The following is a 54,627-nucleotide window of genomic DNA, read 5'->3' as shown; positions in this document are numbered from 1 at the left end:
CCGTTCCGCGCACGCTGCTGCGTCAGAAATGCTCGCAATAGTCACCACTATTGCTGTGCTTTCTTCCTTGCATCGCACACGGCCCGGACGCCCGGACCCATCCGCTTCCTCCGATTCAGCGGACTAGTAGTCCGTTTCACCAAAACCGTGACAAATCCGCTTGCGCCACGCAGCGATTAAAGCGCGACTTGCACGACTGTGCAATATCTGGCGAACTAGCGCCGCCGAACGTCCGGCAGATAGTGTGCGGTCCTCGTGACTGACATATAGTCAGTTATGTGGATCGTCACTCGAATTCAATCCTAGGAGGAGACACAACAATGTCGAACATCTCATTCACCGGTCAGACCGTGATCGTGACCGGTGCCGGCAACGGCCTGGGCCGCAGCTATGCACTGGACTTCGCGCGGCGCGGCGCCAACCTGGTGGTCAACGACCTCGGCACTTCGGTCGCGGGCATCGGCGCGTCCAGCACGGCCGCCGACAAGGTCGTGGCCGAAATCCAGGCCGCGGGCGGCAAGGCCGTCGCCAACTACGCCTCGGTATCCAGCTCGGCCGGCGCGGACTCGATCATCCAGACCGCGCTGGACGCCTTCGGCCGCGTCGACGCGGTGATCAACAACGCCGGCATCATTCGCGCATCGGCCTTCGAGAACGTGCCGGACGCCGACCTCGACATCCTGCTCGACGTGCACCTCAAGGGCGCGCTCTACGTGAGCCGCGCGGCCTACCGGGTGATGCTCAGCCAAGGCTACGGCCGCATCGTCAACACCTCGTCTGCGGGCGGCATGTTCGGCGACGACACCATGGCCTGCTACGGCGCCGCCAAGGCCGGCATCCTCGGCCTGACCAACAGCATCGCACTGGCCGGCAAGCCGCACGGCATTCTCTGCAACGCGGTGGGACCGCAGGCGGCCACGCGCATGGGCGACAACATCGATCCCGAGACCGCCGAGAAATTCAAGGCGCTGCAGGTGCTGTTCGTGAACTCGATGTCCACCGATTTCAACGTGCCGCTGGTGGTCTACCTGGCAAGCCGTGAATGCGAGACCACGCATTCCTACTACACCGTCTGCGGCGGACGCTTCGCGCGCGCCTTCATCGGACTCACCAAGGGCTGGGACGGTCCGCTCGACGTCGCGCCGACGGCCGAAGACCTGCGCTCGCACTTCGCGGAGATCGAGGACCGCAGCCGCTACTCCGTGCCCGACAGCGTCGCCGGCGAACTGATGGAGCGCGTCGCCGCGCTCAGCGGCCAGGCCGCGGCCTGAGCCATCGGCTGCGCGTCTCAGCCGGCGCGCAGCCAGCTTTCGAGCCGCTGCCAGAAGCGCTGCCGCGACGAGGCCAGGTGCTGAATGTGCGCCGAGCCCTCCAGGCGCACCAGAGTGATGTCCGGCGAAGACGCGTAGTAGCGCACCTCGGCGGCCGGGTCCGGGCTGGTATCGACTTCGCCGAACAGCACCAGCACCGGGCAGCGGATCTGCGCCGCGTCCGCAGCGACGGCATCGGGCGTCATGGCATCGCGACCGAGACCGGCCGGCGTCAGGCTGGCGCAGCAGGCATCGAGCGCGATCATCGCCTCCGGCACGTCCGGCAGATAGAACAGATCGTGCATCAGGCGCCGGGGCGCCGGCAGATAGCCGCGTGCGGCCGCGACCCGGGCCTGGGTGATGCCGCCGTCGTCGATGCGCACGCCGATGTTGCTCCAGCCGGCGATCGCCAACCGCTCGAAGCTGTGGTGACGGGCCTGCTGCACGATGCCGAGCATGCCGCCCATCGAGTGGGCCATGCAGGTGACGCGAACCGGGGCGCCGCCGGCCGACAGCTGCGCTTGAGCGTGCCGCACCATCCGATGATTGGCATCGGCCACCGCGGTGCGCGTGACCAGCGGTTCGGACTCGGGCTGGGTGCTGCGCCCCATGCCGAGATGATCGATGGCCAGGACATGGTAGCCGCGCGCGGTGAAATACTCGGCGAAGCTATAGCCTTCGCTGTCGATGTCGTAGTAGCGCCGGTCGTAGCCGGCGCCGTGCAGCGCCACCAGCAGTTCGGTCACCAGCCCCGGCGACGCCGGCGCATACAGGCTGGCTTCGACGAAAGCGGACGTGCCGTCGAGCAGATCGCTGACGTCCACGCGCATGTCGGTGGATTTCACTGCGGCTTTACCTCGGACTGATTAGGCGTTCGGTGATCGGCGCCATTGGCACGGCGACGATGTTGACCGTGTCGATGGCCTCGCTCATCGGCACGGCCGTGGTGCCGGTGCGCGCACTGAGTTCGCCGAGCGCTACGGCGAGGTCGTCGGTTTCGATCTCGTAGATCGCGACGTAGCGCCAGGGAAAATTCTCGGCCATGAGCACCGGCTCCACCAGCTGGAAGCGCTGCGCGCCGACGAAGCCGGGGATGCGTACGACATCCTGCAGATGCTGCCGGGAATACCACTCGTTGTATTCGGCGTCCCGGCCCTCGACCGGGTTGGACAGCACCAGCAGGCGGTAGCTCGCCATGAGATTCTCCTCGTCGTTTCGGGTTATGGATCAGGCGCCAGGCACGATGAAGCGCCCGGACGGTTCTCCCATCATTTGCGAGTAGACGATCGGCTGCTTGCCGTCGAGATCGCGCAGGCCGTAGCGCAGGCCCAGTTCGGCGCCGATCAGCGACTGGCCGGACAGCGCCAGGCGCTCGGGATCGCGCCAGAGTTTTTCGAGCACCAGGCCGGTGAAGTCCGGCGTCTCGAAGTTGGGCAGGTTCGCCGCAAGCTCGGGCGGCAGGTGTTCACGAGGGATAGCCTGCAGCATCTCGGTGAGGATGAAGCCCGGCCAGATCGACACCGAGGCGACGTCGCGGCCGCGCAGATCCACCGCCATGTCGAAGGACATCTTGTCGGTGCCGGCCTTGGCCGCGCCGTAGGCCGGGCCGTGGAAGTAGGACACCGCGCCGTAGAACGACACGTTGGCGATCAGCGCGCCGCCGGTCTCGATCATCAGCGGTGTCGCGTAGTAGGCGGCGACGTAATTGGAGCGCAGGCCGACGTCGATCATGTCGACCAGGTGCAGCGGCTTTTCCCAGTACGGACCCGGCACGGCGAGGTCCATGGGATACACCGCGGCGGCGTTGTTGACGAGCAGGTCGAGGCGGCCGCTGTCCTTGCGCACGCGCTCGAACAGCGCCTTCACCTCGTCGTCGTCTCCATGGTCGCAGCGCACGGCAACGCCCAGGCCGCCCGCGGCAGTGACCTCCGCGGCGACCCGATCCAGCGCGTCGTCGCCGCTGCTGCGGCCGGTAACGTAAACGGTGAGGCCGCGGCTGCCCAGCGCGCGCGCGATCCCCCGGCCCAGTCCGCGGCTCGCGCCGGTTACGACCGCTATCCCTTGCTCCATGTGTCTGCTCCTCGAATGTTTTTGACGGTTGCGTTTACTGGCCTGGCGAGTCCGCGAACATCTCGCGCACCGCGCCGAGGCTGACCTTGAGCGAGGGCGTGCGCGGCAGGCGCTCGACAATGCGGATCTGCGCGGGCACGTGATGCGAAGGCAGATGCTCGCGCAGGAAGTTCTTGAGTTCGGTCTCGCTGGGCACCGCGACATCGGCGCGCAATTCGACCACGGCCACCGGGATCTCTCCCAGGCGCGGCTCGGGCAGGCCGACCACGGCCGCATCGAGCACCGCGGGATGGCGGATCAGCGTCTTCACCACCGTCTCCGGCAGCACCTTGAAGCCGCCGCGGATGATCGCGCCGTCGCCGCGGCCATGCAGCGTGACGAAGCCCTCGGCGTCGATCGAGGCGATGTCGGTGGTGCGGATCCAGTCCGGATTCACCAGCGGCACCAGCGCTTCGAGATAGCCCTGCTCGGCGGTTGCAACTTCAACACCGGACACCGGATCGACCGCGCGGATCTGCACGCCCGGGAAGGCCTTGCCGATGCTGCCGCGCTTGGCTTCGCCATGCTGCTGATAAAGATCGGGCGTCCACGCGATGATGGTGCCGGCGAACTCGGTGGCGCCGTAACCCCAGACCACGGGCAGACCGTAGGTCTGTTCGAACAGCTGCTGCGTCGCCGGCTCCAGCGGCGCGGAGCCGCCGAAGATGAAAACCAGCGAGGCCAGGTCTTCCTTGGGCACCTTGGCCTCCAGCACCATGCGGATCACGGTGGGCTGCACGCCGACCTTGGTGATGCGGTAGCGCTTGATCGCACTCACCCAGTCGGCGACGTTGAACTTCTCCAGCAGCACCATGCGCTTGCCGACGTAGGTCGCGCCCAGCAGCTGGCACACGCCGCCGATGCCGCCGAAGGGCCAGAACACCAGGTCCGGCGGCTCGCCGGCGTTCGGCATGACCTGCGCGGTGGCACTGGATACCGCGCGCTCCAGCACCGGCATGCGGATCTGGATGCGCTTGGGCGCGCCCGTGGTACCGCTGGTGAGCACCTCGATGCCGGGCTCGGCCGGCGCTACGCGGAACGGACCCGCGCCCAGCGTGCTCAGCTGCGGCACCAGCGCGACGCGCTCGCCGGTGATGGCGATGGCGATGCCCAGCGAGCCGGCCGCGCGCGCGGCCTCGATCACCGGCGCGGTCCAGTCCTCACGATCCGCGACCACCGCCGCGAGCTGCAGCTTGGCCACGTCCCTGGCCATCGCCTCGGGCGACTGGAAGGCATAGATCATCGAGAACGAGCGATTGGCCGCCACCAGGCCGAGAATCGCCGCCGCGTGCGGCAGGCGGTTGCGCACGATGATGCCGACCGCGCTGTTCCCGGGCACGCCAGCCTGCTTCAGCAGCGCAGCGATGCCGCCGGCATAGTCGGCGAGTTCGCCGCGCGTGTACCACTGGCCTTCGAACTCGACCGCGGGCGCTGCGCGATCGCCGAGAAACTGCTTGCGGATGGTGGCTGTGAAATCCATGAGGCCTCGATGCTGCGTAAAGCGGACTGCGGAACGGCTCAGATCTGCGACTTGGGCAGACGCACTTCGATGCCGTCGAGTTCCTCGGACAGGCGGATCTGGCAGGTCAGGCGGCTGTTGGCTTCGCCGTACAGCACGCCGTCGAGCATCGACTGCTCGGTATCGTCGGCCGGCGCGAGTTGCGAGTTCCAGGGCTCCTGCACATAGCCGTGGCAGGTGCCGCAGGACGCGCTGCCGCCGCAGTCGGCGATGATGCCGGGAATCATGTGATCGACCGCGACCTGCATCAGCGACTGCCCGGCGGCGCCCTCCACGGTGTGTGCTTTGCCGCTGTGTTCGACGAAGACGACTTTGGGCATTCTATTTCTCGGAAGCGAGGTTGGTTCGGCGTGCGCGGCAAACCGGCACGCCGGTCTGGGGCCAGCTTATCTGACGGATCGTCAGCTTTATATTCCGCATTATACGATCGTGCAACTCTCGCCGACTTTTCAGGCCGCCGCCGGGCGGATCACGGCGCGGCCGTTGCCGATCGCCACGACATTGCGCGCCGGCACGCGCACCGTGAAGCTCGCCTGTTCGCCGTCGATCCAGATTTCGGTGCGCAGCGTTTCGCCCGGATACACCGGCGCGGTGAAGCGCGCGGAAATCTCAGCGATGCGGCTGGCGTCGTAACCGCAGACCGCCTGCAGCAGCGCGTGGCCGGCCACGCCGTAGGTCGCCAGGCCGTGCAGGATCGGCCGCTCGAAACCCGCCTTGCGCGCGACCGCGGGATCGGCATGCAGCGGGTTCATGTCGCCGTTGAGGCGGTATTGCAGCGCCATGCGCGGATCGGTGGCGATGTCGCAGACCCGATCCGGCGCGCGCTCGGGCATCGCCGCCGGCGGCGGCGCGGTCTTGGCCGGTCCGCCGATGCCGCCGTCGCCGCGGCAGAACAGCGTCTGCGTCGAGGTGCACAGCGGCTCGCCGCTGGCGGCGTCGAACATGCGCCGCTCGTAGTACACGAACGCGCCCTTGCCCGGCCCCTTGTCGATGATGTCGACGATGCGCGAACGGCCGATCACGCTGGCCTGCGGCGGCAGCGGACGATGCAGCACCAGCCCCTGCTCGGCGTGCACGATCTTGACCCAGTCGATACCGCTGTCGAGTTCGCGCGCCCAGAAGCCCGGATGCGCCAGCACCACGCCCATGGTCGGCAGCACGCGCAGGTTCTTCTCGTAGACGTAGGCGAGCTGCGCCTCGGCTAGCGGATCGGCGCCGACGCCCAGGCTCAGCGCGTAGCGCATGGCGTCTGTTGCGGTGTAGGTCTGCTGCGAGTCGGGGATCGCGAGCTGGAGCAGCTGGTCGTATTGGGCGGGCATTGGCGACTCCGGAATTCCTGTTTTCTTAAGGCCTTGAGGTCGGGACTTACGCCCCCCTACAAAAGCATTCGTAGGGCGGGTGCAACCCGCCTTCCGCGTGCTGGGAAATACGCGTAAAGGCGGGTTGCACCCGCCCTACGCCATACGACGGCTTCGCATTCCTACATACCGCGGAACGGCGGCGCGGGCTTCTTCTCGCGGAAGGCCTCGACCGCGCCGAGATGATCCTGCGTCAGATACAGCGCCGGCTGCGTGTCCACTTCCGCGCGCAACGCCTCGTCGAGCGTGGTGCAGCCCTTGGCATAGGCGGCCTTGATCATCGCCACCGGCAGCGGTGCCGCCGCGGCGTAGCGGCGCGCCACTTCCAGCGCGGCCGCCAGCGCCTGCCCGGTATCGACGAGCTGATCCGCCAGGCCCAGCGCCAGCGCCTCCTCGGCCAGCACGGTGCGCGCGCTGAAGAACAGCCGGCGCGCCTCGGCCATGCCGACGCGCTGCGGGATGCTCCACAGCGCGCCCATGTCGGGCAGCAGGCCGACCTTGGTGAACACCGCGGCGTATTTGGCGCTGCGCGACGACACCACGGTGTCGCAGGCCGCGGCCAGCGACAGGCCGGCGCCGAAGGCGAAGCCTTCCACCGCCGCGACCACGGGCTTGGGGCCGCCGGCGAGCAGGCGGATCACGCGATGCGCGGATTCGATGCGCTGGCGGCTGCCGAGCATGGGCCGCTCTCGCGTCATCGGCGATACGTCGCCGCCGGCGCAGAAATGCTCGCCCGCGCCGGTCAGCACGATCGCGCGGCAGGCCTCGTCGCCGGCCAGCTGGCTGAGCCTGTCGACCAGCAGATTGAGCATGTCGGTGGACAGCGCGTTGCGCTTGGCCGGCGCGTTGAGCGTGACCACGGTCACCGCCTCAAAGGTTTGCAGCTGCACCAGTTCGCTCATGTCGTTCTCCTTGGCTCCAGGCTCAGGCCAGCAGCGCCTGCAGAATGCCGATCGTCGCGACCGGCTGGTCCAGCATCAGGTGGTGATGCGCGTCCGGCACCATGATCGGCTCGTGGCGCAGCGGCAGCGTGGCGGCCACGCGGCGCATGCACTGCTCGTCGACGACGAGGCTGTGCTCGCCCCAGACCAGGTGCACCGGAATCGGGATGCGCCGCAGGACCGCCGCGCCATCGGCTTCGGTGGGCCCGCCGCCCGGCAGCTCGATGTCGAACTTCCAGGTCCAACCGCCTTCGACCTCGCGCAGCGAGCCTTCGGCGAGATAGCGCAGCAGCGCCGGATGCGCCGGCTGTTCAGGCGACAGGCGGAAACGCGCCAGCGCGGCGTCGAGCGTGAGGTGCACGCGGCGGCTGCCGATGGACGGATAGTCTTCGATCGGCCCCATGTCGGCGAAGTGCACGTAGCTGTCGACGACGATCGCGCGCGCGAACATCGCGGGCTGCCCGCTGCAGGCATACAGCAGGCGCGAACCGCCGTAGCTGTGGCCGATGCCGATGGGCGCGCGCAGGCCGCTGTGGCGTGTCACCGCGACGATGTCGCCGGCGAAATCGCCGGGCCGATACTCGGCGCGGCGCCCGCTGTCACCCATGCCGGAGAGTTCCATCACCACTACGTGGAAGCGGTCGGCGAACATCGGCGCGATGAAATCCCACCAGCGCGCATGCGCGCGATAGCCGGGCACGAACAGCAGGCCGGGCAGACCGCTGGCGGCGTCGTTCCATTCCAGGTAGTGCAGCGCCACGCCGCCGTTGTCGGCGTAGCGCGACACGCCCGGGCGCGCAAGCGCACGCTGCAGCCAGGACGGGATTTCGGCGGCGGTCATCTCCGCAAGGAACACGGGGCTTTCCAGGAACCTTCCCTAGGTCGTAGGGCGGGTCGTGACCCGCCGCTTTTGCTCGGGCTTGACGACGGCGGGTCACGACCCGCCCTACACCGGGTCATGGCCGATGAGCAGGTCCGTGAGGAACATGGGGCTTTCCAGGAACCGGCGGTCGCAGACCGCCTCCGACCTTCGCTCTCCCGCGCAGCGGGAGAGGGGGGACCGCTTGCGGAGCAAGCGGTGGGTGAGGGAGGAGACCGCCGCGTTCCTCGGCTCAAGTCCGCAACAGCCGTGTTGCGGCGGTCTCTCCCGGAGCAAGAGGGCAATGCGCATAACTGATTACAGGACACTGGCCTACACGCGCTCGACGATGGTCGCCGTCGCCATGCCGTGGCCGATGCACATCAGCTGCAGGCCCAGCGTACCGCCGGTGGCCGCGAGGCCGTCGAGCATCTTCGCGAGCAGGCCGCCGCCGCTGGCGCCCAGCGGATGGCCGTGCGCGATCGCGCCGCCCCAGGGATTGACCTTGTCCATGTCCGGCGTGAACTCGCGCGCCCAGGCCAGCACCACGCTGGCAAAGGCCTCGTTGATCTCCACCCAGTCGAGATCGGCGATGCTGAGGCCGGCACGAGCGAGCGCCTTGTGCGTGGCCGGGATCACGCCGGTGAGCTGCAGCACCGGGTCGGAGCCGCAGGCCACGCGTGCAAGAAAGCGTGCCTTCGGCCTGAGTCCATCGGCCAGCGCCACCGCGCGATCGGCGATCAGCACGGCCGATGCGCCGTCGGAAATCTGGCTGGCGTTGGCGGCGGTGACCACGCCCTCGCCCATCGGCCGCATGATCGGCTTGAGCGCGGCCATGCGCGCCGCGTCGACCACCGCGCGCACGCCTTCGTCGCGATGCACGGTGATCGCACCGCCGTCGGCATCGACGCCGGCCACTTCGAGTATCGAAGGCTGCGGCGCATCGGCGCCGGCCCGGCTCGCGCGGCGATGGCTCTCCACCGACCAGGCATCGCATTGCTGGCGCGAGATTTCCCACTGCGTACCGATGCGCTCGGCACTCTCGATCTGGTGCACCAGCGGATACAGCTCCAGCAGCTTCGGGTTGAGGCTCTCGAAGCCCTTGAACTCGCTCTGCCCCAGCGTCACGTCGAGGAACATCGGCACGCGCGTCATGCTCTCGACGCCGCCCGCGATCACGTAGTCCATGTCGCCCGCGGCGACCGCCTGCGCGGCGAAATGCGTGGCCTGCTGGCTCGATCCGCACATGCGGTTGAGCGCGACGCCCGACACCGCGGGCGGCAGGCCCGACATCAGCGCGGCGAGGCGGCCCACATTCGCAGCCTGTTCGCCGGCCTGGCTCACGCAACCAGCGATCACGTCCTCGACCTTGCCCGGCGACACGCCGCTGCGCGCGACGAGCGCGGCGATGGTCGAAGCCAGCAGACTATCGGGGCGCCATTCGCGCAGCTGTCCGGCGCGCTTGCCGTAAGGCGTGCGCACCGCGTCGATGATCACGGCTTCGTTGCTCATGCTTGTCCTTAAGATTCTCAGATGGTGGATGCGGCGATCTGCTGGCGGCATTCGGCGACCATGCGCTGGATCAGCTCGTGGCAGCTCGGCACGTCGTCGATCAGGCCCACCACCTGCCCGCCCCAGACCAGCCCGCCGTCGATGGCGCCGGTTTCCAGCGCCTCGCGGCCGCGGATGCCCTTGACCAGGTGATGGATGTCGCCGAACTCGCAGCCGCCGGGACGATATTCGGTGGCCACCACTTCGTTGGAAATGGCGTTCTTGAGCACGCGGCCGCTGTTGTGCAGCGTGCGGAAGATGATGTTGGTGTCGCGCTCGCTCTTGCTCACCATCATCTGCTTGATGTTGTCGTGGATCGGCGCCTCCTTGGTCGCACAGAAGCGCGTGCCCATGTTGACGCCCGCGGCGCCCAGCACCAGCGCCGCGGCCAGGCCGCGGCCGTCGCCGATGCCACCCGAGGCGATCACCGGAATGCGCAGCTTCTTCGCCGCGGCCGGGATCAGCACCAGGCCGCCGATGTCGTCCTCGCCCGGATGACCCGCGCACTCGAAGCCGTCGATGCTGACGATGTCGACGCCGTTACGCTCGGCCGACAGCGCATGCCGCACCGCCGTGCACTTGTGCAGGATCGTCACGCCGGCCTTCTTGGCCTTGATGATGAACTCGCGCGGATTGTTGCCCGCGGTTTCCAGAATCTTTACGCCCGAGTTGATCACCACGTCGAGATAGGCCTCGTAGGGCGGCGGCGTGGCGCTGGGCAGGATCGTCAGATTCACGCCGAAGGGCTGGTCGGTCATGCTGCGGCAGCGCTCGATCTCCAGCGCCAGTGCATCGGGCGTGGGCTGGGTCAGCGCGGTGAGGATGCCGAGGCCGCCCGCGTTGGAAACCGCGGCCGCGAGTTCGGCGCGGCCCACCCACATCATGCCGCCCTGCACGATCGGATAGCGGATGCCGAGCATCTCGGTGACGCGCGTCTTCATCGCGGGCGCATCGGCGGTGCCGTGCCGGGCAGCAGCTTGCATCATTGGTACTCCGTTTTCGATGGTCATGACGGTTTACCGCTGCACCAGCGGCCGCGCGATCACCAGGCGCTGGATGTCGCTGGTGCCTTCGTAGATCTGGCACACGCGCACGTCGCGGTAGATGCGCTCGACGGGAAAGTCGTCGACATAGCCGTAGCCGCCGTGGATCTGGATCGCATCGGAACAAACCTGTTCGGCCATCTCGGACGCGAACAGCTTGGCCATCGAGGCTTCGCGCAGGCAGGGTTGCGCGGCCTCGCGCAAGCTCGCGGCGTGCAGCACCATCTGCCGCGCCACTTCGATTTTCGTCGCCATGTCGGCGAGGCGGAAGGCGATGGCCTGGTGCGAGATGATGGTACTGCCGAAGCTCTTGCGATCGTTGGCGTAGCTCACCGCGGCTTCGAAGGCCGCGCGCGCCATGCCCACAGCCTGCGAGGCGATGCCGATGCGGCCGCCTTCAAGGTTCGACAAGGCGATGCGATAGCCCTCGCCTTCGGCGCCCAGCATCTGGTCGGCCGATACTTCACAGTCCTCGAACGCGATCTGCGCGGTGTCCGAGGCATGCTGGCCCATCTTGGCTTCGAGCCGCGCCACGCGGTAACCCGGCGTGCCGGTAGGCACGATGAAGGCGCTGATGCCCTTCTTGCCCGCGGCCGGATCGGTGACCGCGAACACGATCGCCACCTGTGCGTTCTTGCCGCTGGTGATGAACTGCTTGGTGCCGCTGATGACCCAGCCGCGATCGCTGCGCCGGGCGCGAGTGCGCAGCGCTGCGGCGTCCGATCCGGCCTGCGGCTCGGTCAGGCAGAACGCGCCCAACTGTTCGCCGCGCGCCATCGGCTTGAGGAATCGCTCCTTCTGAGCAGCGTTGCCGAACTTGTAGATCGGCATGCAGCCGACCGAGTTATGCACGCTCATGATCGTGGACGTCGCGCCATCGCCGGCCGCAATTTCTTCCAGCGCCAGCGCGTAAGCGACATGGTCGGCGCCGGCACCGTCGTACTCGGGCGGCACCAGCATGCCGAGCAGGCCCATCTGGCCCATCTGGCGCAGCGCCTCGGCCGGGAAGGCATGGCTGCGGTCCCATTCCGCGGCATAGGGCGCGAGGCTTTGCGCGGCAAAGCTGCGCGCGGCCTCGCGGATCATCGTCTGGTCGGACGTGAGTAGCATTGTTCTTCGCTGGCTCCAGGATTGCGGCGACATGCGGCGCCCGCTGGCACTCTGAGGGTGTCGTCGGGGCCAAACGGCAAGCCGTCCGCTTTCCGCTTTTTCGAGTGGACTACAAAACTGACGTGCCGTCAGCTTATCATGGTGCCATTCGAATCGACACCGGGCGCAGATCACGACATTCGCGGACCCCAGTCGAACCCTTAAAGCTGCTACGCGGAGGAGACAGTCGCCATGCGCAATCACCTGCCACTGACCCTGGCCGACATGCTGGAACTCAACGCGGTCCGCTTCGGCGACACGCCCGCCTACATCGTCGGCGATCGCCGGCTCACGCATCGCGGGCTGCTGGATCACGCGCGGCGTCTGGCTTCGGCGCTGGAGCGCGTCGGCGTGCGCAAGCAGGACCGCGTATCGATGCTGGCGATGAACTGTATGGAATACGGCGAGGTACTCGCGGCCGGCCAGCTCAGCGGCATGATCATCGCCACGGTCAACTTCCGCCTGGCGCCACCCGAGATGGCCTTCATCGTCAAGGACGCGGCGCCGCGCGTGCTGATCTTCGAGGCACAGTATCTCGACGTGGTCGACAGGCTGCGCGCCGACTTCAAGAGCATCGAGCACTACGTCTGCATCGGCGGCAGCGCCGACTGGGCGCAGGACTACGACGCCTTCATCGCCGGCGGCGACGAGGCCGGCCCGGCTATCCACGCGGTGGAAGAAGACATCGCCTGCCTGATCTACACCAGCGGCACCACCGGCCGGCCCAAGGGCTGCATCTGGGGCCAGCGCGAATACCGGCAGATAGCGCACACCTTGTCCAACGAGCAGCGCACCGGGCTGGCCGACAAGGCGCTGCTGGTGATGCCGATGTTCCATATCGGCGCGATGGCGATCCAGCTCGCGATCCACTTCCGCGGCGGCACCGTGCACCTGCACCGCCTGTTCGAGCCCGCGGCGCTGCTCGCCGACTCGGTGCGCGAGCGCATCACGGTCTGGCACCTCGCGCCGACCATGGTGCAGATGGTGCTGGAGCAGCCGGGCATCGAGCAGCTGGATCTGTCCGCGCTGAAGAAGATCATCTATTCGGCCTCGGCGATGCCGGGGCCGGTGCTGCAGCTCGGCATGCGCCTGCTGGGCGAGAATGTGTTCCTGCAGTTCTACGGCCAGTCGGAAGTGATCATCGCCGGCCTGCAGCCCGAGCAGCACCGGCCCAACGGCAGCGAGCGCGAACGCCGCTGGCTGACCTCGGTGGGCCATCCGTTCCCGAACACCCTGCTCAAGATCGTCGACGAGGACGGCCGCGAAGTGCCGCGCGGCAGCGCTGGCGAAGTGGCGGTGAAATCCACCGCGATGGCGCGCGGCTACTGGAACAACCATCCCGGCACGCTCGACACTTTCCGCGACGGCTGGTGCCACAGCGGCGACATGGGCCGGCTCGACGAGGACGAGCTGCTGTACCTCGTCGACCGCAAGAAAGACATGATCATCTCCGGCGGCGAGAACATCTATTCGCGCGAAGTGGAGGAAGCGCTGCTGCTGCATGCCGCGGTTTCCGAGTGCGCGGTGATCGGCCTGCCCGATGCGAAGTGGGGCGAGTCGGTGTGTGCGGTAGTCGTGCTGCGCGCCGGCCTCGCGGCGGCCGAAGCCGAGCTGATCGAACACACGCGCCAGCAGATCGCCAGCTACAAGAAGCCCAAGAAAATATTTGTCGTGGCGGAGCTGCCCAAGCTGCCCACCGGCAAGATCAACAAGGTGCAGTTGCGCCAGCAGTACGCGGTGGCGGTGAGCGAGGCATGAGCGGCATCGATAGCCTGGCGCTGCAGACGCTGATCGACAAGGACCGCATCACCCAGGTGCTGATCCGCTACTGCGATGCCGCCGACAACGCCGATGAGGCGCTGCTGCGATCGGTGTTCCACGTCGACGGCAGCGACGAGCACGCGGGCATGTTCGCCGGCAGCATCGACGAGCTCGCGCCGATGATGGTGAAGATGCACGAGCGCTTCACGCTCACCCAGCATTCCATCGACAACATCGTCATCGACGTCGATGGCGACGTCGCGCAGAGCCGCTGCCGCATCACCGCGCACCACCGCTACGAGGCCGATGGCCAGGCCTGGCACCTGATCGCCGGCGGCCGTTACATCGACCGCTTCGAGAAGCGCGACGGCGAATGGCGCATCGCGCATCGCGTCACGTACAAGGACTGGAGCCTCACGCATCGCGTCGAGGACGGGCTGCCCTCGCCGTTCTGAACGGCGTAGGGCGGGTGCAACCCGCCTTCCGCGGGGCTGAAAACCGAGGTTTCGGCCCTGGCGGATACGGAAGGCGGGTTGCACCCGCCCTACGAAAAGCGGATCAGGCTTGCTCGGCGACCCGGTTGAGTACCGGCGCGCCGAGGGCCGTGGCGTGCAGCACCGTGACGGTCGACAGCTCGGCGTTGTCGGACATCGGAATCCTGCCGCCGATCATGGCCTCGTTCATGCGCTGCATGACTTCGCCGACGTGTTCGGCGTCGAGTTCATAGAGCGTGACGTATTGCCAGGCCGGCGTGCCCGGCGCCGCGGCGATGGAGTTGAGGCTGAAGCGCTGTGCCGAACGGATTTCCGGCGCGATGCGCAGCGTGTCCGGCACGTGCTGGCGGTCGTACCATTCGTTGAATTCAGCTTCGGTCCCGGGCTTGGCGTTGCTGAACACCAGCAGCTGTCCTTTCTTCGACATTTCGTTCTCCTGTAGTGATGGGCAGTTCAGCGCTTGCCCGCGGCTTCTTCCGTATTCAGCGACTCGTCGAGGTTCGGCACGCTGCCGAGGCTCGCGCCGCCGTCCACCACCAGATGGTGTCCGGTGACATAGCCCGATTCCGGCGAGGCCAGGAAGGCGACGGCATTGGCGATCTCGGGGCTCTCGCCGATACGCGCAACCGGGAAGCTCGACGTGATGGCCTTGACCATGTCGGCCGGCAGGTACATGCGGTCGGAAGCGATCAGGCCCGGGTCCACCGTGTTGAAGGTGATGCCCAGTCGCCCGTATTCCACCGCCAGGCCGCGGATCAGCGAATTGATCGCCGCCTTGCTGGCGCCGTAGGGCACGATGCCCGGCGTGTTCAGGCGATTGCCGGCACACGACGAGATGCAGATCATGCGCCCCGCGCCGCTCTTGGCCAGGTGCGGAATCGCGTCCTTGGCGAACCAGAACGTGGAGTAGAAATTACTCCGCGTCATCAGATCGAAGTCGTCGTCGGCCATGTCGACCAGCGCGCCGTTGGGCGCATCGGCCGCGCACAGCACCAGGATGTCGAGCTTGCCGTGCCGCTGCACGGTGTCCTCGATCAGGGCCTTGCTGGCCGATCGCTCGGCCAGATCGAAGCCGGCGAACAGACTGGCCTTGCCGCCCTTGCCGACGATCTCGGCAACCGCTTCCTCGCCGTACCTCGCGGTGCGTACGGCCACCACCACGGTCGCGCCGAGTTCGGCCAGGGTTCTGGCGATGGCCTTGCCGATGCCGCGGCCGCCGCCGGTGACGACTGCGATTTTTCCATCAAGCTTGCCGCCCATGATCTCTCCTGATGTGTGTGACGCGAAGGCGGGAACTTTAATTCCAGTTGCCTTCGAGCAGCGACTTGAGGTTGCTGCTCATGACCATCTGCTGCTCGGCCGGATCGAGGTCCTCGATGTCCTTGAAGAAATCGAGCGGTTTGGCCAGGCCCTCCGGGTGCGGCCAGTCGCTGCCGAACAGCACGCGGTCCATGCCGATCAGGCCGGCCACGGTGCGCACCGAGTCCTCGTAGAACGGCGCCACGTAGACGTGGCGGCGGAAAGCTTCCAGCGGGTCCATTTTGAAGTCGCGCGGCATCTTGTGGTACGTGCTTTCGAAGCGCTTGAGCAGCGGCTCCAGCCATGACGAGCCGTTCTCCAGCGAGGCCACGCGCACGCCGGGATGGCGATCGAACACGCCGTGGCAGATCAACGCCGACAGCGCATCCTGGATCGGCCGGCCCAGCACCACGTCGATCACTTCCTTGAACGTGTCCTTCTCGAACGGCCGCGTCTCGCCGGCGCCGCCCTGGGTCCACCATTGGTAGATGCGGTCGTAGCCGGTGTCCGAGGTGTGCAGCGCCACCAGGATCTTGGCTTCGGCGCAGCGTGCCCAGAACGGGTCGAATTCCTTGAAACCGAACGAGCGGCCGCCGCGCAGGCCCGGCACCGGCGCCGGACGCAGCAGCACCACGCGCGCGCCGGCCTCGATCACGAAATCGAGTTCCTGCAGCGCGAGTTCGAGATTGGCGAGATTGATCGCCGCCACCGGGAACTGGCGGCCGTTGGCGAAGCCGTACTCGTCGCGCACCCACTGGTTCAGTGAATGGAACAGCGCGGCGATGACCTCGGGCTTGTCGCCCAGACGCTCCTCGATGATCGAGGCCAGCGTCGGCAGCAGGATGCTGGCGTGCACGCCGTTCTTGTCGAGTTCCTTCAAGTGCGCCGGACCGCTGTGGAAAGCGGCGTCCGAGGGCACCGCCTTGCCGCCGATCTCGCGCAGCGACAGGCCTTCTGGATTCTGGCCGCGGAACCACTTTTCGTGCGCGCCGGGCGCGGCGACGACTTCGAAGGCCGGGTTCGGGATGTATTCCGACAACATGCCGGCAACGGCCAGCTTGGTGCGGCCGTTGACCGTCACGTACTGGAATTCTTTCTTGAACTGCTTGGGCAGATAGCGCAGAAACGCGTCGGGCGTTTCGTAGTAGTGCTGATCGGCGTCGTAAATCGGGTAAGCGGGGCTATTCATGGAAGTCTCCTGCGGCCGGGTCTTCTTCCGGCATGGGCTAAATACTAACTGATTGTCAGTTCTATGGACGTGCGGCGACCGGCTCGGCGCATTCGCACAGGGCCAGCTGCTCCAGGTGGAACTGCGCGCTGCCGAGCTCATTCTCGAACACGGTCATGCGCTTGAAGTAGTGGCCGATGCTGTACTCCTCGGTCACGCCGATACCACCATGCAGCTGGATGCCGTGAGCGCAGACGAAGCGGCCGCTTTGCCCGACGCGCGCCTTGGTCACCGACAGCGCCGCCTGGCGCGCCGCGAGCGGCCTGGCGAGGTAGGCCATCGCCCGATAGACCATCGAGCGCGACAGTTCCAGCTCGATCAGCATCTCGGCCATGCGGTGTTGCAGCGCCTGGAACGTGTTGAGCGTGACGCCGAACTGCTTGCGCGTACGCAGGTAGTCGCGCGTGATCCACATCGCGCGCTCCATCACGCCCACGGCCTCGGCGCACAGCGCGATGAGCCCGCGCGCATGGCCGTATTCGAGTGCAGTCCAGCCCTGGCCGACTTCGCCGAGCAGATCGGCCGCAGTGACCTGCACGCGGTCGAGCGTGATCTCGGCGGTCCAGCGATTGTCGATCAGGCGCACATCGCGGCGCTGCAGACCGGGCGCGTTCGCATCGATCAGGAACAGCGTGATGCCGTCGCGGTCGCGGCTGTCGCCCGCGGTGCGCGCCGAGACGATGAAGCGATCGGCGACGTTGCCGCCCATCACCAGCGTCTTCTCGCCATGCAGTGTCCAGGCGCCGTCGCCGGCCGGCCGCGCCTGCGTGGTGACGTGCTCGATCACGCCGCGCGACTGCAGCTCGTGGTGCGCCAGCGCGGGCCGCAACTCGCCCGCGCACAGCAGCGGCAGCAGCTCTCTGGCCTTTTCGGCGTCGGCCGCGAGCAGGGTCTGCGCGGCCAGCACGCCGATGCCCCAGAACGGGTCCACCACCAGCGTGCGGCCGAACTCCTCCATCAGCAGCGCGGCCTCGACGATGTCGCCGCCCAGGCCGCCGCAATCCTCGGGCAGCGATGCGGCGAGCCAGCCCATGTCGGCGAAGCGGGACCAGCGCGCGGCGTCGAAGCCGCCCTCGACGGGCGCGTGCAGCCGCTGCTCCAGCGAGCATTCCTTTTCGAGAAAACGGCGCGCGCTCTCGCGCAGCATTTCCTGTTCGTCGGTGAGGTGAAAATCCATGTTCAGAGCCCCAGGAACGAGCGCGCGATGATCGTGCGTTGCACTTCGTTGGCGCCGCCGTAAATGGTGGCGGCACGGCGGTACATGAAATCGGCGGCGACGCCGGGCGCGTAGTCGGGGCCCGAAGGCCAGTCCGGCCGTGCATCGGGATTTTCGCCGGGTTCGGCGTAGAGATAGCTGCCGTACTGTTCCAGCGCTTCGATGGTGAGTTCGCCGATGCGCTGCACGAGTTCGGAGCCACGCACCTTCAGCAGCGAGCCGTAGGGCAGAGAGACGCCCTCGGACTTCTCGGTCAGCGCGCGCAGCGTCAGCCATTCGAGCGCACGCAGATCGACTTCGAGCTGCGCCAGCCGCGGCGCGAAGCCCGGCAGGTCGATCACGCGGCGGCCGTCGCTGCGCTCGTGCCCGGCGATATGGCGCAGCTGCGCGAGCTTGCGCTTGTTGAGCGGCACTTCAGCGCTGGTGGCACGCTCGTTCTCGAGCACGGCCTTGGCGTAGGTCCAACCCTTGTTCTCTTCACCGAGCAGGTTGCTCACCGGCACGCGCACGTTGTCGAAGAACACTTCGTTGAGGCTGTGTGCCTCGCCGATGTCGATGATGGGCCGCACCGTGATGCCCGGCGTGGCCGGGTCCACGCACAGAAACGAGATACCGCGCTGCTTGGCCTCGGGGTTGGTCTTGACGAGCAGGCCGATGATGTCGCAGGTGTGCGCGCCGGTGGTCCAGATCTTGTGGCCGTTGACGACGTACTCGTCGCCCTCACGCACCGCGCGCGTGGCCAGCGCGGCGAGATCGGAACCGGCGTTGGGCTCGGAGAAGCCCTGGCCCCAGTAGAGCTCGCCCTTGAGAATGCCCGGCAGCAGCCGTGCTTTGAGCTCGTCGCCGGCGTAGGCGTAGATCACCGGGCCGAACATGCGCAGGCCGCCGTTGTCGGTAGCCGGCGCACCGGCCAGCGCGCATTCCTCGTCGAAAATGAACTGGCGCAGATGCGACCAGCCGGTGCCGCCGTATTCGACCGGCCAGTTGGGCGCGCCCCAGCCGCGGTCGAACAGCGTGCGCTGCCAGCGCCGCTGATCCGCGCGGATGGGATGAAAGCCGCAGGCGCCGCGCCTGGCGAGGTCGGGCGGAAGATGTTCCTGCAGGAACGCGCGTACTTCCTGGCGGAAGGCATCGTCTGCGGGGTCGAGCTTGAAGTCCATGGAATGGTCGGTTCTTGTCTTTCGTATCAGCCGATGGGATACACGATCGCTTTTTCCTGCATGTACTCGGCGAGCCAGCGCGAGCCGAACTCGCGGCCGATGCCCGAGCGCTTGTAGCCGCCGAAGGGCACCTCGACCGTGAGGTCGTTGAGCCCGCCGTTGATCCAGACGTTGCCGGTGCGCAGGCGCCGCGCCATGCGGAAGGCCTGGGCCTTGTCCGCAGAATTGACCGCGCCGTACAGGCCCAGCGGGCTGTCGTTGGCCAGCGCGATGGCCTGCTCGTCGGTGTCGTAGCCGATCACCGCACCCACGGGTCCGAAGATCTCGTCCTGCGCCAGCGCCGAGCGGTTGTCGACATCGTCGAACAAGGTGGGCTCGAAGAAGTAGCCGCGCTGCAGATGCGCGGGCCGCTTGCCGCCCACGATGAGCTTCGCGCCGCTGTCGAGGCCGATCTGCACGTAGCGCTCGGTCTTGGCGCGCGCCGCGGCGCGGATCAGCGGCCCCATGAGTACGCTGGGATCGGAAGGATCGCCCTGCTTCCAGTGCGCGAGCGCGCCCTTGATGGTGGCGACGAAGGCCGCGCGCACGGAGTTGTGCACGATGTAGCGCGTGAGCAGCGCGCAGCCCTGCCCCGAATGCATGGTGAAGCACATCAGCGCGAGCATCGCCGAGGCCTGCACGTCGGCGTCGGCGCGCACGATCAGTGCCGACTTGCCGCCGAGCTCAAGATGCAGCTTCTTCAGCGTCGGCGCGGCCTGACCCATGATCGCGGCGCCCACGGCATCGGAGCCGGTGAAGCTGATCAGGTCGACACGCGGATCGGTGGTCAGCATGCTGCCGACTTCCGGGCCGCCGGTGACGATGTTGAGCACGCCTTTGGGAATGCCCACGCTCTGCGCGATCTCACCGAACAGCAGTGTCGAATACGGCGTGAACGGCGAAGGCTTGAGCACGATGCTGTTGCCGGCCATCAGCGCCGGCGCGATCTTGCCCAGGCTCAGAAAGAACGGATAGTTGTAGGCAGTGATGCCCACCACGACGCCGAAAGGCTCGTGCTCGACCGAAGCGGCGCCGATCATATCGTTGCCGCGCGGATCGTAGGGGTTGGGACGGATCTCCACCGGCGTCATCTCCGGCTTCATCCTCAAACCCTGCTCGATGGCGAAGTCGAGCGCGCGGATCGCACCACCGAACTGCGGCCCGTTCATGATGCCGAAAGTCGCGCCGGCCTCGGCCGTGAGCAGCGCCTTGATGCGATCACCGTTTTCGACCAGCGCGTCGCGGAAGCGGCGCATGACTTCGGCGCGCTGCTGCATCGACATCTGCGACCACGGTCCGTGATCGAAGCTGTGGCGCGCCGCGGCGATCGCGGCCTCGGCCTCGGCGCGGCCGCCGATCGGCGCCTCGGCGATGACTTCTTCGGTGGCCGGGTTGATCACCGGCTCGCGCGCACGCTCGCTCGAAGCAACCCAGGCGCCGTCGATGAAGAGCTTGTCGATGTGGGTGTAGGGGATTCCCATGGTGCGTTCCGTTTCTTGGGGCGGTTGGTTCAGCTGGCCTGGATCTGGGCGTAGCCGTTGTTCATCACGACGCTGTCGCGTTCGATCGACTTCACGCGGAACGCCATGCGGCCCTCGCCGAGCTGCCAGATCTCGGTGCGCAGGGTTTCTGCCGTGAACACCGGGCCGGTATAACGCAGCCCGATCTGCTGCAGGCGCACGGCATCGCCGCCGCAGGCGCCGAGAATCAGCGCGCGCCCGGCGAGCCCGAACGCGCAGACGCCGCGCAGCATCGACTGCGCCGCGCCGCCGCCCGCGTTGCGCGCGGCATCGAAGATCGCGGGCAGCTTGTAGGGCGCGTCGTCGTCGCGCGGCGTCGGCAGCTCGATCACCGCGTCGGGCGCGCGATCCGGCGGCGCCGGGCGCGGCTTGGGCGCCTCGCCGGTCGCGCCGCCCTGGCCGCCGTTGCCGCGCAGGAACATCGTCACCTTGACCGTGGCCAGGTGCTCGCCGGACGCGTCGACCAGGCGCGCGCTTTCGTACATCAGCGCGCCCTTGCCGGCGCCCTTGTCGTAGATCTCGTCGACCGCGAACTGCGCGGTGATGCGGCCCCGCGGCGGCAGCGGGCGGTGCAGCGTCACCGCTTCTTCCGCGTGCAGCATGCGCGTCCAGTCGATGCCGGTTTCGGGCTCGTTGGTCCACAGCGCGCCGGCGCTGCCGAGAATCACCGCCATCATCGGCAAGGCTAATTCGCCGTCGATGTAGGGCTGCTCGATCGCCGCGTACGCCGGCGCCAGGCCGGCGCCGATGGCGTGCGCGAACGCGGCGCAGGCTGCGCGATCGTAGTCTTCGCTGGCCGCTGCGATCGGCCAGTGTTTGACGGTCTGATAATCGAATGGCACGTCGTTGCTCTCGCGGCTCAGGATTTGACGCCGGCGTTGTTCTTCGCCGCTTCGATCGACTTGGCCATGCCGGCCGCGACCACGTCCTTCCATTCCTGCGTCGAGGTGCTCAACAGGTGCGTATCGAAATGCGCGGCCAGCGAATTGCGGAAGCCCTGCATGTCGGCGGTGCGGTTGAGCGAGCGCTTGATCATGCGAATGGCCACCGGCGGCGCCAGCGCGATGTGCTGGGCCAGCTTCATGGTGAAATCTTCGAGTTCCGCGCGCGGCACCACGTGGTTGATCATGCCCCACTCCTTGCCCTCGGCCGCGGTGAGCTTCTGGCCGGTGAACAGGAACTCCTTGGCCTTGCGCGTGCCCATGACCCAGGGATGCACCAGCACCTCGACCGCGGCGGCGGCGAGGCTGTGCACGACCGGGTCGGAGAACAGCGCGTCTTCGCTGGCGACCATCAGATCGCACATGTTGGCGACCATGAATCCGCCTGCGATGCAGGCGCCCTGCACCTGCGCGATGGTGGGCTTGGGGAAATCCCAGATGCGCAGCGCGTTGCCGTAGTAGTGCTCGATCTCCCACAGCCAGTGCTGCTCGGGCGTGAAGCTGCCGCGCGTGGCGAGGCCGTCGGTGAGGTCGTGACCCGCGGAGAAGTGCTTGCCCTTGCCGCCGAGGATCAGCACGCGGATGGCGTCGTCGTTCCTGGCGCGTTCGAGCGCGTGGTCGAGCTCGCCGAGCAGCTGCTCAGTTTCGGCGTTGCCCTTGTCCGGGCGGTTGTGGCAAACGCGCAGCACGGCGCCGAAGACCTCATAGCTGATCTGCTGGTATTCCATGGTTCAACCTCGCTGGCTTGCGGCAGGCGCAAGCGGGATGGACGGCGATGGCTTCATGCTTCGAACTCCGCATAGCCGTTGCTCAGCGCGATCACGCCGCGCTCGACTATGCGCACGCGAAACGCGGCGGCACCTGCACCGAGCGTCCACACTTCCAGCGCGAGCGTCTCGCCGGGATAGATCAGATCGGTGAAGCGCAGGTTCAGCACGCGCAGGCGCTCGGGCCGGTGGCCGCAGAGCAGGCCGACGATGCCGCGCCCGGCCATGCCGTAGGCGCAGAGGCCATGCAGGATCGGCTGGCGGAAACCGGCTTCGGCCGCGGCCGCGGGGTCCACGTGCATCGGGTTGTCGTCGCCCGAGAGCCGGTACAGCGCGGCCTGTTCGGGGCGCGTCGTCAGCGTGAGCTTGAAATCCGGCTCGCGATCTTCGGGCAGCGCCTGCGGGCGCGGTGCACCCGTGGCCGGGCCGCCGAAGCCACCCTGGCCGCGGATGAATGCCGACAAGGCGACGGTGGCATACAGGCTGTCGTCGGCCGCATCGTGGATGCCGAAGGAATAGAACAGCACGGCGCCCTTGCCCGCGCCCTTGTCGTAGATCTCGTCGACCTTGGCGCGTCCCACGATGCGCCCCGCGGCCGGCAGCGGCTTGTGGATCTTCAGGAACTGCTCGCCGTGCACCACGTTGCGCCAGTCGATGCCGGTACCCGGTGCGCGCATCCACATGGGATCGTTGCCGAGCACGGTGGCCATGGTCGGCAGCGCGCGCAGCTCGGGGCCGTAGATGTATTGCAGCTCGCCCGCGCTGACGTCCGACGGCTGGCCGGCGCCCACGCCCAGGGCGTAGAGCATCGTGTCCCGCGCAGTGAATGCCTGCTCGATCGGCGCGATCGACCAGTTCTTGAGGGTTTCATAGACCAGCGGCACGACTTCTCCTCACATCGGTTTCAGAGTCGTTTCCTAGGCCCCGCTTCTATAAGAGCGGGTGGCACAACCTGTTACGCAATATCGCTCCGCTCCTCCAAAACTGTCAAGTCGTTAGTTTTAAGATTGACTTCTTCGAGAGTTAATTGCACGATCGTGCAACGGCTTTTATGATGCATCGCTGAGCATCCGTCAGTCATAGCCCATTGAGGCCCGCCATGCATCGGTCCAACCGCATCGCCGATTTCGACGACCCGTCCTTCGATCCCTTCGCGACTTTCGAGTCGGCGACCCAGTCGGGCTCGGGCGAAGACCCGTATGCACGCCTGGCGGAGATGCGTCGGCAGAAGTCGGTGTTCGAGCTCGATTACCGCGAGCTGCTGGGCTCGCCGCCGGACCTGACCATGCAGGGCCTGCCCAAGTACATGGTGCTGGGCGCCGCCGACATCCAGCAGGTGCTGGAAACGCCGCAGCTGTTCTCCAACACCATCTTCGAGCGCAACGTCGGCCTGTGCTTCGGCCGCAGCCTCACGGTCATGGACGCGCCCGAACACACGCGCTATCGCCGGCTGTTCCAGAAGGCCTTCATGCCCAGCGTGGTGTCGAAATGGGGCGACACCCTGGTCGACCCGGTGGTGCACGGGCTCATCGAAGGCTTCAAGGGCAAGGGCCGCGCCGATCTGGTGCGCGAGTTCACCCAGTACTACCCATTCCAGATCATCTACCGGCAGCTGGAGCTGCCGCAGGCCGACATCGCGGTATTCCACAAGCTCGCCGTGGGCCTGACCTGCATCGTGGTCGACGTCGCGCACGGCGTGGAGGCCTCGCAGAAGCTCGGCGCCTACTACGCGCTGTTGCTGGACGAGCGCCGCAACGGCGGTGGCAGCGATCTCGTGAGCACGCTGGCGCAGGCCGAGATCGAGGGCGAGCGCCTGCCCGACGAGGTGCTGGTGTCGTTCCTGCGCCAGCTGATCAACGCGGCCGGCGACACCACGTATCGCGCCACGAGTTCGCTGCTCGCGGGCCTGCTGAGCAACCCCGATCAGCTGGACGCGGTGCGCCGCGATCGCGCGCTGATCCCCGCGGCCATCGAGGAAGCGCTGCGCTGGGAACCGCCGGTGACGGTATGCCCGCGGCTGACGCTGCAGCCGGTGGTGCTCGACGACGTGCAGATTCCGGCCGGCGCCGAGATCGACGCCATGACCGGCGCCTACAACCGCGACCCCGCGCGCTACGACAAACCCGACCGCTTCGACATCGGCCGCAAGCCGCTGCGCCACATGGGCTTCGCCTACGGCGCGCACGTCTGCATCGGCCAGCACCTGGCGCGCGTGGAGATGACGCGCGCACTCAACGCGCTGTTCGATCATCTGCCGAACCTGCGGCTCGACCCGGACTACGAGCCGCCCCAGGTGACGGGCGTCAACATGCGCGTGCCGGCCGCGGTACACGTGCGCTTCGACGCCTGAGGCCGCTGCCGTGAAAACCTGGCAGTGCCTCAGCTGCGGTTTCATCTACGACGAAGCGCTGGGTCTTCCGCAGGAAGGGATTGCGCCCGGCACGCGCTGGGAGGACGTGCCGACCGACTGGAAGTGCCCGGACTGCGGCACCGGCAAGGCGGACTTCGAGATGGTCGAGTTGTAACGGCGGCGCGCAGACAGACAGAGATCGGGAGAAAACATCGTGCTCAAACTGCAGGAAATATCGGATCGTCTCGAAATCCAGCAACTGATGACCGACTACGCCAGCGCCATCGACCGACGGCGGTTCGATGAGCTGGATCGCGTCTTCACGCCCGATGCCTATATCGACTACCGCGCCATGGGCGGCATCGACGGACGCTTTCCCCAGGTCAAGGCCTGGCTGAGCCAGGTGCTGCCGGCGGTCTTCGTCTCCTACCTGCACATGAACGGCAATCTGTCGATCCAGCTCGACGGCGATCGCGCCACTTCGAGAATGATCTGCTTCAACCCGATGGTGATGGACGTGCCGGGCAAGGGCCGGCACACGATGTTCGTCGGCCTCTGGTACGACGACGCGCTGGTGCGCACCGCGGACGGCTGGCGCATCAGCGAGCGCCGCGAGGAAAAGTGCTTCGACCACAATCTGCCGGAAGGCTTCGGCGCTCCCGAGATCGACAGCGCAGGCTGAGTGCGCAGCCCGCGCTGGCCTGCGATCGCGCTGTCAGCGCGCCGCCATTCTCAGCGACGCGTCCAGGCGGATGGTCTCGCCGTTCAGATACACGCTCTCGACGATGTTGATCGCCTGCTTCGCATATTCCTCGGCGCGTCCCAGCCGCTGCGGGAACGGAACGGTCACCGCCAGGCTCGCGCGCACGTTCTCCGGCAGGCCGGCCATCATCGGCGTCTCGAACAGGCCCGGCGCGATCGTGCAGACGCGGATGCCCGAGGCCGCGAACTCGCGCGCGGCCTGGATCGTCAGCGCGATCACGCCGCCCTTCGACGAGGCATAGCTGGCCTGGCCGATCTGGCCTTCATAGCCCGCGACCGACGCGGTGTTGACGATCACGCCGCGCTCACCGTCTTCGAGTGGATCGAGCTTCATCATGTCGGCCGCGGCCAGGCGCAGCGTGTTGAAGGTGCCGACCAGGTTCACCTCGATGCCCTTGCGGAACTCGTCGAGCGCCATCGGCCCGTTCTTGCCGACGATCCTGGCCGCCGGCGCGATGCCCGCGGTGTTGATCAGGATGCGCGCTGCGCCATGCGCCTCGCGCGCCGCGGCGACGGCCAGCTCGGCACTGTCGGAACTGGTGACGTTGCACTGCGCCGCGAAGCCATCGATCTCGGCGGCGACGGCTTTCGCGAGGTCGATATTGAAGTCCAGTATCGAAACCTTCGCGCCGGCCTTGGCCAAGGCACGCGCCGTGGCGGCGCCAAGCCCGGATGCGCCGCCGACGACAAGCGCTGCTACCCCTTTGATATCCATCTGCTGCTCCTGCTCCGATTGTTTGATTCCGGCCTAGCGACCTTCGAATTTCGGCTTGCGCTTGCCGAAGAACGCTTCCAGAGCCTCGCGGAAGTCGGCGCTGCCGGCATTGCCTGCGAACTGCGCGGCTTCCTCGTCGAGCTGCGCATGCAGGCTGCGCGAGCCGCTGTCGCGCAGCAGCCGCTTGATGCTGCGCAGCGCCAGCGGCGCGGAATCCGCGAGCCGCCGCGCGAGCTTGCGTGTTTCTTCTTCGAGCGAGGCCAGCGGCACCACGCGATTGACCAGGCCGAGGCGCAAGGCCTCGGCCGCGTCGAGATTGTCGCTGAGCATGATGATCTCCATGGCCTTGCGCAGGCCCACCAGGCGCGGCAGCGTCCACGAGGCCGAGCAGTCCGGCGAGTTGCCGACCTTGGCGTAGGCCATGTTGAACACCGCGTTGTCGGCCGCGATGGCGAGGTCCGCGGCCAGCGCCACGCTCATGCCGGCACCGGCCACCGCGCCGTGCAGGCTCGCCAGCACCGGCTGCGGCGCCGTGGCCAGGCCCTCGACCGCGTCGTGGATCGGGCCGATGAGTTCGCGCGCGGCATCCGGCGCCTTCTCACCCGCGGCGCGGAAGAACGCGAGGTCGCCGCCGGCGATGAATGCGCGGCCCGCAGCAGTCAACAGGATCACGCGCGTGGCCGGGTCGGCCGAAGCCGCGGCCACCGCGTCGCGAAACGCGATCGCCGTCGTCACGTCGACCGCGTTGAGCACTTCGGGGCGGTTGAAACGGATCTCGGCGATGCCGTCGGTGATCGTCAGCAACACCGGCGCAGAACTGCTGTGGATCATGGTCTCGCTCATGCGTGCTTTTCGCTCTTTCCGGGGAAGCGTAGATAATTTGTAGATAATTTTCTGACAATCCCTTAGTTCGAAGATTATCTCATAGTCCGGCAGCCACCTGGCTGCGGATAAACGCCTGATCGGACTGGCGACCATCGTCCGGGACCATACCCGCCAGACGTGCGGATCGGCCCTTGCTACCGAGTCATCCCTGCAGCATGCCCAGCCCCTAGGCGGCGCGGCCGCAGCGGTTGCGCTGGCGGTAGCCGCTCGGCGTTTCGCCGCTGCTGCGGCGGAAAGCCACGGCGAAGCTGGCCGCATGGCGGAAGCCCAGCTGGATCGCGATGGCCTTGAGCGGCAGCTCACCATCGGCTAGCAAGCTGCGCGCACGCGCCAGCTGGCGCGCAGCGAGGAACTGCTGGACGGTTTCGCCAGTGCTGGCCTTGAACATGCGTTCCAGGTGCCGAACGCTGACGCCGCACATTCGTGCCAGCTCCGACAACCGCGGCTGGCGCTCGGCTTCAGCACTATCGGTGATGCGGCGCAGCTGCCAGCTGGTTAGGCGGCCGTTGCCCGATTCGCAGTCGGCGCGGCGCAGGTGCAAGTAGCGGCCCACGTCGATCAGCAGCGAGGTGCTCAGCGACTCCATCAGCGTGCCAGAAGCGAGCCCCGGTGACAGCAACTCGCGCGCCATGCGCGTAAGCGTGTTGCGGATTTCCGGGTCGCGCAGATCGAGACCGGCGAGCAGCTCCGGTGCGGAGTACTCGATGCGGCGATCGAGCACGCTTTCGAGCTGCCGCGGTTTGACCCGGCATACCAGCAGTCGCTGCGCCCCTCCATTTGAACGGGCTCGCATCTCCTGACCTGCCGGAGCGAAATTGACGTAGCCGGCCTTGCAATAATGCCCGCGCAGCGGCTCGAACTCCACGCTCACGCTTTCCGGTAGCGGCGATAGCGACAGCCAGATCACGTGGTCACGCAGCACCTCCAGCGCCTCCGTCGGACGCTCCCACTCGCAATCGTAGATCTGGCACTCCATCCCAGGCAGCGCGATGCTGGCCTGAAGACGTGAAGACGCTTCTAGACTCACAGGCTTTTGGCTCGGCGTCATGGTTCTCCTCCGCGGCGCGTCCTTACCCAAGGGACATTATGCGCGCAAGGGCCTGGCCCATGAATATTTCACTTGCAGCATCTGCGTGATGGGCGCCGCTCGCCATGACGGATCCTCAACATGATGGCGCACATGCGAAACGAGATTTGCTGCCGCCCTGGCGTCTTCACCCCTATTCTTCATCGCACGCAACCACCACGTTGGCGGCGACTCCAAAACGAACAGAGAGGCGAACAATGGCGAACGCATCGACCTGGCCGTGCGTGGCTTTCAACTATTCAGGCGCACATGTGCTGGTCACCGGCGGCACTAGCGGCATCGGCGCAGGTGTTGCGCAGGCCTATCGCAAGGCAGGTGCCAGCGTCACCATTACCGGCACTCGCGGGTCCGCCGACAAATACGAAGAAGATCTGTCCGGCTATCGCTATCTGCAGCTGGACGTCACCGATAAGGCCAACATCGCGCGGGTCGCGGCGGAGCTGACGCAACTCGACGTGCTGGTACACAGCGCCGGCATCGGCCTGGCCAGCATAGGCATCGACGAATCGATCCCGGACAACTTCGCCATCGCCATCGAGATGCACCTGACGTCCGTCTATCGCCTGTCTCACGCCTGTTTTCCGCTGCTGGCCAAAAGTAAGCTGCAAGGCGGCGGCAGCATCATCGGTATCGCCTCGATGGCATCGTTCTTCGGCATGCCGATCGTGCCGGGCTACGGCGCCGCCAAGGGCGGCCTGGTACAGCTAATGATGACGCTGTCGATTACCGGCGCGCCGCAGAACATCCGCGCCAATGCCGTTGCCGCCGGCATGACCGCCTCGCGCCAGACATCGGTGGTGACCAATCGCCCCGAAGCCTTCGCACCGATGCTGTCCCGCACGCCACTGGGACGCTTCGGCGTACCGGACGACATCTCGGGCCCAGTGCTGTTCCTCACCAGTCCCGCCGCCGCCTACATCACCGGCCAGACGATCAACGTCGACGGCGGCTTCTCGATCGCAGGATGAACCCCATGAGCAACTCGCTTCCGCCGGTCCATCGCTGGAATCCAGCCACGCAGCCGGCCGCACCGCCGCAGCGGACGCGCCCGGGCTCGATCTCCATCGCTCTGGCCAGCCTGTCGTCGCCGCTGGCGCGGCCGCGGCCTGGAAGCGATCCATCTGAGCGAAATGGCGCTCGCCGGCGAACCAAAACATCGCGCGGCATTGCAGGCCTACATCCTTGCCCACGAACAGCTGCTGGCTCAGAGCCCGCCGAAAAACCGCTGGTATTGATTCTGGCTTCAGGGCGAGATCGACCAGGTCAGGGTGAAGCTGGGATAAGGTCATGAGCACTGGAACGATTCTCGTGGTGGGGGCTTCCGGTTTTGTCGGGGCCGCAGCTGTTCGCAGGCTGGTGGCCGATGGCCGCCGAGTGCTGGGGGTGGCACGACATGCGCCGAGCATTCCGGTGGCCGGCGCCGAGTACTTGCAGCTCGACCTGCTCGATGCCGTGGCCTGCGCCGCAGCGGCGGCGAAACTGGCTGATGTCACCCGCGTGGTCTACGCCGCAGTCAACGAGACACCGGGCAGCCTGGTGGCCAGTTGGACCGATCCGGATTACATCGTCCGCAACGGCCGCATGTTCGCCAATCTGCTCGATGCCTTGCTGCCGCAGGCGCATGGGCTGCGCCACATCTGCGTGATCCACGGCACCAAGGCTTACGCGGTGCATCGCGGCGACGAGTTCCGCAAAGTGCCGCTGCGCGAAAGCCTGCCGCGACCGGACAACGACGATTTCTATTTTCGCCAGGAAGACGAGCTGCGCCGTCGCGCACAGGGCCAAGCCTGGAGCTGGACCGTGCTGCGCGCGCCGGTCATCGCCGGCGGCGGTCGCGACAGTAATCTGAATTCGGTACTGGTGATCGCGATCTTCGCGGCCATTCACAAGGCGCTTGGCATTGCCCTTCCCTTCCCTGGTGCGCGCGACCAGCAGGGCGTGGTGGAAATGGTCGATGTCGACTTGCTGGCCAAGGCCATCGCCTGGAGCGGCGGCGCGCCGAGCGCGCACAACCAGATCTTCAACGTCACCAATGGCGATGTCTTCAGCTGGCGCGACCTGTGGCCAATCCTGGCGGATGCCTTTGGCGTCACGGTCGGCGAGTCGCAGGAGATCTCGCTGCAGCGTTTCGTCGACGACCATGCCGATACCTGGGCTCAGCTGGTCGAGCGCCACGGCCTGACAGCACCGCGCGATCCTCGCCGGTTGCTCGGCGAATCCTGCGCACTGGCCGACTTCATGCTCTACAGCAGTGGCCGCTGCTCGGTACTGACAAGCACCATCAAGATTCGCCAGGCCGGCTTTCACGAGTGCATTGACACTGCCACGAGCCTGCTCGGATGGATCCAGCGCTGGCGCGACGACGGCCTGCTGCCACCTCGCTGAAGCGCCCCACCGACAAAGCAGCGAAGGACACACATGGCCGGCTCCCGCGCAAACACCATCGACATCGGTGATCTCAACGCTCCGCTGTCTTCAGGAGTATCCGCATGAACATTCGTGGCAAGCGCGTCATACTGCTCGATCCCGCGGAGAACATCACCGAGGCACACTGGGACCGCATGCTGAACATCAACGCCAAGGGCACGATGTTTACCAACCAAGCCGCCTTCCGGCACCTGAAGACCAAGGGCGGGCACATCGTCAACTTTGGCTCCGCTGCAGGCGTCATCGGCATGCCAGGTGGTGCGGCCTACTCCGCGTCCAAGGGTGCCGTCACCAGCTGGACCCGTACCGTGGCCAAGAAGTGGGCGCGATACAACATCCGCGTGAACGCCGTTGCTCCGGGCATGTGGACACCGATGTACGACAAGCATCGCGCGCAGATGACGCCGGAAGAACTGAAGGTGCACGACGCGATGCTCGCTGTGATGATTCCGCTGGGCGGAAAGTTCGGCAACCCGGACACCGATCTCGCGCCGATGCTGCTGTTCCTGGTCAGCGATGGGGCGCGCTTCATCACCGGGCAGACGCTGGCGGTGGACGGCGGCGTGCTGATTCCTTAGGCGCAGCATGTCAGCCCTTCAAGAGCAGCTCGCCGATCGAGCCGCCATCAGCGATGTGGTGCTGGGCTATGCCACCGCGCTAGACCAGCGCGACTGGCCCTTTCTTCGCAGCTTGTGCGCGGACGTCATCGGTGTCGACTACAGCAGCTTCCAGCCCGGCTTCGCCTTGACCTTAGCCTCGGACGAGTGGGTAAAGCTCATGGCCGGTGGCTTCGGTGGCTTCGATGCCACACAACACATCAGCAGTAACCATGTGCACTGCATCGAAGGTGATCACGCCATCTGCGTGTCGTATCTACAGGCCAGCCATTTTCTCGCCGCCGGAGACATCACTGCCTGCGCCACCGTGTTCGGCTATTACACCAACCGGCTGCTGCGTACGCAGCAGGGCTGGAAGTTTGAACACATCACCTTGACCGTGAAGGCTCGCACCGGCGATCTGAGCGTCTTTTCAAGGGCCGCCGCAAGGCATGCTGCAGACCGTCAGGACGAGAGGCCTGCAATCAGTTGAAAGCCTCTTTTCGCGCCCTGGCGCTTCGATGACGAGCCGAGCACCCCAACCCACCGCAGGAGAATCACCATGGATTTGAGTCAGACCCCGGCACCGCCGCCCGTACCCAGCCACGTACCCAACGACCTGGTGCGCCATTCGTATCCGATGTCGCTGGGCACCGTGACGGCGGAAAACCCCTACGAGACCATCATTCCTGCCCTGCACCGGGACTATCCGCCCGTGTTCTATTCCACCAACGGCTATCCCGGCGGCCAGCCGATGTGGGTGTTCCAGCGGCGCAAGGATCAAACAGATATCTACCAAGACACGGAGCACTTTTCGAGCAAGGATTTTTCGCCGTTCGCAAAGCTGCTCGGCGAAACCTGGAGCCCGATTCCGACGGAAATCGATCCGCCGCAGCATCAGTACTATCGCAATCTTCTGAACCCGCTGTTCTCACCCAAGAAAATGGCGACGCTGGAAGCAAGCGTGCGCCAGTTCGCGCAGGAGGCGGTCGCGAAGATCCAGGCCAAGGGTGAGTGCGACTTCATGCAGGACCTCGCTTTCCAGTTCCCGATCCAGGTGTTCCTGGAGTTGCTGGGCTTGCCACTCGATGAATTGCCGAAGTTCATGCGCTGGGAATTGATGATGACGCACCCGCGCTCGCTGGAAGAGATGACCGAGGGCGCGCGACTGGTGCGCGACTTCATGGTTGAAACCATCGAACAGCGCAGCCGCGAGCCGCAGGACGATTTCCTCACCTACGTGATCCACAGCGAGCTGCAGGGCCGCAAGCTGACGCGGGACGAGATGCTCGGTTTCGGATTTCTGCTGTTCCTCGCGGGGCTGGACACGGTGTCCACGCACATCGGCCTGCTGTTCCGCCATCTGGCTGAACACCCCGAGCATCAGAACCTGCTGCGCGCGCAACCGGAGCTGATTCCCCTCGCGGTGGAAGAATTCCTGCGTGCCTACGCAGCGGTGACGACATATCGCACCTGCATCAAGCCCATTTCGATCGGCGGCGTGCAGCTGATGCCGGGCGACCGCGCCGCGATGGTGACCTCGTTGTCCGGCCGCGACCCCGAAGCCTTCGACAATCCCGGCGAAGTGAGGCTGGACCGCAACCCGCGCCACACCACCTTCGCCTCAGGCCCGCATCGCTGTATCGGCGCGCCTCTGGCGCGGCGCGAGCTGACCATCGCGATGGAGGAGTTCCTGAAGGCGATTCCGGAGTTCCGCATCAAGCCGGGCGTCGAATTGCTCACCTCGATCGGCCCCATCATTCAGCCGCTCTCGCTGCCGTTGGTATGGGAATCATGAGCAAACGCTTGGTCTTTCTGGGGGCGCGATGACGCATGATGAACTGGCGGCGATGGTACGGACGCTGGCCGATCGTCAGGCGCTAAAGGATCTGATCTACCGCTATTGCCGAGCCATGGATCGTTGCGACGCGGAGCTCGGCTACTCCCTATGGCATGACGACAGCCGGGCCGATTACGGCTCGCTGTTTCGCGGCAGCGGACGCGACTTCATCGACTTCGCCCTTCGCCTGCATAGGGAGACATTCATCACGCACTCTCACCAGATAACCAACATCGGGATGACACTCGACGGCGACCGTGCGGTCAGCGAAAGTTACGTTACCACCGCGCTGCGCTACCGCAACGGCGAGCAGCTGGTGCAGACCACGGGCCGTGGGCGCTACTTGGATCGCTGGTCGCGCCGCTCCGGGCGCTGGGCTCTTGACGAGCGCCGCTATGTTCACGACTTGGACGATACCCGCGGTATCGACGCTTGGATGGCGGAAGGTGAAGGGCGTCGCGATGTCAGCGATGCCTCCTACGATTACCTGCTGCCTAAGGATTTCTCGTGAGAAATCGAATGCAGCCGGACTTCAGCCTGCTCGATCTTGGATCTAGAGAAGGCTGAAGCTTGACCTGATAGCCTCCCGACTTCATCGGGCCGTCGTCACTCGTGCGTGAACCTGGGCTTGCGCTTTTCGCGGAAGGCGTTGATCGCTTCCTGATGATCCTGGGTCTGCCCGGCGATCATCTCGTAGGCCATGCCGGCGTCCATCATGCTGTGCGCGAGTTGGCGCAGGCCGATGTTGACCGTGGCCTTGGTCCAGCGCAGCGACTGTACCGGCATCTTCAGCAGGCGCTGCACGTAGGCATCCACCGCGGCGTCGAGCTGATCCGCCGGCACGGAAGCGTAGATCAGCCCCATCTGCGCCGCTTCCGGCGCCTTGATCAGATCGCCCGTGAACATATAGTGCTTGGCGCGCGCGTAGCCGATGAACTGCGGCAGCATCAGGCCGCCGCCGTCGCCGGCGATCAGGCCCACATTGTTATGCGGATCGCCGAAGCGCGCGGTATCCACCGCGAACACGATGTCGCTGAACAGCGCCAGCGTCGTGCCCAGGCCGATGGCGTCGCCGTTGACCTTGCAGATGATCGGCTTGTCGCAGTCGAGCAGGCTGAAGGCGATGCGCTTGGCCTCGCGGATCGTGCGATGCATGAGCTTGGGCTCGTCGCGCAGCTTCTGCATGTATTCGAGATCGCCGCCGGCGGTGAAGGCGCGGCCGGCACCAGTGACGACGATGAGGTCGCTGTCGTCGTCCTCGGCAGCATCCGTGAAGATGCGCGACATCTCGCGATGCCCGGCCTCGCTGAAGGCGTTGAGCTTCTCGGGATTGTTGAGGGTGATGTTGAGCACCTTGCCGGCGCGCTCGACCTTGAAGAACGTGTAGTGCGAGAAATCCATGGTGGAGTTTTCCTAGAGGGGAACGATGCAGGTCAGAGGGTTGCGGCGGTGCCGAGAATCATCGTGGCCTCGCTGGACAGCACGCCGCCGTTGGCATGGGCCAGCGCGAGTTCGGCGCCGGCTACCTGGCGCGCGCCGCCGTGGCCGCGCAGCTGCACACAGGCCTCCACCATCGTGAACAGGCCGTACATGCCCGGATGGCAGCACGACAGGCCGCCGCCGTTGGTGTTCACCGGCAGCTCGCCGCCCGGCGCGATGCGGCCTTCGGAGACGAAGCGCCCGCCCTCGCCCTTGGGGCAGAAGCCCAGGTCTTCGAGGAACAGGATGGTGTTGATGGTGAAGGCGTCGTAGAGCTCGACCACGTCGATGTCCGCGGGCTTCACGCCGGCCAGCGCGAACGCGCGCTTGCCGGATTCCAAGGCCGGCGTGACCGTGAGATCGGCCATCTGGTCGATGCTCGCGTGCTCCACCGCCGCGGCGGCGCCGAGGATGTAGACCGGATCGGCGCGCAGGTGCTTCGCGCGGTCGGCACGCGTGATCACTAGCGCGGCGGCGCCATCGGTGATCAGGCAGCAATCGCGCGCGCTGAGTGGATCGGACACCATGCGCGCCTTGACGCACTCTTCCACCGTGAGCTCGCCCTTGCCGTACATGAAGGCCTCGGGATTGAGGTTGGCCCAGCGGCGTGCGGCCACCGCGACTTCGGCGAGCTGCTCGCGCGTGGTGCCGTACTGGTGCATGTGGCGCGCGGTGGCCAGCGCATACGAGGACAGCGGGTTCATCGGCTTGTACGGCGTTTCGAACGGCGAGCTCTTGCGCAGCGTCACCAGGCCGCCGGCGCTGCGCTGGTTGCTGCCGTACAGGATCAGCGCGCAATCGATGTAGCCGGCGTCGAGCATCAGCGAAGCGACGATGGCATGACTCAAAAACGCCGAGCCGCCGGTGCGATTGCAGTCGCTGTAGCGCGGACGGATGCCCAGATACTCGGCGGCGGCGAGGCCGCCGAGCGCATCGTCCGGCAGCGCCACGAACAGCGCGTCGACGTCGGGCAGCGTGAGATGAGCGTCGGCCAGCGCCCGCGCGGCTGCCTTGGCGGCCATGTCGAGCGGACGATGCCCGGGGCATTCGCCCATGCCGTAGGTGGCGGCGCCGACGATGGCGGCGCGGCCGCGCGGGAAGGTTTCCATTCGCTTCGAAGTCCGGTGGGCGTGGATCAGGCGGCGACGTGAGCGGCCGCGGCCTTGTCCATGTAGTCCTTGAGATCGGCGTGCATGGGGTTGTGCATGGTCAGGCCGCCGTCGATGCCGTAGATCTGTCCGGTGATGTAGCCCGCCTCGCTGGATGCGAGGAAGGCCACCAGCGCGGCGATGTCCTCGGGCTTGCCGAATTCCAGCAGCGTGTGGCGCTTGAGGATTTCCATCATGCCGGGCGGCGAGCCTGCCAGCGCCGGCGTCAGCACCAGGCCGGGCGCCACCGCATTGCAGCGCACGCCGACGTGCGCGTACTGCGAGGCCACGTACTTGGTCAGCGTGTAGATGGCGCCCTTGGACACGCCGTAGGCGATGCGCACGAGGTCGCCGCGATCACCGGCGCCCGAGGCGGTATTGACGATGGAACCGCCGCCGCTCTTGATGATGTGCGGAATGGCGTACTTGCAGCCCAGCAGGTAGCCGCGCAGGTTGACCTGCATCACGCGGTCCCAGATCGCGATGTCGATGTCCACCGCGGTGGTGTCGCCCATCTGGATCGGCGCCGAGATATCGGCGGCGTTGTTGTGCAGCACGTCGAGACGACCGAAGTGCTGGACCGTGGCCTCCACCATCTTCTGAATCGACTCGGCCTCGGCGGCGTCGAACTGCACCGCGAATGCGGCGGAGCCGATCTCCTTGGCCAGTGCTTCGGCGCGATCGCCGGACACGTCGGCCACCGCCACCTTGCCGCCTTCGGACACGATGCGGCGACACACCGCCGCGCCGATGCCGGATGCGCCGCCGGTCACGATCGCCACCTTGCCTTCGAATCTGTTCATTTTCTTCTCCTCATTACCGCGTTGATAAGTTCAGGCGCTGCGCGCTCAGTACACTTCGAACAGGCCGGCGGCACCCATGCCGCCGCCCACACACATCGTCACCACCACGTATCGGGCGCCGCGCCGGCGTCCTTCGATCAGCGCATGTCCGGTGAGCCGCGAGCCGGTCATGCCGAAGGGATGGCCCAGCGCGATGGCACCGCCGTTGACGTTGAGCAGATCGGGATCGATGCCCAGCGTGTCGCGGCAATACAGCGCCTGGCAGGCGAAGGCCTCGTTGAGTTCCCACAGGCCGATGTCGCCGATCTTCAGGCCATGCTTCGCGAGCAGCTTGGGGATCGCGTACACCGGGCCCACGCCCATCTCTTCGGGCGGATTGCCCACCACCATCATTCCGCGATAAGCACCCAGCGGCTGCAGGCCGCGGCGCGAAGCCAGGCTCGCTTCCATCAGCACGCAGGCAGAAGCGCCGTCGGACAGCTGGCTGGCATTGCCGGCGGTGACCACGCCGCCGCTCTTGATCACGGATTCGAGCGCGGCGAGCTTCTCCAGCGTGGTTTCGCGCGGACCTTCGTCGCGCGTGAGTGTCACTTCCTGGTAGCTCACGGCCTTGCTGGCCTTGTCGACGATCTGCATGGTCGCGGTGATCGGCACGATCTCGGCATCGAAGCGCCCGGCCTGCTGCGCGGCGGCGGTGCGCTGCTGCGACACCAGCGAGAACGCATCGGCGGCCTCGCGCGAGATGCCGTACTTCTTCGCCACGAACTCCGCCGTCTGCAGCATCGGCAGGTAGGCGTGCGGCGACAGCGCGATCACGTTCTCGTCCTTGTCGCGGATCGCCCATTCCAGGTAGGGCTGCGACAAGGCGCTGACGTTCTCGGAGCCGCCGGCGACGACCACGTCCATGCCGTCGACGATGATCTGCTTGGCGCCGGTGGCGATCGCCATGAGGCCCGAGGAACACTGGCGGTCGATGGTCTGGCCCGAGGCGGTTTCGCCCAGGCCCGCGGCGAGTGCGGCCACGCGCGCGAGGTTGCGGCCCGCAGTGCCGGCGGTGAGCGCAGCGCCGATCAGCACATCCTCCACTTCGGCGCCGTCGATGCCGGCGCGCGCGACCGCGTGGCGGATCGCGTGCGCGGTCAGCGTCGGCGACTTGATGTGGTTGAGCGCGCCGCGGCCGGCACGGCCGATCGGCGTGCGCGCGGTGGAAACGATGAGGGCTTCACGCATGGCGAGGGCGCCAGCTCAGACGATGGCGGAGCGATGCGGAACGCGCGGATCGCCAAGGTACTGGCGATAGCTCGGCGGCTCGACGCCGCCGGCGTCCTTGATGCCGTATTCCTGCGCCAGCTCGGCGACGATGAAGGTGTGTCCGGAACGCTCCATCAGCTTGGGGTCCAGATACTGCGCCGCCAGCACATGACCGCCGAACTCCGGCGTCTCGGTGACCTTGAAGCTGCCGGCATCACCGGCGTCGTAGCCTTCGGGCATGTCGGCGGTGACCAGCGCGTGGCGCTCGGTGGCCACCGCGCCGAACCAGTACGACACCGCAGCCACGCCGTACTCGCGCAGGTCCACCGCCATGTCGGCCGCGAACTTGTCGTGCCCGGCTTTCTGCGCGCCGTAGATGGGCCCGTGAATGTACGACACCGAGCCGTAAGTCGAGGTGTTGCAGATCAGGCCGCGACGCTGCGCGACCATCAGTTTGGCGGCGTGCCAGCTGGCGATGAACGACGAGCGCAGGCCGACATCGAGCAGGCGCACCGTGTCCAGCGACTTCTCCCAGAAGCCGCCGTGGGCAAAGATTTCGTTGTTGATATAGGCCGCGTTGTTGACCAGGATGTCGAGCCGGCCGTTCTGTTCCTTGGCCACGCGCTCGAACAGGCTGGCGATCTGCTCGTCGCTACTGAAATCGCAGGTCACGCCGATGCCCTTGCCGCCCGCGGCCGTGACCTGTTCGGCGGCCTCGGCCACCGAACCGGGGAACTCGCTCTGCCCGGCGCTGGCGGTGCGTCCGGTGACGTAGACGGTGGCGCCGTGCGCGCCCAGCGCCACGGCCATGCCGCGGCCGACACCGCGGCTGCTGCCGCTGACGACGGCGACGACGCCCTTGAGATCCTGAGTCATGGTGTTCTCCTTGATGCTGGTATTGGATGGCGGCTGCGATCGGCAGTCGCGTTGGGATTGGCGAGCTTCACGGCGCGCTCGCGGTGATGCCGGTCCACAGCGCGGCGGCGCCTGCGGCCAGCGCCTGGCGGCCCAGACGCTCGGCCCACCAGCCGTCGCTGCCGGCCTCGTCGCGCCACTGCCAGAGCCGGCGTGTGTGGTAATGCAGCAGGTGTTCGTCGGTGGTGCCGATGGCGCCGAATACCTGGTGCGCGATGGCCGCGCCGCGCGTGGCCGATGCGGCGGCGCGGATCTTCGCGACCGCGGCGCCGCGCTCGGCCGCAGCGGCATCGCCGCCGTCGAGCTGCCGTGCCGCATAGCCGGCAGCGACTTGCGCCGCGGCGCTGAGTTCGGCCAGTTCCGCGATCTGGTGCTGGATCGCCTGGAACTTGCCGATGGTCTTGCCGAATTGGCTGCGCGTGTTCGCGTAGTCGATGCACAGCGCGAGTACCTGCGAAAGGCTGCCGGCCAGTTGCAGCGCGCGCAGCACGGCCAGCGGCGCGAGCAGGCCGGTTTCGCCGAGCACCGCGGGCGCCGCGACGGCTTGCAAGGGCCGCGCTCCGCGGAAGCGCGCACGCGCGGCGGGCAGGCGGTCGAGCGTGCGCTGCGGCGTAAGTTCGGCGTCGAGAGTCGAGAGCAGCACCAGTTGCCGCGCGCCGGCGCCCTGCGCGACGGCGACGATCACCTGGGCCTGCGGCGCCCAGGAAACCAGCGCGTCGTCGCCGCTCACGCATCCATCGCCGTCGATCTGCAGCAGAGCGCCGGCGACCGCGAGCGGCGCGGCCGGCGCTTCGATGCCGGCCAGGCCCAGCACCCAGGCCGCGAGCATGGTTTCGCCCAGCGGCACCGGCGGCAGCTGCGAGCCCAGCAGCTGCAGCAGGCCATCGGCCTGCGCCCAGGCAAGGCCGGCGCCGCCGACCGATTCCGCGGCCAGCGCCAAGGCCGCGCCGATCTCGCTGATCTCGTTCCACAGCGCCGCGTCGAACACGTTGTGCTCGGCGGCCACCAGCGCCTCGCGCGTGACGGTCTTGGCGAACAGCCTTGCGAGCTGGTCGCCCAGCGGGCCGGCGATGTCGTCGTTGTCGCGGCTCATCGCAGCCCCAGCCCACGCGCGATGATGCCGCGCATGATTTCACGCGTGCCGCCGCGCAGCGAATAGCTCGGCACGCTCTGCACCAGGTAGGCCTGCATTTCGGAGAGCGTATCGCCCTCGGTGATCACCGGCGCGTTGTCGGTGATCTCGCGCACCAGTTCGGGCAGGCGCTGTTCGAAACTCGTGCCCAGGTCCTTGGTCAGCGCAGCTTCCTGCGCAGGCATGTGGCCGGCCGCGAGCTGGCCGAGAATCGACAGCGACATCTCGCGCAGCGTGACCACGTCGGCCAGCGCCTCGCCGATGCGGCGCGCCGACAGGCGATCCGCCGTGCCGGCCGCGTGCACGGCATCGATGCTCAGCGGCAGCAGCGGGAACGAGCTCATGTAGCGATCGGGCCCGCTGCGCTCGAAGGCGAGCTCGGCGTTGGCCTGCGCCCAGCCCTCGTTCTCGCGGCCCACCAGCGACTCGTCGGGCACGAACACGTCGTCGAACACGATCTCGTTGAAATGCGCCTCGCCGGTAAGATCGACGATCGGCCGGATTTCCAGGCCCGAGGACTGCAGGTCGATCAGGTACTGCGACAGGCCCTTGTGCTTGTCGACTTCGGCGGTGCCCTGCGAGCGGAACAGGCCGATCATGAAATCGCAGTCGCTGGCGTAAGTCGTCCAGATCTTGCGGCCGTTGAGCTTCCAGCCGCCGTCGACGCGCGTGGCGCGCGAGCGCAGCGAGGCCAGATCCGACCCCGAACCCGGCTCCGACAGGCCGATGCAAAACGCGGCCTCGCCCGAAGCGATCTTCGGCAGGAAGCGCTGCTTCTGCGCCTCGCTGCCGATGCGCAGCATCAGTGGGCCGCTCTGGCGATCGCCGACCCAGTGCGCGCCCACGGGCGCTCCTGCTGCGAGCATTTCCTCGACCACGACGTAGCGCTCCAGCGCCGAGCGCTCGTGACCGCCATAGGCCCTGGGCCAGGTCATGCCGATCCAGCCGCGCCGGCCGACTTCGCGGCTGAAAGCGCGATCGAAGCCCGTCCACGAGTGACCGATGTCCCAGCCGCTCCAGCCCTGCGAAGCCTCGGCCAAAAAGGCACGGACCTCGCGGCGCAGGCCGTCGAGCTCACGCGGGATTTCGAAGGCCGGATAGTGGAAGGCGGTGCTCATCAGATCACGTTCGCCGCGCGCAGCTGCGCGAGACGCTCGGCGCCCAGGCCCAGCCATTCTTCGAGCACTTCGGCCGTGTGCTCGCCGGTCAGCGGCGGCGCGATGCGGTAGGTCACGGGCGACTCGGAGAAGCGCATCGGGCTCGCGGTGGTCTTCACCTTGCCCATCACCGGATGCTGCAGCTCCACCACCACACCGCGCGCCTGCACCTGCGGGTCCTGCTCGACGGCGGCCATGTCGTTGATCGGCCCGCAGGACACCGTGCCCTCGTTGAGCAGATGCACCCACTCGGCCTTGGTCTTGCCGCGCAGCGCCTCGGCGACCAGGCTCTTGAGCAGCGGGCGATTGGCCACGCGCGCACCGTTCTTGGCGAAGCGCGCATCCTCAGCCCACTCCGGATGGCCGAGCAATCTGGCCAGGCGCACGAACTCGCGGTCGTTGAAGGTGGCGATGAGGATGTAGCCGTCCTCGACCTCGTAGACACCGTAGGGCGCCGCGCTGGGATGATCGTTGCCGGTGCGGCCCAGCTGCGTGCCGGCATTGAACCAGGCCGAGAAGGTGTTGAGCATCGCGCCCAGCTGCGCTTCGAACAGCGAAACGTCGATGTGCTGGCCCACGCCGCTGACATGGCGACGATTGAGCGCGGCGAGAACGCCGATGGCCGCATACAGGCCGGCGCAGATGTCGGAGATCGGCACGCCCACGCGCATCGGGCCGGCACCGGGCTCGCCGTCGCGCGGACCGGTCACCGACATCACGCCGGCCATGGCCTGCACCAGGTAGTCGTAGCCGGAGCGCGTCGAATACGGGCCGGTCTGGCCGAAGCCGCTGATCGAGCAGTAGATCAGCCTGGGATTGATCTTCTTGAGGTCCTCGTAGCCGAGGCCGTACTTGTCGAGCGTGTGCGGGCGATAGTTCTCGATCAGCACGTCGGCCTTGAGCACGAGTTCACGCAGCAGCTGCGCGCCTTCTGGCTGCGCGTAGTCGACCGTGATCGAGCGCTTGTTGCGGTTCACCGACTGCGCGTAGGTCGACTCGCCGGTGTCGTTGCCGTGCTCGTCCTTCATCCACGGCGGGCCGACGCGGCGGCAATCGTCACCCTCGCCCTGGCGCTCGATCTTGATCACCTCGGCACCGAGATCGCCGAGGATCTGGCCCGAGTACGGCCCCGCGATCACACGCGTCATGTCGAGGACGCGTACGCCGTCAAGGGCTCCGGGTGAAAACATTTCGATGCTCTCCGTTCTAGTTCTTGATCTAGTTTCTGGCCGAGGCTTCGGCGGGCAGGCCGAGCACGGTCTTGGCGAGGATGTCGCGCTGGATTTCGTTGGCGCCGGCGAAGATCGTCACCGGCCGCGCCATCATGAACTGCCAGTGCAGGTCGGTGAGCGCGCCGCCGATGCGCGCGTCGCCGACGATGCCGCCGCTCTCGGCCGCCACTTCCTGGTTGAACTCGGTCAGGCGGTGCAGCAGCTCGGAGGCGTAGACCTTGAGCATCGACACGTCCGGCCCGGGCTTGCCGCCGTCGGCGATGCTGTCGCAGATTTCCGCATACAGCAGGCGATAGTCGTGCAGGTCGGCCGCGAGTTGCGCCAGGCGATCCATTACACCGGCATCGTTCGTCAGCGCGAGTTCTTCGACCAGCGTGCGGGCCAATTCCAGAGCCTTGCCGGCGAGCGCCGGGCTGCCGATCCAGATTCGCTCGTAGCCGAGCAGCGCCTTGGCCACGGTCCAGCCCTGGTCGAGTTCGCCCACCAGCTGCGCGGCCGGCACACGCACATTGTCGAAGAACACTTCGCAGAACTCGTCTTCACCTGCAAGGTTCACGATCGGCCGCACGGTGATGCCGGGTGTAGCGAGGTCGATCAGCAGAAAGCTGATGCCCTGCTGCTTCTTCGCGAACTTGCCGGTGCGCACCAGTGTGAAGATGTGCGTGGAGTCGGTGGCGTGCGTGGTCCAGATCTTCTGGCCGTTGACGATGAAGGCCTCGCCTTCACGCACCGCGCTCGTGCGCAGGCTCGCGAGATCGGACCCCGCGCCGGGCTCGGAATAGCCCTGGCACCAGACGTCCTCGCAGGACAGGATGCGCGGCAGGTAGTGCGCTTTCTGCGCCTCGCTGCCGCACTGGATCAGCGTCGGGCCGAGCTGCGTTTCGCCGAGATCGATGATGCGCGCGACGCCGGCATGTTCCAGCTCCTCGTGATAGATGAGCTGCTTGCGAAAGCTCAGACCCATGCCGCCGTACTCGCGCGGCCATGCGGGCGCGCGCCAGCCGGCTTGTCGTACCCGTCGCAGCCAGGCTACCGCGGCATCGCCGCGCAGGCGGCGGAACGGACGATGCGAATCCTGCTTGAGTTCGGCCGGATAGTTCGCCGCCAGCCAGGCGCGGAAGCGCTCGCGGAACTGCTCGTCGGACAGCCGATCGGGATGGGCTGGCTCAGACATGCTCGGCCTCCGCCTCGATGGCCATGAAGCGCCGGCGATGCTGCAGCGGCGTGCCGAGCCAGGCGTAGGCCTGCAGCCCTGCGCGCAGGTACAGGCCGATGTCGGCTTCCTCGGTGAAACCCATGGCGCCGTGCATCTGGATGGCCTCGCGGCCGATGCGCTGCGCGGTGTCGGCGCAGCGCGCCTTGGCGGCGCTGATCGCGGCGCCGGCATCTTCGCCGCCCTCGTAAGCGCGCAGCGCATTGCGCCAGCTGGCACCCGCGAGCTGCGCGGCGATGTACAGATCGACGCAACGATGATGGATGACCTGGAACGAGCCGATGGCGCGCCCGAACTGCACGCGGCCTTTCACGTAGTCGAGCGTGCGGGCCAGCATGCCGCTGCCCAGGCCTTCGAGCTGCGCGGACAGTGCCACGCGGCCGGCGTCGAGCGTGCGCTGCAGCGCCATCTGGGCCGTGTTGCCCGACAGCAGCGACGCGCCGAACAGGATCGGGGTCTTGTCGAAATGCAGCGTGCTGACCGCTCCCAGGCCAGCCGCGAAATCCTCGCGCGTGACGCCGGATGCATCGGCAGCCACAGCGACCACCGCGAGGCCCGAACCGTCGCGCACGCTGACCAGCAGAACGCCGTCGTCTTCCACCGCGGGAACGAATACCTTGCAGCCGCTCACGCGGCCGTCCTGCAGGCGTGCGAGTGGCGCATCGGCGTCGAGCTGGTCGCGCTTCTCCTGCCAGGCCAGCGTGAGCAGCTTGTCGCCGCCCTGCAGCGCGGCCGCGAGTTCGCTCGCGCCCGGCGTGCCCGCGAACGACAGCAGCACGGCCGGCATCAGCGAGGCCGCGACATAGGGCGCGGCGAACGCGCTGCGGCCGAACTGCTCCGCCAGCACCGTGGATTCGCGCAGGCCCATGCCGCTGCCGCCCAGCGATTCGGGCAGCTCCAAACCCAGCCAGCCGAGCTCGCCCATCTCGCGCCACAGCGCGCGATCCACGGGCTGCGGCTGGCCGATGCTGCCCTTGAGCCGCGACAGGTCGTGGCGGCCTTCGAGGAAGTCCGCCGCGCTGTCGCGCAGCATCGCGGAGATGTCATCCATTGCGCGCACTGCGGACCGATGCGGAAGTCGAACGACGCTTCATCAGAGGCTGATCGTGTAGCCGCCGTTGACCGACAGCACCTGGCCCGTCACGTACGAGGCGCCCGGCGACAGCAGGAAGCACACCGGCACCGAGACTTCTTCGGGCGAAGCCCAGCGGCCCAGCGGAATCTGCGCGAGATAGCTGTCCTTGAAGCGCTCGTCGGTGCGCACGGTCTCGGTCATCGCGGTCTCGACCACGCCGAAACACACCGCGTTGGCGCGGATGTTGTGTTTGGCCCATTCGCGCGCCACGGTCATGGTCATGCCGAACATCGCCGACTTGGCGGCGGCATAGTTGATCTGGCCCAGGCTGCCGCGGCGGCCCGCATCCGAGGAGATGAACACGAAGCTGCCGGGATCCTTGTCGCCGGCCTTGGCGCGCTCGAGCATGTGGCGGCCCACAGCCTGGGTGAAATGGAACGAGCCGTTGACGTGCACGTCCATCACCAGCTGGAAGTTGGCCACCGACATCTTCTCGATCAGTGCGGGGCGGCCGATGCCGGCGTTGTTGACCAGGCCGTGCACGGCGCCGTAGGTGGCGACGGCCTGGCTCACGGCCTGCTCCGCAACCGCGGGGTCGGCGACGCTGCCGTTCACCGGCAGGAAGCGACCCGGCGGCAGCGCGGTCTTGGCCGACTCCAATGCCTCCGCGTTGAGATCGACACCGACGGCATTGCCACCGAGTTCGATCACCAGCGTGCTGATCGCAAGGCCGATGCCCTGCCCCGCACCCGTCACGACGATCGTGCGCCCTTCCAGCGACATCGGGTTGTTCATGCTGTTTCCTGTTCGAATATGGCTAGTGCGGCGCGCGATGCCGCGGCGCCGTACCGGGTAAGAATGGCGCGGCGCTTCACGCCCGGTCGAATACCACGTAGGCGAAATCGGCCTCCTGCACGATGCGCACTTTCACCGGCATGTCGATGCGAACCTCACCGGGATCGATGCCTTCGACGCGCGTCATCAGACGCGGCCCTTCTTCAAGTTCCACGAGCGCCACGTTGTGCGAAGGCGTCGGCGGCCTGGCACGCACCACCGTCGTCGAATACACCACGCCGCGTCCGCTGGCCTCGACCCATTCGAGGTCCTCGGCGCCGCTGCCCGGCGCGATCGCTCGCGGGTAGAACACGTGGCGCCCGCTGGACGCGCTGCGCTGGATCATGAAACGGCCCTGCCTGAGAAAGGCCTGGTAGTCGTTTTCCGGACAGAGTGTCGCGCTCATATCGTCTCGTGCTGCCCCATGGATCGCCGGTGGATCATCACCAACAGCGGCGCGGGTTCCTCGTCCCGCATCTCATAACTGACATGATATCACTTATTTTCCAGCCATAGCCAAGCGCGGGCTTCGACCGCGCGTCGAAGACATCGGCATCGAATCGGCAACGGCGACAGGCGTAATGGCGCTTGCCATTGCACCGGATCAAAAGCTAACATTCCGTCAGTAGTTGAGACAACACCATAAGTGCGACCGCCCGGCGGCGCACGACTCCCCGGACCATCGAGGCCGACCCGGGAGAGCCAACAGGCCGTCGTGCAGGAGAATGAGTCGATGAAAGGTCTCACTGGCAAAAGGATCGTGCTTGCGGGCGCCGCCTCCGGCATCGGTGCCGCCACCGCGGAACGCCTTGCCGGAGAAGGCGCGCGCGTAATCGTGGGCGACATCAACATCGAAGGCGCCAAGGCCACGGTCGAGCGCATTTCCAAGGCCGGCGGCGAAGCCAAGGCCGTGCTGTTCGACATGGCTGAAGCGGCTTCCATCCAGGCGCTGATCGACTCGGCAGTGTCGAGCTTCGGCGGCATCGACGGGCTGGCCAACGTCGCCGCGGACCTGTCGCCGCAGACCATGGGCGGCGATGCCGACGTGCTCAACATGTCGGTGGCGATCTGGGAGCGCGTCTTCCGCGTCAACGTGATCGGCTTCGCGCTGAGCTGCCAGGCCGCGATCCGCGAGTTCACCAGGCAGGGCAAGGGCGGCGCCATCGTCAACGTGGCTTCCGAGGCCGCCAACGCCGGCGAGGACACGCGTCCCGCCTACGCCGCATCCAAGGCCGCGGTCACTGCGCTGACGCGCCACATCGCGCTGCGCTTCGGCCCCGAAGGCGTGCGCTGCAACAGCGTGGCGCCGGGCATCGTGCTCAGCGAAACCGCGATCGAACAGATGCCGGCCGACTTCAAGCAGAAGTGGCTGATGATGACCACGGTGCGCCGCTTCGGCCGTCCCGACGATCTGGCCAGCACCATCAGCTTCCTGCTCTCCGACGATTCCAGCTACATCCATGGACAGGTCTGGCACGCCAACGGCGGCAGCCACTTCCACGGCTGACGGGAGGCCGACCATGTTCGACGTCTACTGCACGCAGTTCGGCGCCACGCCCAACGTCTACAAGGTGCTGGTGCTGCTCGAAGAGCTGGGGCTGGAACATCGCATCCTGCCGGTGGATATCCGCCGCGGCGAGCAGTTCCGGCCGGAGTTTCTCAAGATCAGCCCCAACAACAAAGTGCCGCTGCTGGTCGATCACGCACCGGCCGACGGCGGCGAGCCGCTGGCGGTGTTCGAGTCGGGCGCGATCCTGGTGTACCTCGCCGACAAGCTGCAGCGCTTCATCCCGCCGGTGAGCGAGCCGCGCGCGCGCAGCGAAGTGCTGCAATGGACGTTCTGGCAGATGGCCGGCTTCGGCCCGCACTGGGGACAGTTCGCGCACTACACGATGTACGCGCCCGAGCCTATGCCTTATCCCACCGAAAAGGCGCGGCGCGAGCTGGATCGCCTGTTCGGCGTGCTGGACACGCGGCTCGAAGGGCGCGAGTTCATCGCGCAGGACCAGTACAGCATCGCCGACATCATCAGCTTCGCCTCGACGATGAGCTACGAGCGCTTCAGCCCGCAGATCGACCAGCTGTTTCCCAACTTCTGGCGCTGGTGGAGCGCGATCCGCGAGCGTCCGGCGGTGCAGCGCGCCTTCGACCAGCAGGCGATCCGCAACGACACCGGCGGCAAACCCTACGCGGAAGATCCGCTGGCGATGAAGATGATCTTCCAGCAGACCAGCCGCTATCTGAAAGGCGAGCTGCCTACTGCCTGAGCACGCGCACCACACACGCTCGCTCGCCCAATTGACTGACTATTCGTCAGTTTTAAACCTCATCGGTTCGGCCGCGGCGGCCGGCACAGCGGAGACAGCAGCATGGATCTTGGCATTGCAGGAAAGGTGGCGATCGTCACCGGCGGCTCGCATGGTATCGGCCGTTCCATTTCGGATGAACTCGGCCGCAACGGCGTGAAAGTGGTGGTGGTGGCGCGCGGCCAGGAGCAGCTCGACGAAACCGTCGCGGCGATCCGCGCCGAAGGTGGCGTAGCGGTCGCGGTATCGGGCGACCTCACTTCGCTGGACATGCACGACCATGTCGTCGAACAGACCGTCGCCGCCTTCGGCACCACGCCCGACATCGCGATCTATTCGCCGGTGGCGCCGCCGCCGGGCCCGTTCGAACAGTTCACCGACGAGGACTTCGACCGCTCCTACGCCTACGTGGTGAAGGGCTTCGCGCATTTCGTGCGCGCGGTGTCGCCGGGCATGAAGCAGAAGCGCTGGGGCCGCATCATCACCATCGGCTCGGGCTGCGGCAAATGGCCGGTGCGCAGTTCCACGGCCGGCTTCGACTACGTGCTCGCCAACACCAACCGTCCGGCGGCACTCGGCCTGTCGCGCAGCATGGCCGATGCGCTCGGGCCGTTCGGCATCACCGTCAACACCATTCCGCCGGGCTTCGTCGAAACCGGCGAGAACTACCAGGCCTGGTTCCAGTACTGCGCCGACAACGCCGGCCAGAGCTACGACGAGTTCATGGCCAGGCTGCTCAAGCGCATTCCGCTGAACCGTTTCGGCCGGCCCGAGGAAGTGGGCCATCTCGCCGCTTTCCTGTGCTCGCAGAGTGCCGGCTACATCACCGGGCAATACCTGGTGGTCGATGGCGGCAACATGGAAACGTATTACTGATCTCCTCCATTCCCTCTCGCCAGTATCCGGAGAGGGAATTTTTTGAGCTGTAACGCGAACGGAGCAACGCACATGGGCAAGCTGGACGGAAAAGTGGCCGTGGTCACGGGCGCAGGCCGCGGCATCGGCCGCGCCATCGCGCTGGCCTACGCCGCAGAAGGCGCGAAGGTGGCGGTGGCTTCACGCACCACCGCGACGGTCGACACGGTGGTGGGCGAAATCAAGGCCGCGGGCGGCACCGCGCTGGGCCTCACCTGCGACGTGTCGCAGCGGACACAGGTCTACGCGATGATCGAGAAGGCCGCGCAGACTTTCGGCGGCATCGACGTCCTGGTCAACAACGCCCAGGGCTTCGGCAAGGAAGGCGAAACCACCAATGCGCCGGTGTTCGTGGCGATCCAGGATTTCGACGAGGAAGTGCTGGAGTTCACCTACCGCTCGGGCTTCATGTCGACGCTGTGGGGCATGAAGGCCGCGTTTCCGCACCTGAGCAAGAGCCGCGGCAAGGTCATCAACTTCGGCTCGCCGATGGCGCAGATCAATCTCGAAGGCGGCATGGCCTACAACATGACCAAGGAAGCCGTGCGCTCGCTGTCGCGCACCGCGGCGCGCGAATGGGGACCGCTGGGCATCAACGTCAACGTGATCAACCCGATCATGCTCACCGACGCGCTCAGGGAATCCTACGAGACCGCGCCGACCAGCTTCGACGGCACCATCGCCCAGGTTCCGCTGCGCCGCTTCGGCAACCCCGAAACCGACCTCGCCCCCGTCGCGGTCTTCCTGGCCAGCCGCGATTCCGACTTCCTGACCGGCATGACCCTGCAGGTCGATGGCGGCTTTTTCATGCGCGCGTGAACGCTGGCCTGCGGCTCGAACACGACCCACGGGGTCACATGAGCAGTCCGCCGCGAGCTGCGGACGATGGCGTCGATGTCGGCCTCGGCTTCGACGTCGTCGTGGTCGGTTCCGGCAGCGCGGGCATGGCGGCGGCGATCGTCGCCGCGCTATCGGGCCTGCAGGTGCTGCTGGTGGAGAAGACCGCGGTCTTCGGCGGAGCCACCGCTTGGTCGGGCGGCGGCTGCTGGGTACCCGGCAATCATCTGATGCAGCGGGCCGGCATTGCCGACAGCGCGGAAGCGGCCGCCCGCTACGTGCGACAGGTGGTCGGCGAGGCCTTGAACGAAACGCTGCTGGAGCGCTTCCTGCGGCACAGTCCCGAGATGCTGCGCTACTTCGAGCAGCATACGCAGTTGCGCTTCGAACTCAGCGGCGCGATGCCGGACTATCAGCCCGAACTCGCGGGCGCCTCAAAGCAGGGCCGTCTGCTGGTGCCGGTGGAATTCGACGGCCGGCAGCTCGGACCGCGGTTCGCGCAGCTGCGTCCGCCCTTGCAGGAATTCAACGCGCCGGGCGGCATGATGGTGGGCTTCCGCGATGCCGATCACCTCATGAACGCCACGCGCTCCTGGCGCTCGCTGCGGCATACGCTGCGCCTCGCCGGCCGCTACCTCATGGACCGCCTGCGCGGTTATTCGCGCGGCACGCGCCTGACGATGGGCAATGCGCTTGCGGGACGCCTGCTGCGTTCCGCGCTCGATGCCCGCGTCACGCTGTGGAATCACAGTGCCGCCACCGCGCTGCGGCGCGAGAACGGCCGCGTCGTCGGCGTGCAGATCGACCAGCGGGGCCGTTCGCGCTTCGTGCAGGCGCGGCGCGGCGTGGTGCTGGCCAGCGGCGGCTTCTCGGCCGATCCGGTCATGCGCGCGCAGCACATTCCCTACGCCGATCAGCACCAGTCGCTGGTGCCCGAAGGCAACACCGGCGATGGTCTGAAGATGGCGCAGGCCGTGGGCGCGGTGATGAACCCGTGCAATCCCAGCAACGCGGCCTGGAACGTGATCTCGCTGCATCAGCGTCGCGACGGCAGCGTGCAGAAGTTCCCGCACCTGTTTCTCGACAAGCCCAAGCCCGGCTGCATCGCGGTGAACGCGCAGGCCCTGCGCTTCGGCAACGAGGCTTCGCTGATGTTCACCGAAGCCATGCATGCCAGCGGCTCGGTGCCGGCCTGGCTGATCTGCGACGGCCGCTTCATCCGCAAGTACGGGCTCGGCCTGGTGTACCCCGGCGGCTACGGCCTCTGGCGCCTGGTGCGCGACGGCTACCTGATCGAGGCACCGACGCTGGCCGGTCTCGCGCAGCGCCTGCAGATGCCGGCCGATGCGCTGACGGCGACCGTCGCCGAGTTCAACCGCCACGCCGCCCAGGGAAAGGACCCGCGGTTCGGCCGCGGTGTCAGCGCCTTCGATCTCTCGATGGGCGATCCCGCACATCGCCCCAATCCATCGCTGGGCGTGCTCGAGCAGACGCCGTTTTACGCCGTGAAAATCTTTCCCGGCGATGCGACCACCACGCTGGGATTGAACGTCGACGGCCAGGGGCGCGCGCTCGATGCCGATGGCCGGCCGATCGACGGCCTCTATGCCTGCGGCCTCGACATGAACTCGCTGTGGGCCGGGCGTCCGCCGGCCAACGGCTGCAACCATTCGCTCAATCTCACCTTCGGCTACCTGATCGCGCGGCATCTCGCCGGCGCGCCGGCCGAGTAACCGGAGAGTCCTTCGATGCGCCCAACCCGCATGTGCCGCGTCGCCTATGTCACGGACGATATCGATCGCAACGTCGCCGCCTTCGAGCGCGCCTTCGGCCTGACTTTCAAGTGGCCGGACATGGGCGACATCGGCCTGCGTGTATGCATCGGCGAGCACGGCCTGGAGCCGCTGCAGCCGCAGCGCGAGCTGCCCTTCCTGCACGGCATTCCGCATCCGCTGATGGAAGTCGCGCTCGCGGTGGACGACGCCGACCAGGTCAAGGACGCGCTGGTGGCCGCGGGGCACGTGGTCACCGCGCCGAGCTGGCTGCCGATTCCGGGCAAGTTCGAATACCTGTTCGGCCCGAGCTTCCACGGCATTCCGCTGATGATCTGCACCGACGGCGACAACGAGGCGCAGCTGGCGCCGTTCAAGGACCTGGAGTCGGCAGCCGCGCCCAAGCTGGGCCTGGTGAGCCTGACGGTGCTCGACCTCGATGCGGCGGCAGCCGACTTCGAACGCTTCTTCGGCATGCGTTTCAGCGATTGCGATGCGGCCGGTCTGGGCAAGCGAGCCAAGGTCGGCGCGCATCGCATCAAGCTCGTGGAAGGTGCTGCCGATGCGAGCCTGGTGGCGGCGGTGCATGCGCCGATCGCCGCTTTAGAGTTCGTGGTCGAGGATGTCGAAGCGGTCTGCGCGCGCCTTAGACAGCAGAGCTTGAAGATCCTGCTGAGCCATCGCCTGCCCAGCGGGCGCAGCAAACATTACCTGCAGATCGAAGGCCTGCCGCTGGCGATCTATGACGTGGCCGACGACCACGCCGAACGCGGGCTCCAATGATCCGCAGCCTGGACGATCAGGCGGCAAATATGGATTTCCCGATATAGCTTGTGTACTCACCCCGGTGCAAAGTGATAGACCATCAGCCGCAGCCAGCAGCCTTTTTCGAGTGCCTGCCGGCCGCTCCGAACATCAGAACATCCATCCCGCGGAGAACACGGTGATTCCCGATCTCAATCAGCTCGACCCGGCCAAGTTCGAACATCTCGATTTCGACATGTACGGCCAGGCCATCAAGTCCGACCCTTCGAAGTATTTCCTCAAGTGGGCGCAGCAGCCGCCGCGCTACATCCGCCAGGACGGTCATGTGCACGCGTTCGCCACGCGCCACAAGGATGTGAAGTTCGGCCTGATGAACCAGGAGTTCCTCAGCGCCGTACCGGTGCCGGGAACGGGCCTGGACAACATCGACTACTTCAACGGCCTGCCGATCATCGTCGAGGTGGACCAGCCGCAGCACACGCGCCTGCGCCGCCTGATGCAGCCCGCGTTCACGCCGCGCCGCGTGGCCGAGGCGCAGGCCGGCCTCAACGCGCTGGCCAACCAGATGATGGATCAGCTCGAAGCGCGCGGCACCGATATCGACGTGATGGCCGACATCGCCATCCCGTTCGCGGTCACCGTGCTGCTGGACCACTTCCTGGCGGTGCCGCAGCAGGACTGGCCGCTGTTCCTGCACTACTCGCACTCGATGGGCCTGGTCGGCACGCTCAAGGCCGGCGATCCCAAGCCCAAGGAATACCTGGATGCCTACAACGCCATGTACGCCTATTGCGAGAACCTCATCGAGCGGCGCAAGGCCGAGCCCAAGGACGACCTGGTCGGCAGCATCATCGCCTCCGACATCACCACCGAAGAGCTGTTCGCCACGCTGATGGTGCTGCTCACCGGAGGCATCGGCACGATCTCGGCCACCATCGGCCTGGCGGCGCTGCGCTTCGGCCGCAACCCCGAGCAGATGGAACTGCTGCGCAACGAGCCCGCGCTGATCAACAGCGCCATCGAAGAAGTGCTGCGCATCGACTGCCTCGGCAACTTCCGCCATCGCTGGGCCAGGCAGGACTTCGAGTTCGAAGGCCTGCAAGTATGGAAGGGCATGGCCATCGCGCTGTCGCTGGGCGCGGCCAACTACGACCCGGTGCTGTATCCCGACCCGGGCAAGTTCGACATCCGCCGCGCGCCCACCGACGTGTCCTCGTTCGGCTACGGCATCCACTTCTGCATCGGCCAGGCCATCGCACGTCCGTCGGTACGCACCGCCACGCTGGCGCTGGTCCAGCGCTTTCCCGCGCTGCGCCTGGCCACGCCCGACTTCGAGCCGCTGTGGGGCGGCCTGCCGACCGAGCGTTCGCCGGTCAACGTCAACATGAAGATCAAGTGAGCCGACGCGCATGCTGACGGTCAATTTCATCCTCGCCGACGGCAGCCGGCGCGCGGTGCAGATCGCACCCGGCCGCACGGTCAAGGAGGCCGCGGAGGACAATCTCATCCGCGGCATCCTGGCGCTGTGCGGCGGCAGCTGCACCTGCGGCACCTGCCACGTCTACGTCGGCGAGCAATGGGCGGCGCGTTTCGCGCCGCCGTCGATCGACGAGGACGCACTGCTCGACGGAGCCGCGGCCGAACGCCGCGACACCAGCCGGCTGAGCTGCCAGCTGCCGCTGGCCGAGGACATGGATGGCATCATGGTGACGGTCCCCGACCAGCAGCAGTAGCGGGACCGCAGGCTCGGCGAGGAGACAGCGCATGGCGATACCTGCGGCGACGGGTTACGACCCGTCGCGGTTCGAGCCGGAACTCGATGCTCGTCCTGTTCACCGCCGGCATCGGCACCATCCCCCTCTTTTTGGCCAAGCGGCGGCACCGCCCAGGCGCCCGAGATCGAAGCCGTGCAAGATAGCGCCCGATCACCCTTTTACTTCGCCCGCGATGAACGCCGACCCCGCGCCCACCAGCCGCGATCTGCAGCGCATGGAGACCTTTATGCGCGTCTATGATGCGGCGCTGGAGGAGTTTGGCCGCGTGGGCGTGCAGGATGCGAAAGTCAGTGAGATCTGCCTGCGGGCCGGCGTCGCCAAGGGCACTTTCTTCTTTCACTTTCCGACCAAGGATCACGTGCTGCTGGAGCGCCAGCGGCGTATCTCCGCGGCAATGGCGAAGCGCATCGACGAGGAACTCGCCCGCACCACCGACATCGCAAGCTTTCTCGCCGGGCTTACTTCGGTTGTGCTGGAAGAGCATCGGATCATCGGCAATCAGGAGCTGACGCGGGAGATCAATCTCGCGCTGGTGCGCCATAGCGGCACGGCGGGCATGACCACCGACAAGACCGCCTTCGGAATCGCCTTGATCGCGCAGGTCAAGCGCCTGCAACGGGTCGGGGCGATCCGCGCCGATATCGACACCTACGAGCTGGCCGATACCCTGCGCCTGAGTTTCTGGGGGTTTCTGCTGGCGCCCAGCTCGCCGGTCGAGACGCGTCCCCGGCTGGCCATGCTGACCTCGCTGCTGGCCGGTTCCCTGGCCGTCTGATCCCTAATCTGATCCCTAAGAAGGGCTCATAGCGGGCTCATTGTTCATTTTCGCTTGTTCGTTGACCTTGGTCAGTGAAATGGCTACAGTCCGGCCACGTCGTCGCCAATAAAGCGAGCTCGCGCTGCCACTTAAGCTGACGGTTCATCAGCTATGTGCAGCGCCAGAACCACGCACGCCAAGGCAGGAGAGCATGGACAAAGTACTGCAAGGTAAAACCGCCATCGTCGCCGGCGGCGGCCAGGGCATCGGCCAGGCGAGCGCGCTTGCGCTTGCACAGGCCGGTGCCGCGATCGTGGTGCTCGACATCAACGACG

Annotated in this window: 57 protein-coding genes (1 of these 57 running past the window's edge); 22 read left to right on the top strand and 35 right to left on the bottom strand. The window is 66.8% G+C overall.

All coding sequences use genetic code 11. The features are described 5' to 3' along the window. The first annotated feature begins 320 nt into the window (after nt 1-320). Nucleotides 321-1,271 carry an SDR family NAD(P)-dependent oxidoreductase gene (locus tag JWQ90_RS19730; RefSeq protein WP_299696733.1) on the top strand — a complete coding sequence of 317 codons (951 nt, stop codon included), beginning with the start codon at nt 321-323 and terminating at the stop codon, nt 1,269-1,271. A gap of 17 nt (nt 1,272-1,288) precedes the next feature. Here JWQ90_RS19730 and JWQ90_RS19725 read toward each other — a convergent pair whose 3' ends face one another. The 11 genes from JWQ90_RS19725 to JWQ90_RS19675 all read right to left on the bottom strand — a co-directional run bounded on the left by JWQ90_RS19725 (nt 1,289) and on the right by JWQ90_RS19675 (nt 11,800). Further along, nucleotides 1,289-2,155, bottom strand: a complete 867-nt coding sequence (locus JWQ90_RS19725) for an alpha/beta fold hydrolase (RefSeq protein ID WP_299696732.1) — start codon at nt 2,153-2,155, stop codon at nt 1,289-1,291. Between the two features lie 7 nt (nt 2,156-2,162). Then, the gene (locus tag JWQ90_RS19720; protein WP_299696731.1) at nt 2,163-2,507 is read right to left on the bottom strand and encodes a DUF4286 family protein; all 345 of its coding nucleotides are present in this window, start codon (nt 2,505-2,507) and stop codon (nt 2,163-2,165) included. A gap of 30 nt (nt 2,508-2,537) precedes the next feature. Continuing rightward, nucleotides 2,538-3,380 carry an SDR family NAD(P)-dependent oxidoreductase gene (locus tag JWQ90_RS19715; protein ID WP_299696730.1) on the bottom strand — a complete coding sequence of 281 codons (843 nt, stop codon included), beginning with the start codon at nt 3,378-3,380 and terminating at the stop codon, nt 2,538-2,540. A 34-nt stretch (nt 3,381-3,414) separates the two neighbouring features. Continuing rightward, entirely contained in the window at nt 3,415-4,899 is a 1,485-nt protein-coding gene (locus JWQ90_RS19710; protein WP_299696729.1) for a class I adenylate-forming enzyme family protein, read from the bottom strand. A gap of 38 nt (nt 4,900-4,937) precedes the next feature. Beyond that, nucleotides 4,938-5,258, bottom strand: coding sequence for a 2Fe-2S iron-sulfur cluster-binding protein (locus JWQ90_RS19705; protein ID WP_299696728.1), 321 nt, complete (start codon nt 5,256-5,258; stop codon nt 4,938-4,940). Nucleotides 5,259-5,387: 129 nt separating this feature from the next. After that, complete coding sequence (locus JWQ90_RS19700; RefSeq protein WP_299696727.1) at nt 5,388-6,257, bottom strand: MaoC/PaaZ C-terminal domain-containing protein; 870 nt, start codon at nt 6,255-6,257, stop codon at nt 5,388-5,390. 161 nt (nt 6,258-6,418) lie between these two features. Then, a complete protein-coding gene (locus tag JWQ90_RS19695) occupies nt 6,419-7,198 on the bottom strand; it encodes an enoyl-CoA hydratase/isomerase family protein (RefSeq protein ID WP_299696726.1) in 780 nt (259 codons plus the stop codon). Between the two features lie 22 nt (nt 7,199-7,220). Further along, entirely contained in the window at nt 7,221-8,093 is an 873-nt protein-coding gene (locus JWQ90_RS19690; RefSeq protein WP_299696725.1) for an alpha/beta hydrolase, read from the bottom strand. A gap of 336 nt (nt 8,094-8,429) precedes the next feature. Next, nucleotides 8,430-9,608, bottom strand: a complete 1,179-nt coding sequence (locus JWQ90_RS19685) for a thiolase family protein (protein WP_299696724.1) — start codon at nt 9,606-9,608, stop codon at nt 8,430-8,432. Nucleotides 9,609-9,625: 17 nt separating this feature from the next. Next, a complete protein-coding gene (locus JWQ90_RS19680; RefSeq protein WP_366919551.1) occupies nt 9,626-10,588 on the bottom strand; it encodes a nitronate monooxygenase family protein in 963 nt (320 codons plus the stop codon). Nucleotides 10,589-10,663: 75 nt separating this feature from the next. After that, nucleotides 10,664-11,800 carry an acyl-CoA dehydrogenase family protein gene (locus JWQ90_RS19675; RefSeq protein ID WP_299696722.1) on the bottom strand — a complete coding sequence of 379 codons (1,137 nt, stop codon included), beginning with the start codon at nt 11,798-11,800 and terminating at the stop codon, nt 10,664-10,666. 231 nt (nt 11,801-12,031) lie between these two features. On the opposite strand from JWQ90_RS19675, the gene JWQ90_RS19670 reads away from it, so the two are divergent. Both JWQ90_RS19670 and JWQ90_RS19665 read left to right on the top strand, forming a co-directional pair. Further along, nucleotides 12,032-13,597, top strand: a complete 1,566-nt coding sequence (locus JWQ90_RS19670; RefSeq protein ID WP_299696721.1) for an AMP-binding protein — start codon at nt 12,032-12,034, stop codon at nt 13,595-13,597. Continuing rightward, on the top strand, nt 13,594-14,055 hold the full coding sequence (locus JWQ90_RS19665) for a nuclear transport factor 2 family protein (protein ID WP_299696720.1): 462 nt from the start codon (nt 13,594-13,596) through the stop codon (nt 14,053-14,055). The genes JWQ90_RS19670 and JWQ90_RS19665 overlap by 4 nt, the downstream gene beginning before the upstream one ends. 103 nt (nt 14,056-14,158) lie before the next feature. Here JWQ90_RS19665 and JWQ90_RS19660 read toward each other — a convergent pair whose 3' ends face one another. The 9 genes from JWQ90_RS19660 to JWQ90_RS19620 all read right to left on the bottom strand — a co-directional run bounded on the left by JWQ90_RS19660 (nt 14,159) and on the right by JWQ90_RS19620 (nt 23,148). Then, the gene (locus tag JWQ90_RS19660) at nt 14,159-14,521 is read right to left on the bottom strand and encodes a DUF4286 family protein (protein WP_299696719.1); all 363 of its coding nucleotides are present in this window, start codon (nt 14,519-14,521) and stop codon (nt 14,159-14,161) included. A 26-nt stretch (nt 14,522-14,547) separates the two neighbouring features. Continuing rightward, nucleotides 14,548-15,354 (bottom strand): SDR family NAD(P)-dependent oxidoreductase, encoded by an 807-nt coding sequence (locus JWQ90_RS19655; protein ID WP_299696718.1) that lies wholly within the window; start codon nt 15,352-15,354, stop codon nt 14,548-14,550. Between the two features lie 37 nt (nt 15,355-15,391). Next, the gene (locus JWQ90_RS19650; RefSeq protein WP_299696717.1) at nt 15,392-16,582 is read right to left on the bottom strand and encodes an amidohydrolase family protein; all 1,191 of its coding nucleotides are present in this window, start codon (nt 16,580-16,582) and stop codon (nt 15,392-15,394) included. Between the two features lie 61 nt (nt 16,583-16,643). Further along, entirely contained in the window at nt 16,644-17,798 is a 1,155-nt protein-coding gene (locus tag JWQ90_RS19645) for an acyl-CoA dehydrogenase family protein (RefSeq protein WP_299696716.1), read from the bottom strand. A 2-nt stretch (nt 17,799-17,800) separates the two neighbouring features. Further along, a complete protein-coding gene (locus JWQ90_RS19640) occupies nt 17,801-18,997 on the bottom strand; it encodes an acyl-CoA dehydrogenase family protein (RefSeq protein WP_299696715.1) in 1,197 nt (398 codons plus the stop codon). Nucleotides 18,998-19,023: 26 nt separating this feature from the next. Continuing rightward, nucleotides 19,024-20,517: an aldehyde dehydrogenase family protein gene (locus JWQ90_RS19635; protein WP_299696714.1), complete on the bottom strand. Its 1,494-nt coding sequence runs from the start codon at nt 20,515-20,517 to the stop codon at nt 19,024-19,026. A 29-nt stretch (nt 20,518-20,546) separates the two neighbouring features. Further along, on the bottom strand, nt 20,547-21,398 hold the full coding sequence (locus tag JWQ90_RS19630; protein ID WP_299696713.1) for a MaoC family dehydratase N-terminal domain-containing protein: 852 nt from the start codon (nt 21,396-21,398) through the stop codon (nt 20,547-20,549). A 17-nt stretch (nt 21,399-21,415) separates the two neighbouring features. After that, nucleotides 21,416-22,225, bottom strand: coding sequence for an enoyl-CoA hydratase (locus JWQ90_RS19625; protein WP_299696712.1), 810 nt, complete (start codon nt 22,223-22,225; stop codon nt 21,416-21,418). Nucleotides 22,226-22,278: 53 nt separating this feature from the next. Then, nucleotides 22,279-23,148 (bottom strand): MaoC/PaaZ C-terminal domain-containing protein, encoded by an 870-nt coding sequence (locus JWQ90_RS19620; protein WP_299696711.1) that lies wholly within the window; start codon nt 23,146-23,148, stop codon nt 22,279-22,281. A gap of 215 nt (nt 23,149-23,363) precedes the next feature. Here JWQ90_RS19620 and JWQ90_RS19615 point away from each other — a divergent pair, with 215 nt between their 5' ends. Genes JWQ90_RS19615 through JWQ90_RS19605 form a run of 3 tightly spaced genes read left to right on the top strand, consistent with a single transcriptional unit; the run spans nt 23,364 to nt 25,296 of the window. Then, nucleotides 23,364-24,614, top strand: a complete 1,251-nt coding sequence (locus tag JWQ90_RS19615; protein WP_299696710.1) for a cytochrome P450 — start codon at nt 23,364-23,366, stop codon at nt 24,612-24,614. A 10-nt stretch (nt 24,615-24,624) separates the two neighbouring features. Beyond that, entirely contained in the window at nt 24,625-24,789 is a 165-nt protein-coding gene (locus JWQ90_RS19610; RefSeq protein ID WP_299696709.1) for a rubredoxin, read from the top strand. Nucleotides 24,790-24,828: 39 nt separating this feature from the next. Beyond that, complete coding sequence (locus JWQ90_RS19605; protein ID WP_299696708.1) at nt 24,829-25,296, top strand: nuclear transport factor 2 family protein; 468 nt, start codon at nt 24,829-24,831, stop codon at nt 25,294-25,296. A gap of 33 nt (nt 25,297-25,329) precedes the next feature. Here the strand turns inward: JWQ90_RS19605 and JWQ90_RS19600 are convergent, their stop codons facing one another. The 3 genes from JWQ90_RS19600 to JWQ90_RS19590 all read right to left on the bottom strand — a co-directional run bounded on the left by JWQ90_RS19600 (nt 25,330) and on the right by JWQ90_RS19590 (nt 28,024). Further along, nucleotides 25,330-26,091: an SDR family NAD(P)-dependent oxidoreductase gene (locus tag JWQ90_RS19600; RefSeq protein ID WP_299696707.1), complete on the bottom strand. Its 762-nt coding sequence runs from the start codon at nt 26,089-26,091 to the stop codon at nt 25,330-25,332. Between the two features lie 33 nt (nt 26,092-26,124). Continuing rightward, nucleotides 26,125-26,934: an enoyl-CoA hydratase-related protein gene (locus JWQ90_RS19595; RefSeq protein WP_299696706.1), complete on the bottom strand. Its 810-nt coding sequence runs from the start codon at nt 26,932-26,934 to the stop codon at nt 26,125-26,127. A gap of 208 nt (nt 26,935-27,142) precedes the next feature. Further along, nucleotides 27,143-28,024, bottom strand: a complete 882-nt coding sequence (locus JWQ90_RS19590; protein WP_299696705.1) for a helix-turn-helix transcriptional regulator — start codon at nt 28,022-28,024, stop codon at nt 27,143-27,145. 236 nt (nt 28,025-28,260) lie between these two features. Between JWQ90_RS19590 and JWQ90_RS19585 the strand changes: the two genes are divergently transcribed. From JWQ90_RS19585 to JWQ90_RS19560, 6 genes are all read left to right on the top strand, one after another. Further along, nucleotides 28,261-29,031: an SDR family oxidoreductase gene (locus JWQ90_RS19585; protein WP_299696704.1), complete on the top strand. Its 771-nt coding sequence runs from the start codon at nt 28,261-28,263 to the stop codon at nt 29,029-29,031. Between the two features lie 319 nt (nt 29,032-29,350). Beyond that, entirely contained in the window at nt 29,351-30,448 is a 1,098-nt protein-coding gene (locus tag JWQ90_RS19580; RefSeq protein WP_299696703.1) for an NAD-dependent epimerase/dehydratase family protein, read from the top strand. A 104-nt stretch (nt 30,449-30,552) separates the two neighbouring features. Then, nucleotides 30,553-31,068: an SDR family oxidoreductase gene (locus tag JWQ90_RS19575; RefSeq protein ID WP_299696702.1), complete on the top strand. Its 516-nt coding sequence runs from the start codon at nt 30,553-30,555 to the stop codon at nt 31,066-31,068. Between the two features lie 7 nt (nt 31,069-31,075). Further along, on the top strand, nt 31,076-31,579 hold the full coding sequence (locus JWQ90_RS19570) for a nuclear transport factor 2 family protein (RefSeq protein ID WP_299696701.1): 504 nt from the start codon (nt 31,076-31,078) through the stop codon (nt 31,577-31,579). Between the two features lie 69 nt (nt 31,580-31,648). Then, nucleotides 31,649-32,884 (top strand): cytochrome P450, encoded by a 1,236-nt coding sequence (locus tag JWQ90_RS19565; RefSeq protein WP_299696700.1) that lies wholly within the window; start codon nt 31,649-31,651, stop codon nt 32,882-32,884. Between the two features lie 28 nt (nt 32,885-32,912). Then, a complete protein-coding gene (locus JWQ90_RS19560) occupies nt 32,913-33,437 on the top strand; it encodes a nuclear transport factor 2 family protein (protein WP_299696699.1) in 525 nt (174 codons plus the stop codon). Nucleotides 33,438-33,532: 95 nt separating this feature from the next. Here JWQ90_RS19560 and JWQ90_RS19555 read toward each other — a convergent pair whose 3' ends face one another. The 12 genes from JWQ90_RS19555 to JWQ90_RS19500 form a co-directional block, all read right to left on the bottom strand. Then, complete coding sequence (locus JWQ90_RS19555; RefSeq protein WP_299696698.1) at nt 33,533-34,327, bottom strand: enoyl-CoA hydratase/isomerase family protein; 795 nt, start codon at nt 34,325-34,327, stop codon at nt 33,533-33,535. A gap of 32 nt (nt 34,328-34,359) precedes the next feature. Beyond that, nucleotides 34,360-35,514 carry a thiolase gene (locus JWQ90_RS19550; RefSeq protein ID WP_299696697.1) on the bottom strand — a complete coding sequence of 385 codons (1,155 nt, stop codon included), beginning with the start codon at nt 35,512-35,514 and terminating at the stop codon, nt 34,360-34,362. A gap of 26 nt (nt 35,515-35,540) precedes the next feature. After that, a complete protein-coding gene (locus JWQ90_RS19545; protein WP_299696696.1) occupies nt 35,541-36,356 on the bottom strand; it encodes an SDR family oxidoreductase in 816 nt (271 codons plus the stop codon). A gap of 45 nt (nt 36,357-36,401) precedes the next feature. Then, nucleotides 36,402-37,586 (bottom strand): acetyl-CoA C-acyltransferase, encoded by a 1,185-nt coding sequence (locus tag JWQ90_RS19540; protein ID WP_299696695.1) that lies wholly within the window; start codon nt 37,584-37,586, stop codon nt 36,402-36,404. Between the two features lie 15 nt (nt 37,587-37,601). Further along, nucleotides 37,602-38,483, bottom strand: a complete 882-nt coding sequence (locus JWQ90_RS19535; RefSeq protein ID WP_299696694.1) for an SDR family NAD(P)-dependent oxidoreductase — start codon at nt 38,481-38,483, stop codon at nt 37,602-37,604. Between the two features lie 67 nt (nt 38,484-38,550). Continuing rightward, nucleotides 38,551-39,615 (bottom strand): acyl-CoA dehydrogenase family protein, encoded by a 1,065-nt coding sequence (locus tag JWQ90_RS19530; RefSeq protein WP_299696693.1) that lies wholly within the window; start codon nt 39,613-39,615, stop codon nt 38,551-38,553. Further along, nucleotides 39,612-40,772 (bottom strand): acyl-CoA dehydrogenase family protein, encoded by a 1,161-nt coding sequence (locus JWQ90_RS19525; RefSeq protein ID WP_299696692.1) that lies wholly within the window; start codon nt 40,770-40,772, stop codon nt 39,612-39,614. Before JWQ90_RS19525 ends, JWQ90_RS19530 begins: the two co-directional genes overlap by 4 nt. After that, nucleotides 40,772-42,001, bottom strand: coding sequence for a CaiB/BaiF CoA-transferase family protein (locus JWQ90_RS19520; protein WP_299696691.1), 1,230 nt, complete (start codon nt 41,999-42,001; stop codon nt 40,772-40,774). The genes JWQ90_RS19525 and JWQ90_RS19520 overlap by 1 nt, the downstream gene beginning before the upstream one ends. A 28-nt stretch (nt 42,002-42,029) precedes the next feature. Next, nucleotides 42,030-43,217 carry an acyl-CoA dehydrogenase family protein gene (locus tag JWQ90_RS19515; protein WP_299696690.1) on the bottom strand — a complete coding sequence of 396 codons (1,188 nt, stop codon included), beginning with the start codon at nt 43,215-43,217 and terminating at the stop codon, nt 42,030-42,032. Next, nucleotides 43,210-44,307: an acyl-CoA dehydrogenase family protein gene (locus JWQ90_RS19510; RefSeq protein ID WP_299696689.1), complete on the bottom strand. Its 1,098-nt coding sequence runs from the start codon at nt 44,305-44,307 to the stop codon at nt 43,210-43,212. The genes JWQ90_RS19515 and JWQ90_RS19510 overlap by 8 nt, the downstream gene beginning before the upstream one ends. 42 nt (nt 44,308-44,349) lie before the next feature. Next, on the bottom strand, nt 44,350-45,126 hold the full coding sequence (locus JWQ90_RS19505) for an SDR family NAD(P)-dependent oxidoreductase (protein ID WP_299696688.1): 777 nt from the start codon (nt 45,124-45,126) through the stop codon (nt 44,350-44,352). Between the two features lie 76 nt (nt 45,127-45,202). Beyond that, a complete protein-coding gene (locus JWQ90_RS19500; RefSeq protein WP_299696687.1) occupies nt 45,203-45,571 on the bottom strand; it encodes an OB-fold domain-containing protein in 369 nt (122 codons plus the stop codon). A 327-nt stretch (nt 45,572-45,898) separates the two neighbouring features. On the opposite strand from JWQ90_RS19500, the gene JWQ90_RS19495 reads away from it, so the two are divergent. The 10 genes from JWQ90_RS19495 to JWQ90_RS19450 form a co-directional block, all read left to right on the top strand. Continuing rightward, on the top strand, nt 45,899-46,672 hold the full coding sequence (locus JWQ90_RS19495) for an SDR family NAD(P)-dependent oxidoreductase (protein ID WP_299696686.1): 774 nt from the start codon (nt 45,899-45,901) through the stop codon (nt 46,670-46,672). Nucleotides 46,673-46,685: 13 nt separating this feature from the next. Further along, nucleotides 46,686-47,432: a glutathione binding-like protein gene (locus JWQ90_RS19490; protein ID WP_299696685.1), complete on the top strand. Its 747-nt coding sequence runs from the start codon at nt 46,686-46,688 to the stop codon at nt 47,430-47,432. A gap of 102 nt (nt 47,433-47,534) precedes the next feature. Then, nucleotides 47,535-48,347: an SDR family oxidoreductase gene (locus JWQ90_RS19485; protein WP_299696684.1), complete on the top strand. Its 813-nt coding sequence runs from the start codon at nt 47,535-47,537 to the stop codon at nt 48,345-48,347. A 72-nt stretch (nt 48,348-48,419) separates the two neighbouring features. Beyond that, complete coding sequence (locus tag JWQ90_RS19480) at nt 48,420-49,205, top strand: SDR family oxidoreductase (protein ID WP_299696683.1); 786 nt, start codon at nt 48,420-48,422, stop codon at nt 49,203-49,205. Between the two features lie 38 nt (nt 49,206-49,243). Beyond that, nucleotides 49,244-50,956, top strand: a complete 1,713-nt coding sequence (locus tag JWQ90_RS19475; RefSeq protein ID WP_299696682.1) for an FAD-dependent oxidoreductase — start codon at nt 49,244-49,246, stop codon at nt 50,954-50,956. A gap of 15 nt (nt 50,957-50,971) precedes the next feature. After that, nucleotides 50,972-51,778 (top strand): hypothetical protein, encoded by an 807-nt coding sequence (locus JWQ90_RS19470; protein WP_299696681.1) that lies wholly within the window; start codon nt 50,972-50,974, stop codon nt 51,776-51,778. A gap of 109 nt (nt 51,779-51,887) precedes the next feature. Then, complete coding sequence (locus tag JWQ90_RS19465) at nt 51,888-53,159, top strand: cytochrome P450 (RefSeq protein ID WP_299696680.1); 1,272 nt, start codon at nt 51,888-51,890, stop codon at nt 53,157-53,159. A gap of 10 nt (nt 53,160-53,169) precedes the next feature. Then, entirely contained in the window at nt 53,170-53,493 is a 324-nt protein-coding gene (locus JWQ90_RS19460) for a 2Fe-2S iron-sulfur cluster-binding protein (RefSeq protein ID WP_299696679.1), read from the top strand. A gap of 31 nt (nt 53,494-53,524) precedes the next feature. Further along, nucleotides 53,525-54,310 carry a TetR/AcrR family transcriptional regulator gene (locus tag JWQ90_RS19455; protein WP_299696678.1) on the top strand — a complete coding sequence of 262 codons (786 nt, stop codon included), beginning with the start codon at nt 53,525-53,527 and terminating at the stop codon, nt 54,308-54,310. A 193-nt stretch (nt 54,311-54,503) separates the two neighbouring features. After that, nucleotides 54,504-54,627, top strand: the beginning of a protein-coding gene (locus JWQ90_RS19450; RefSeq protein ID WP_299696677.1) for an SDR family oxidoreductase. It continues 644 nt past the right edge of the window; the window shows 124 of its 768 coding nt (coding positions 1-124); the start codon lies at nt 54,504-54,506; its stop codon lies off the right edge, out of view.

The organism is Hydrocarboniphaga sp., assembly GCF_028291725.1.
Taxonomy (GTDB): domain Bacteria; phylum Pseudomonadota; class Gammaproteobacteria; order Nevskiales; family Nevskiaceae; genus Hydrocarboniphaga.
Note: the sequence above shows the minus strand (reverse complement) of the source record. Positions and strands in the feature narration are given on the sequence as shown.

Bases quoted from the DNA above. Each gene is read 5' to 3' on its own strand.
- JWQ90_RS19580 (WP_299696703.1), top strand. From the start codon at position 29,351: ATGAGCACTGGAACGATTCTCGTGGTGGGGGCTTCCGGTTTTGTCGGG.
- JWQ90_RS19460 (WP_299696679.1), top strand. From the start codon at position 53,170: ATGCTGACGGTCAATTTCATCCTCGCCGACGGCAGCCGGCGCGCGGTG.
- JWQ90_RS19510 (WP_299696689.1), bottom strand. From the start codon at position 44,307: ATGGATGACATCTCCGCGATGCTGCGCGACAGCGCGGCGGACTTCCTC.
- JWQ90_RS19530 (WP_299696693.1), bottom strand. From the start codon at position 39,615: ATGAGCCGCGACAACGACGACATCGCCGGCCCGCTGGGCGACCAGCTC.
- JWQ90_RS19595 (WP_299696706.1), bottom strand. From the start codon at position 26,934: ATGAGCGAGACCATGATCCACAGCAGTTCTGCGCCGGTGTTGCTGACG.
- JWQ90_RS19600 (WP_299696707.1), bottom strand. From the start codon at position 26,091: ATGGATATCAAAGGGGTAGCAGCGCTTGTCGTCGGCGGCGCATCCGGG.
- JWQ90_RS19670 (WP_299696721.1), top strand. From the start codon at position 12,032: ATGCGCAATCACCTGCCACTGACCCTGGCCGACATGCTGGAACTCAAC.
- JWQ90_RS19575 (WP_299696702.1), top strand. From the start codon at position 30,553: ATGAACATTCGTGGCAAGCGCGTCATACTGCTCGATCCCGCGGAGAAC.
- JWQ90_RS19500 (WP_299696687.1), bottom strand. From the start codon at position 45,571: ATGAGCGCGACACTCTGTCCGGAAAACGACTACCAGGCCTTTCTCAGG.
- JWQ90_RS19470 (WP_299696681.1), top strand. From the start codon at position 50,972: ATGCGCCCAACCCGCATGTGCCGCGTCGCCTATGTCACGGACGATATC.
- JWQ90_RS19715 (WP_299696730.1), bottom strand. From the start codon at position 3,380: ATGGAGCAAGGGATAGCGGTCGTAACCGGCGCGAGCCGCGGACTGGGC.
- JWQ90_RS19515 (WP_299696690.1), bottom strand. From the start codon at position 43,217: ATGTCTGAGCCAGCCCATCCCGATCGGCTGTCCGACGAGCAGTTCCGC.
- JWQ90_RS19585 (WP_299696704.1), top strand. From the start codon at position 28,261: ATGGCGAACGCATCGACCTGGCCGTGCGTGGCTTTCAACTATTCAGGC.
- JWQ90_RS19660 (WP_299696719.1), bottom strand. From the start codon at position 14,521: ATGTCGAAGAAAGGACAGCTGCTGGTGTTCAGCAACGCCAAGCCCGGG.
- JWQ90_RS19525 (WP_299696692.1), bottom strand. From the start codon at position 40,772: ATGAGCACCGCCTTCCACTATCCGGCCTTCGAAATCCCGCGTGAGCTC.
- JWQ90_RS19520 (WP_299696691.1), bottom strand. From the start codon at position 42,001: ATGTTTTCACCCGGAGCCCTTGACGGCGTACGCGTCCTCGACATGACG.
- JWQ90_RS19710 (WP_299696729.1), bottom strand. From the start codon at position 4,899: ATGGATTTCACAGCCACCATCCGCAAGCAGTTTCTCGGCGATCGCGCA.
- JWQ90_RS19655 (WP_299696718.1), bottom strand. From the start codon at position 15,354: ATGGGCGGCAAGCTTGATGGAAAAATCGCAGTCGTCACCGGCGGCGGC.
- JWQ90_RS19545 (WP_299696696.1), bottom strand. From the start codon at position 36,356: ATGAACAGATTCGAAGGCAAGGTGGCGATCGTGACCGGCGGCGCATCC.
- JWQ90_RS19590 (WP_299696705.1), bottom strand. From the start codon at position 28,024: ATGACGCCGAGCCAAAAGCCTGTGAGTCTAGAAGCGTCTTCACGTCTT.
- JWQ90_RS19730 (WP_299696733.1), top strand. From the start codon at position 321: ATGTCGAACATCTCATTCACCGGTCAGACCGTGATCGTGACCGGTGCC.
- JWQ90_RS19680 (WP_366919551.1), bottom strand. From the start codon at position 10,588: ATGAAGACGCGCGTCACCGAGATGCTCGGCATCCGCTATCCGATCGTG.
- JWQ90_RS19495 (WP_299696686.1), top strand. From the start codon at position 45,899: ATGAAAGGTCTCACTGGCAAAAGGATCGTGCTTGCGGGCGCCGCCTCC.
- JWQ90_RS19705 (WP_299696728.1), bottom strand. From the start codon at position 5,258: ATGCCCAAAGTCGTCTTCGTCGAACACAGCGGCAAAGCACACACCGTG.
- JWQ90_RS19615 (WP_299696710.1), top strand. From the start codon at position 23,364: ATGCATCGGTCCAACCGCATCGCCGATTTCGACGACCCGTCCTTCGAT.
- JWQ90_RS19560 (WP_299696699.1), top strand. From the start codon at position 32,913: ATGACGCATGATGAACTGGCGGCGATGGTACGGACGCTGGCCGATCGT.
- JWQ90_RS19665 (WP_299696720.1), top strand. From the start codon at position 13,594: ATGAGCGGCATCGATAGCCTGGCGCTGCAGACGCTGATCGACAAGGAC.
- JWQ90_RS19485 (WP_299696684.1), top strand. From the start codon at position 47,535: ATGGATCTTGGCATTGCAGGAAAGGTGGCGATCGTCACCGGCGGCTCG.
- JWQ90_RS19455 (WP_299696678.1), top strand. From the start codon at position 53,525: ATGGCGATACCTGCGGCGACGGGTTACGACCCGTCGCGGTTCGAGCCG.
- JWQ90_RS19625 (WP_299696712.1), bottom strand. From the start codon at position 22,225: ATGGAATACCAGCAGATCAGCTATGAGGTCTTCGGCGCCGTGCTGCGC.
- JWQ90_RS19635 (WP_299696714.1), bottom strand. From the start codon at position 20,517: ATGGGAATCCCCTACACCCACATCGACAAGCTCTTCATCGACGGCGCC.
- JWQ90_RS19475 (WP_299696682.1), top strand. From the start codon at position 49,244: ATGAGCAGTCCGCCGCGAGCTGCGGACGATGGCGTCGATGTCGGCCTC.
- JWQ90_RS19550 (WP_299696697.1), bottom strand. From the start codon at position 35,514: ATGGAAACCTTCCCGCGCGGCCGCGCCGCCATCGTCGGCGCCGCCACC.
- JWQ90_RS19695 (WP_299696726.1), bottom strand. From the start codon at position 7,198: ATGAGCGAACTGGTGCAGCTGCAAACCTTTGAGGCGGTGACCGTGGTC.
- JWQ90_RS19565 (WP_299696700.1), top strand. From the start codon at position 31,649: ATGGATTTGAGTCAGACCCCGGCACCGCCGCCCGTACCCAGCCACGTA.
- JWQ90_RS19555 (WP_299696698.1), bottom strand. From the start codon at position 34,327: ATGGATTTCTCGCACTACACGTTCTTCAAGGTCGAGCGCGCCGGCAAG.
- JWQ90_RS19570 (WP_299696701.1), top strand. From the start codon at position 31,076: ATGTCAGCCCTTCAAGAGCAGCTCGCCGATCGAGCCGCCATCAGCGAT.
- JWQ90_RS19720 (WP_299696731.1), bottom strand. From the start codon at position 2,507: ATGGCGAGCTACCGCCTGCTGGTGCTGTCCAACCCGGTCGAGGGCCGG.
- JWQ90_RS19490 (WP_299696685.1), top strand. From the start codon at position 46,686: ATGTTCGACGTCTACTGCACGCAGTTCGGCGCCACGCCCAACGTCTAC.
- JWQ90_RS19645 (WP_299696716.1), bottom strand. From the start codon at position 17,798: ATGGATTTTCACCTCACCGACGAACAGGAAATGCTGCGCGAGAGCGCG.
- JWQ90_RS19650 (WP_299696717.1), bottom strand. From the start codon at position 16,582: ATGAATAGCCCCGCTTACCCGATTTACGACGCCGATCAGCACTACTAC.
- JWQ90_RS19640 (WP_299696715.1), bottom strand. From the start codon at position 18,997: ATGGACTTCAAGCTCGACCCCGCAGACGATGCCTTCCGCCAGGAAGTA.
- JWQ90_RS19480 (WP_299696683.1), top strand. From the start codon at position 48,420: ATGGGCAAGCTGGACGGAAAAGTGGCCGTGGTCACGGGCGCAGGCCGC.
- JWQ90_RS19540 (WP_299696695.1), bottom strand. From the start codon at position 37,586: ATGCGTGAAGCCCTCATCGTTTCCACCGCGCGCACGCCGATCGGCCGT.
- JWQ90_RS19535 (WP_299696694.1), bottom strand. From the start codon at position 38,483: ATGACTCAGGATCTCAAGGGCGTCGTCGCCGTCGTCAGCGGCAGCAGC.
- JWQ90_RS19700 (WP_299696727.1), bottom strand. From the start codon at position 6,257: ATGCCCGCCCAATACGACCAGCTGCTCCAGCTCGCGATCCCCGACTCG.
- JWQ90_RS19505 (WP_299696688.1), bottom strand. From the start codon at position 45,126: ATGAACAACCCGATGTCGCTGGAAGGGCGCACGATCGTCGTGACGGGT.
- JWQ90_RS19685 (WP_299696724.1), bottom strand. From the start codon at position 9,608: ATGAGCAACGAAGCCGTGATCATCGACGCGGTGCGCACGCCTTACGGC.
- JWQ90_RS19675 (WP_299696722.1), bottom strand. From the start codon at position 11,800: ATGCTACTCACGTCCGACCAGACGATGATCCGCGAGGCCGCGCGCAGC.